General features: G+C 48.1%; 46 protein-coding genes and 1 pseudogene (1 of these 47 running past the window's edge). 14 read left to right on the plus strand and 33 right to left on the minus strand.

All coding sequences use genetic code 11. The features are described 5' to 3' along the window. Nucleotides 1-1,187: 1,187 nt before the first annotated feature. Together E0698_RS04540 and E0698_RS04545 are read left to right on the plus strand one after the other, a co-directional pair. Nucleotides 1,188-2,051: a class I SAM-dependent methyltransferase gene (locus E0698_RS04540; protein WP_134914023.1), complete on the plus strand. Its 864-nt coding sequence runs from the start codon at nt 1,188-1,190 to the stop codon at nt 2,049-2,051. Between the two features lie 8 nt (nt 2,052-2,059). Beyond that, a complete protein-coding gene (locus E0698_RS04545; RefSeq protein ID WP_192510769.1) occupies nt 2,060-2,806 on the plus strand; it encodes an RluA family pseudouridine synthase in 747 nt (248 codons plus the stop codon). 94 nt (nt 2,807-2,900) lie between these two features. Here E0698_RS04545 and E0698_RS04550 read toward each other — a convergent pair whose 3' ends face one another. The 23 genes from E0698_RS04550 to leuC all read right to left on the minus strand — a co-directional run bounded on the left by E0698_RS04550 (nt 2,901) and on the right by leuC (nt 33,377). Then, nucleotides 2,901-4,403: a DHA2 family efflux MFS transporter permease subunit gene (locus tag E0698_RS04550; protein WP_192510770.1), complete on the minus strand. Its 1,503-nt coding sequence runs from the start codon at nt 4,401-4,403 to the stop codon at nt 2,901-2,903. After that, on the minus strand, nt 4,387-4,872 hold the full coding sequence (locus E0698_RS04555; RefSeq protein WP_192510771.1) for a MarR family transcriptional regulator: 486 nt from the start codon (nt 4,870-4,872) through the stop codon (nt 4,387-4,389). The genes E0698_RS04550 and E0698_RS04555 overlap by 17 nt, the downstream gene beginning before the upstream one ends. 306 nt (nt 4,873-5,178) lie before the next feature. Next, complete coding sequence (locus E0698_RS04560) at nt 5,179-5,649, minus strand: MarR family winged helix-turn-helix transcriptional regulator (protein WP_134914017.1); 471 nt, start codon at nt 5,647-5,649, stop codon at nt 5,179-5,181. Between the two features lie 275 nt (nt 5,650-5,924). Continuing rightward, nucleotides 5,925-8,387, minus strand: coding sequence for a DNA gyrase subunit A (gyrA, locus tag E0698_RS04565; protein ID WP_134914015.1), 2,463 nt, complete (start codon nt 8,385-8,387; stop codon nt 5,925-5,927). 22 nt (nt 8,388-8,409) lie between these two features. Next, nucleotides 8,410-10,389: a DNA topoisomerase IV subunit B gene (parE, locus tag E0698_RS04570; RefSeq protein WP_192510772.1), complete on the minus strand. Its 1,980-nt coding sequence runs from the start codon at nt 10,387-10,389 to the stop codon at nt 8,410-8,412. Between the two features lie 98 nt (nt 10,390-10,487). Beyond that, nucleotides 10,488-11,477: an ABC transporter permease gene (locus E0698_RS04575; protein WP_044648805.1), complete on the minus strand. Its 990-nt coding sequence runs from the start codon at nt 11,475-11,477 to the stop codon at nt 10,488-10,490. Beyond that, nucleotides 11,470-12,546 carry an ABC transporter ATP-binding protein gene (locus E0698_RS04580; RefSeq protein ID WP_192510773.1) on the minus strand — a complete coding sequence of 359 codons (1,077 nt, stop codon included), beginning with the start codon at nt 12,544-12,546 and terminating at the stop codon, nt 11,470-11,472. The genes E0698_RS04575 and E0698_RS04580 overlap by 8 nt, the downstream gene beginning before the upstream one ends. Next, on the minus strand, nt 12,546-13,493 hold the full coding sequence (locus E0698_RS04585; RefSeq protein WP_192510774.1) for a GDSL-type esterase/lipase family protein: 948 nt from the start codon (nt 13,491-13,493) through the stop codon (nt 12,546-12,548). Before E0698_RS04585 ends, E0698_RS04580 begins: the two co-directional genes overlap by 1 nt. 266 nt (nt 13,494-13,759) lie before the next feature. Further along, nucleotides 13,760-14,440 (minus strand): TIGR00266 family protein, encoded by a 681-nt coding sequence (locus E0698_RS04590; protein ID WP_192510775.1) that lies wholly within the window; start codon nt 14,438-14,440, stop codon nt 13,760-13,762. 249 nt (nt 14,441-14,689) lie between these two features. Beyond that, nucleotides 14,690-15,427 (minus strand): CAP domain-containing protein, encoded by a 738-nt coding sequence (locus E0698_RS04595; protein WP_192510776.1) that lies wholly within the window; start codon nt 15,425-15,427, stop codon nt 14,690-14,692. A 205-nt stretch (nt 15,428-15,632) separates the two neighbouring features. Beyond that, nucleotides 15,633-16,094 (minus strand): GNAT family N-acetyltransferase, encoded by a 462-nt coding sequence (locus E0698_RS04600; RefSeq protein ID WP_044647579.1) that lies wholly within the window; start codon nt 16,092-16,094, stop codon nt 15,633-15,635. Then, nucleotides 16,087-17,271, minus strand: a complete 1,185-nt coding sequence (gene purT, locus E0698_RS04605) for a formate-dependent phosphoribosylglycinamide formyltransferase (RefSeq protein WP_192510777.1) — start codon at nt 17,269-17,271, stop codon at nt 16,087-16,089. The genes E0698_RS04600 and purT overlap by 8 nt, the downstream gene beginning before the upstream one ends. Nucleotides 17,272-17,400: 129 nt before the next feature. After that, a complete protein-coding gene (locus E0698_RS04610; RefSeq protein WP_192510778.1) occupies nt 17,401-19,239 on the minus strand; it encodes an ABC transporter ATP-binding protein in 1,839 nt (612 codons plus the stop codon). Further along, nucleotides 19,236-21,011, minus strand: coding sequence for an ABC transporter ATP-binding protein (locus E0698_RS04615; protein WP_192510779.1), 1,776 nt, complete (start codon nt 21,009-21,011; stop codon nt 19,236-19,238). Before E0698_RS04615 ends, E0698_RS04610 begins: the two co-directional genes overlap by 4 nt. A gap of 266 nt (nt 21,012-21,277) precedes the next feature. Continuing rightward, nucleotides 21,278-24,961 carry a dynamin family protein gene (locus tag E0698_RS04620; RefSeq protein WP_192510780.1) on the minus strand — a complete coding sequence of 1,228 codons (3,684 nt, stop codon included), beginning with the start codon at nt 24,959-24,961 and terminating at the stop codon, nt 21,278-21,280. Between the two features lie 191 nt (nt 24,962-25,152). Beyond that, the gene (locus tag E0698_RS04625) at nt 25,153-25,698 is read right to left on the minus strand and encodes a glutathione peroxidase (RefSeq protein WP_025683281.1); all 546 of its coding nucleotides are present in this window, start codon (nt 25,696-25,698) and stop codon (nt 25,153-25,155) included. A gap of 102 nt (nt 25,699-25,800) precedes the next feature. Then, on the minus strand, nt 25,801-26,073 hold the full coding sequence (locus E0698_RS04630; protein ID WP_014282011.1) for a hypothetical protein: 273 nt from the start codon (nt 26,071-26,073) through the stop codon (nt 25,801-25,803). Nucleotides 26,074-26,130: 57 nt separating this feature from the next. Next, a complete protein-coding gene (gene nth / locus E0698_RS04635) occupies nt 26,131-26,805 on the minus strand; it encodes an endonuclease III (RefSeq protein ID WP_025683283.1) in 675 nt (224 codons plus the stop codon). 211 nt (nt 26,806-27,016) lie between these two features. Further along, nucleotides 27,017-27,667 (minus strand): GerMN domain-containing protein, encoded by a 651-nt coding sequence (locus E0698_RS04640; protein ID WP_134913994.1) that lies wholly within the window; start codon nt 27,665-27,667, stop codon nt 27,017-27,019. A 45-nt stretch (nt 27,668-27,712) separates the two neighbouring features. Next, nucleotides 27,713-29,212: an N-acetylmuramoyl-L-alanine amidase family protein gene (locus E0698_RS04645; protein ID WP_192510781.1), complete on the minus strand. Its 1,500-nt coding sequence runs from the start codon at nt 29,210-29,212 to the stop codon at nt 27,713-27,715. 313 nt (nt 29,213-29,525) lie between these two features. Beyond that, the gene (locus E0698_RS04650) at nt 29,526-31,103 is read right to left on the minus strand and encodes an N-acetylmuramoyl-L-alanine amidase family protein (protein WP_192510782.1); all 1,578 of its coding nucleotides are present in this window, start codon (nt 31,101-31,103) and stop codon (nt 29,526-29,528) included. Between the two features lie 225 nt (nt 31,104-31,328). Then, on the minus strand, nt 31,329-31,931 hold the full coding sequence (leuD, locus tag E0698_RS04655) for a 3-isopropylmalate dehydratase small subunit (RefSeq protein WP_025683287.1): 603 nt from the start codon (nt 31,929-31,931) through the stop codon (nt 31,329-31,331). 21 nt (nt 31,932-31,952) lie between these two features. Continuing rightward, entirely contained in the window at nt 31,953-33,377 is a 1,425-nt protein-coding gene (leuC, locus tag E0698_RS04660) for a 3-isopropylmalate dehydratase large subunit (protein ID WP_192510783.1), read from the minus strand. A gap of 330 nt (nt 33,378-33,707) precedes the next feature. Between leuC and E0698_RS04665 the strand changes: the two genes are divergently transcribed. The 11 genes from E0698_RS04665 (at nt 33,708) to hydF (ending at nt 45,857) form a co-directional block, all read left to right on the plus strand. Then, complete coding sequence (locus tag E0698_RS04665) at nt 33,708-34,709, plus strand: copper amine oxidase N-terminal domain-containing protein (RefSeq protein ID WP_192510784.1); 1,002 nt, start codon at nt 33,708-33,710, stop codon at nt 34,707-34,709. Nucleotides 34,710-35,199: 490 nt separating this feature from the next. Then, the gene (locus E0698_RS04670; RefSeq protein ID WP_192510785.1) at nt 35,200-36,180 is read left to right on the plus strand and encodes an aldo/keto reductase; all 981 of its coding nucleotides are present in this window, start codon (nt 35,200-35,202) and stop codon (nt 36,178-36,180) included. A 98-nt stretch (nt 36,181-36,278) separates the two neighbouring features. Then, entirely contained in the window at nt 36,279-36,665 is a 387-nt protein-coding gene (locus E0698_RS04675) for a MerR family transcriptional regulator (RefSeq protein ID WP_192510786.1), read from the plus strand. Nucleotides 36,666-36,816: 151 nt separating this feature from the next. Next, nucleotides 36,817-37,197 (plus strand): VOC family protein, encoded by a 381-nt coding sequence (locus E0698_RS04680; protein WP_044647562.1) that lies wholly within the window; start codon nt 36,817-36,819, stop codon nt 37,195-37,197. Between the two features lie 232 nt (nt 37,198-37,429). Continuing rightward, nucleotides 37,430-37,912, plus strand: coding sequence for a DUF2294 domain-containing protein (locus E0698_RS04685; RefSeq protein WP_238353859.1), 483 nt, complete (start codon nt 37,430-37,432; stop codon nt 37,910-37,912). Nucleotides 37,913-38,040: 128 nt separating this feature from the next. Then, the gene (gene fdhF, locus E0698_RS04690; protein ID WP_192510787.1) at nt 38,041-40,203 is read left to right on the plus strand and encodes a formate dehydrogenase subunit alpha; all 2,163 of its coding nucleotides are present in this window, start codon (nt 38,041-38,043) and stop codon (nt 40,201-40,203) included. Next, entirely contained in the window at nt 40,200-40,850 is a 651-nt protein-coding gene (locus E0698_RS04695) for a 4Fe-4S dicluster domain-containing protein (protein WP_192510788.1), read from the plus strand. Before fdhF ends, E0698_RS04695 begins: the two co-directional genes overlap by 4 nt. Before the next feature lie 33 nt (nt 40,851-40,883). Next, nucleotides 40,884-42,389 carry a [FeFe] hydrogenase, group A gene (locus E0698_RS04700; RefSeq protein WP_238353860.1) on the plus strand — a complete coding sequence of 502 codons (1,506 nt, stop codon included), beginning with the start codon at nt 40,884-40,886 and terminating at the stop codon, nt 42,387-42,389. A 187-nt stretch (nt 42,390-42,576) separates the two neighbouring features. Then, complete coding sequence (locus tag E0698_RS04705) at nt 42,577-43,167, plus strand: 4Fe-4S dicluster domain-containing protein (RefSeq protein WP_192510789.1); 591 nt, start codon at nt 42,577-42,579, stop codon at nt 43,165-43,167. A gap of 1 nt (nt 43,168) precedes the next feature. Continuing rightward, on the plus strand, nt 43,169-44,617 hold the full coding sequence (locus tag E0698_RS04710) for an aspartate ammonia-lyase (RefSeq protein WP_192510790.1): 1,449 nt from the start codon (nt 43,169-43,171) through the stop codon (nt 44,615-44,617). Further along, nucleotides 44,604-45,857 (plus strand): [FeFe] hydrogenase H-cluster maturation GTPase HydF, encoded by a 1,254-nt coding sequence (gene hydF, locus E0698_RS04715; RefSeq protein ID WP_192510791.1) that lies wholly within the window; start codon nt 44,604-44,606, stop codon nt 45,855-45,857. The genes E0698_RS04710 and hydF overlap by 14 nt, the downstream gene beginning before the upstream one ends. 112 nt (nt 45,858-45,969) lie before the next feature. Here the strand turns inward: hydF and hydG are convergent, their stop codons facing one another. From hydG to E0698_RS04765, 10 genes and pseudogenes are all read right to left on the minus strand, one after another. Further along, nucleotides 45,970-47,382 (minus strand): [FeFe] hydrogenase H-cluster radical SAM maturase HydG, encoded by a 1,413-nt coding sequence (gene hydG, locus E0698_RS04720; protein ID WP_134913979.1) that lies wholly within the window; start codon nt 47,380-47,382, stop codon nt 45,970-45,972. Between the two features lie 64 nt (nt 47,383-47,446). Next, nucleotides 47,447-48,490, minus strand: coding sequence for a [FeFe] hydrogenase H-cluster radical SAM maturase HydE (gene hydE / locus E0698_RS04725; RefSeq protein ID WP_223264385.1), 1,044 nt, complete (start codon nt 48,488-48,490; stop codon nt 47,447-47,449). 244 nt (nt 48,491-48,734) lie between these two features. Beyond that, a pseudogene (locus E0698_RS04730) lies at nt 48,735-50,020 on the minus strand (alkaline phosphatase). A gap of 121 nt (nt 50,021-50,141) precedes the next feature. Beyond that, nucleotides 50,142-51,278 (minus strand): amidohydrolase family protein, encoded by a 1,137-nt coding sequence (locus tag E0698_RS04735; RefSeq protein ID WP_192510792.1) that lies wholly within the window; start codon nt 51,276-51,278, stop codon nt 50,142-50,144. Continuing rightward, the gene (locus E0698_RS04740) at nt 51,268-52,338 is read right to left on the minus strand and encodes a pyridoxal-phosphate-dependent aminotransferase family protein (RefSeq protein WP_192510793.1); all 1,071 of its coding nucleotides are present in this window, start codon (nt 52,336-52,338) and stop codon (nt 51,268-51,270) included. Before E0698_RS04740 ends, E0698_RS04735 begins: the two co-directional genes overlap by 11 nt. Next, the gene (locus E0698_RS04745) at nt 52,325-53,107 is read right to left on the minus strand and encodes an ABC transporter ATP-binding protein (protein WP_149093646.1); all 783 of its coding nucleotides are present in this window, start codon (nt 53,105-53,107) and stop codon (nt 52,325-52,327) included. The genes E0698_RS04740 and E0698_RS04745 overlap by 14 nt, the downstream gene beginning before the upstream one ends. Continuing rightward, complete coding sequence (locus tag E0698_RS04750) at nt 53,104-53,877, minus strand: ABC transporter ATP-binding protein (protein WP_238353861.1); 774 nt, start codon at nt 53,875-53,877, stop codon at nt 53,104-53,106. Before E0698_RS04750 ends, E0698_RS04745 begins: the two co-directional genes overlap by 4 nt. Continuing rightward, complete coding sequence (locus E0698_RS04755) at nt 53,862-54,728, minus strand: ABC transporter permease (RefSeq protein WP_192510794.1); 867 nt, start codon at nt 54,726-54,728, stop codon at nt 53,862-53,864. The genes E0698_RS04750 and E0698_RS04755 overlap by 16 nt, the downstream gene beginning before the upstream one ends. Then, nucleotides 54,725-55,723 (minus strand): ABC transporter permease, encoded by a 999-nt coding sequence (locus E0698_RS04760; RefSeq protein ID WP_273041342.1) that lies wholly within the window; start codon nt 55,721-55,723, stop codon nt 54,725-54,727. Before E0698_RS04760 ends, E0698_RS04755 begins: the two co-directional genes overlap by 4 nt. 4 nt (nt 55,724-55,727) lie before the next feature. Beyond that, nucleotides 55,728-57,329: an ABC transporter substrate-binding protein gene (locus E0698_RS04765; protein WP_192510795.1), complete on the minus strand. Its 1,602-nt coding sequence runs from the start codon at nt 57,327-57,329 to the stop codon at nt 55,728-55,730. Between the two features lie 257 nt (nt 57,330-57,586). Between E0698_RS04765 and E0698_RS04770 the strand changes: the two genes are divergently transcribed. Continuing rightward, nucleotides 57,587-57,671, plus strand: the 5' portion of a protein-coding gene (locus E0698_RS04770; RefSeq protein ID WP_192510796.1) for a LysR family transcriptional regulator. It continues 833 nt past the right edge of the window; 85 of the gene's 918 nt are visible here — the first part of the coding sequence; its start codon is at nt 57,587-57,589; the stop codon falls past the right edge of the window.

Consider the following 57,671-nt stretch of genomic DNA (forward strand, 5'->3'; position numbering starts at 1 on the left):
TCATAGTACGCCTGTGATTCCGGCTCCATCACTGTATGAAAGAGCATTCCTTCCTGCAAAGGCGTTAAATTAGCCACTTTTTCGATTTCAAGGCTTTTACTCATCGTATTTCCCCCTCGGGCAAATAATTATAGGTTTTCATAAAATTGCTTCATATCTTCGAGCTTTGATGACCTGTCCTACCGTCTGTCGGTATAGAATCCTAAACGGACAGATTCAGACCGTGACGAGTAATATTTAACATTGGGTTTTGGAGAAGGAACTGTTTGATCGTGCGCGCCAGTTATGCATTCCGATCATAGAACAAACAGAGGATTCATTTTTAATTTCCTGTGCGGTTCTCCACACATAAACTCGACAAATCGAAGTTAGCCGCTTTCTCAGATTTATAGAATTAAGAAAAATTTGAATTCTAAGTTGGGCCGCAAGCTGAGTTATTCATGCTCAGACACTTATTTAACCCTAAGCGCAGTTGGCTGATAAAAGTGTCAACGGCGTAATCAGTCCTTTGCAAAATTTATCGCACTGCTTGAGTGCCTGTTGGTTTGAATATCAATTCAATAGGCACTGGGACATGCCCTGTGATTCATACCCAACCCCTTTCCGCCCCACAAGTGATATTGCGAAACATAAATATTTTACGAAAATCATTATTACCGACAAAAAAACAAATTTAATAAAAAACAAGCTTTAAAATAGAATAAATGAGCGAAAAGTATTTCAGGGTGTGAGTAAAATATTTCAAATTGAAGTGTGTGTTCATAGAAGTAGGTAAAACCGGGAGTAGGCTGAAACCTTAGATTTAGAGCTAAGGATTTCAGTATCATAGATGAGATTAATAAGATAACATCGAGGTGATAAAAGTTGTTGTGTTCACTAAGAAAACACTATAGATATAACAATTAATTAATATCATAAAATATAAATTCGAAAAATGTCAATGATTTTTAAATTCCTTTAATATAAATTATTTGGAAAATAAACAATTCTGCAACATAACAAATATTTGCATATCACTAACCGCCATAAAGCGACAAAAAATGCTGGGACCTATAACGGTCAATACCAGCTTCTCCATGGAATCATTCGATTGTTGCTGAGGTTTGTTGTACAATAGACTCCATATGGGGATTTTTGTGCAGAGGACTGCCGGAATCCTGAATTGAATGCTGAAGGATGGATTGTACATGTATGTAGCACAAGAATGGAAAGATTATGAAGTAGTAGATACAGGCGGCGGCGAAAAGCTGGAGCGTTGGGGCGATATTGTCCTGCGTCGGCCCGATCCGCAAATTATATGGCCTTTGTCCCAGGAAACAGCCGAGTGGCGCGATGTTCATGGACATTACCACCGCAGTTCCTCCGGGGGCGGCAGCTGGGATATGAAGAAGCCTACTCCCGAGCGTTGGACGATCAGCTACGGGCCGCTTAAATTCCACATTAAACCGACCAGCTTCAAGCATACCGGTCTTTTTCCGGAGCAAGCAGCGAACTGGAGCTGGATGATGGATAAAATCAAAAGCGCAGGCAGACCGATTTCGGTACTGAACCTGTTCGCCTACACTGGGGGAGCCACTACTGCCGCAGCGTATGCTGGAGCAAGTGTTGTCCACGTCGATGCGGCCAAAGGCATGGTGCAATGGGCGAAGGAAAACGTGCAATTGTCCGGTTTAGCCGACCGTCCGGTACGCTTCATCACAGACGACGTATTCAAGTTCGTACAGCGGGAGCAACGCCGGGGAAACCGATATGATGCGATCATTATGGACCCTCCTTCTTACGGGCGGGGACCAAACGGAGAAACATGGAAGCTGGAAGAAAGCCTGTATCCTTTTCTGGAATCCTGCATGAGCATCATTTCCGATCAACCGTTGTTCATGCTAATTAACTCCTATACCACAGGGATTTCGCCTACCGTACTGCGCAACATGCTGAGTATGACGATGCAACAAAAGTATGGCGGTCAAATCAGCGCTGGTGAAATCGGATTGCCGATTACCCGCTCGGGGCTGAATCTGCCTTGTGGTATTCTCGGACGCTGGGAGGCTTAATTCCTCCTATGACTCCAGATAAACTTACCCGGCACGGGCATGCACAGCCGAATATCCCTGTTCTATATGAGGACAACCATGTTCTGGCCGTTGTAAAGCCTGTCAACGTTCCGACACAAGAGGACGCCAGCGGTGATCCTGATCTGCTGTCTTTACTCAAGGAAGACCTCAAAATCAGACACGATAAGCCTGGTAATGTCTTTTTAGGACTGGTTCACAGACTGGATCGGCCTGTAGGCGGTGCCATGATCTTTGCCAAGACGTCCAAAGCCGCTTCTCGGCTGTCAGAGTCGGTTCGTGGCCGTAGTTTTCGCAAGATGTATGCAGCGGTTCTAAACGGTGTTCCCGCGGCCTCACAAGGCCGTCTGACCCATCATCTGCTAAAGGACAGCCGCACTAACACGGTTCAGGCAGTTCGTCCTGGTACGGCCGGGGCCAAAGAGGCCATTTTAGAGTACCAAGTGCTTGGACAAGCAGATGGTCTCAGTCTTGTACAAATTGAGCTACACACCGGACGCTCGCATCAGATTCGTGTACAGATGCAGACTATCGGCTGTCCTCTATACGGGGATCAAAAATACGGTGGCAACCTGAGCCGTCCGGGTCAACAGTTGGCGCTCTGGTCTCTGCTTGCTGGAGCACCTCATCCTGTTAGCAAGGAGAACATGAGCTTCCACTCGTTCCCTCCAGCCCAATTCCCATGGAGTGAGTGGCCCAAATCGCTTTATGAAAGTATGCTCAAAGCTGAGCATTGAGCAGGCATATACAAAAAGAACCGACAATGCATGTAATCAAACAAACATGCATTGCCGGTTCTTTTTTGTTAAAAATCTGATAGTCCTCCCGCCCTTACGACGAGGAGACCACAGACTGCCCTTTCTTGCTGTTCACCAACTGCTGACGGGGCAGAGCGTTTTGAGCATTCGTATTCTTGATGAAAAATGCCAAAATCAGGGCCGTCACACTCAACAGCGTCGCAATGATAAAGGCTGAGTTGATACCATAAATCGTAGCCTGGTTGCCTGCTGCCAGCATCTCTGCTTTATTTGTAACAGATAATCCCTCAGATGCAACAATATTCGGCAGACGGTTGCTGCTTTGAGTCGACATCACCGTCACCAGAATTGCTGTTCCGATTGAACCGGAAATCATACGCAGTGTATTACTCATCGCAGTACCATGCGCATTCAATCGTTGCGGAAGCTGGTTTAACCCGGCCGTTTGGATCGGCATCATCAGCAATGACATCCCGAACATCCGAACCGTATAATTAGCCAGCAGCGTCATGTAGGTCGTTGTCTCGGTCAAGCGTGTGAACTCCCAAGTCGTCACAGCCATGATCAACAAACCGATTACAGACAACCATCGTGCTCCGATCCGGTCAAAAATAGCCCCGGTTACAGGAGACATCACCCCCATCAGAATCGCCCCCGGCAACATCAGCATACCGGACTCAATCGGTGAAAAGCCGCGGATATTTTGCAAATAAATCGGCAGTAATATCATACCGGCGTACAAAGCCATCGTCACAATGACATTAATGATTGTTGTCAAGCTATACACGTCGTATTTGAAGATACGGAACTCCAGCATAGGTTCATCAACCTTCAGTTGGCGAACAATAAACAGAATGAGCGCGATCGTCCCCACAATAAGCGTAGACAGGACCGGAATACTTCCCCAGCCCGATGTTCCTGCATCACTAAAGCCGTATAACAGTCCGCCGAAACCGAGCGTAGACAAAATGATGCCGGGAATGTCCAGCTTAGGCTTGGACTGCTCCGTTACATTTTTCAGAAAAATAAATCCGATCACAATCGAAATCACTGAAATCGGCAGGATGATCCAGAACAGCACCCGCCAGTCATAATGCTGGACTATATAACCGGATAAGGTTGGTCCAATGGCTGGAGCAAAACCCATTGCAATCCCCAGCATTCCCATCGCCCGGCCACGACGCTCTATGGGGTAGATGTTCAAGATAACGACCATCATTAAAGGCATCATAATACCCGCACCCGCGGCCTGAATAAGACGTCCGATCAGCAATATGCTAAAGCTCGGGGCAATAGCGCACAACAGCGTGCCGATTGAAAAGATAATCATCGCACTAATAAACAATTTACGAGTGGAAAAACGCGCAATCAAAAATGCGGTCACCGGGATCAATACCCCGTTCACGAGCATAAAGCCCGTACTAAGCCACTGAGCAACATTGGCATCTACATTCAGATCACTCATCATTTTCGGTAAAGCCACACTTATCAACGTCTGGTTTAAAATCGCAACAAACGCGCCAATCAACAGAGCGGCCACAATGGGTGCTCTGCGTACATTACCTGGTAGTGTCATTTGAGGACTGCTCAAGTTGTTTCATTCCCTTCGGTGTCAATTTCATTATCATTTGTTTATGGATATCCAGAACCATGTCCAGATGCTCCTTTGGGATGTCCAGAATGGGCAAGACGCGCTCCATCCACATGTCGTCTACTTTTTGCATGATGTCTTTTCCTTCCGGGGTAAGCGTCAGTACTAAGGATCTGCGATCATGCTCATGCCGTCCGCGAGCGATATATCCTGCCTTGGTCAAGCGATCAACCACCCCGCTCATGGAGCTACACCCCATATGGGCTATGTCTGCCAGCTCGGATAACCCGATATTGGGTCGTTTATTCAGAATCGCCAAAGCCATGTGCTGAACGGCTGTCAGTTCCAAATGCTGCTCCTCATTCCAGAAGGCATAAAATATCGTTTTGTTAACCTCCCTTACCGACTGAATAATCCGGTACACCTCAAGTCTGTCTTCCTCTCTGTCACTCACTGAAACCATCCTTCTTCCCATTACCCAATTCACATTCCATAAACATATTCAAGCAACTATTCGCATACGAAATGTTATTTATGTATAACTAATTTTATCATGTTATATGTAAATGTCAACATTCACCCCTGTAACAGATATAGGTATTGAAAAGAGCAACTGAAACTTGCAGGATACAACAAGTCATTTAAAAAAGTGATAACAGCTACAGTATGTGTTTTTTCAGCACAAAAAACGCGGACATGTGTGGCCCTTTTGGCCAGCATTATCCGCGCATTTTTATTTAGAATATTAAAGAGGAGATGCTTACTCCGCTCGCTCTATTTGTTCCTTTACTCCCTTTGCCTCGCTTGCCGATGCAGACGGTTTCGTCTTTGTGGTGATTTTACCCAACAGATAAACCAGCAAATTTTGATTATGCTGCGAAATCCGGTTTAGTGCAGAGCCCAGAAAATCATCTCTTATCTGCAATCCCCGTTCAGCTTCTTCTCTCCCTTGATCCGAAATAACAATCCATACAATTCTACGGTCCTTTACATCTCTAAAGCGGGTGACCAGGCGATTCCGCTCCATCCGGTCCAGCAGCATTGTAACCGCGGCAGGTGTGGTTGCGAGATACGGGATCAATTGAGACGGTTTCATACGGCCGTATTCGTTCAAAACCTCCAGTACTGTAAGCTGAGCCTCAGTCAATGATGGAGCCAACTGCTGCTCCATATGAACCTTGTAATCCTTAGCCATTCTGGACCAGATTTTCGCAAATTCGGTCGTTTGCATTTTGCCTCACTCCTTTGAATAACAGGATCAGTAAAAGCATCAAAGTTACCGTATGGGCCACCGTCCGGATTGTATTTCATCACATTAAATTTTCGCCATTAAGCCCCGGTTTCCTGCCGTTTTTGGAGCATCAATTGAAAAGGGGAAGGAAGTCTCACTTCGGTTTTGGAGGGTGGTCAAGGTTCGACAGCATGACGGCAAAAAGGTCCTCATTCGTGCCAGAATGGCACGAGAGGACCTCTCTTTTTCGAGCTAAAAAGCGATTGACTTTCCTGTTATTCTATAGACTGGGAAGCCTGCGGCTCACTACGCGGCAGCACATTCACAATTTCGTCCTTCTTCTCCACAGGAGCCAGCAATTTGCCTGTATCCTTGCGGTCGGTCAAAGGAGCTTTTTCCGAAAGGAAAGACATCGTCTGTCCTTCTGCAGTGATCGCAAACAATTGAATAGCTTCACGGCAATAGAAGGCAGCTACGATCCGAGTTCCATTTGAACGTACTCGTTTACCTTCCTTGAACTCAAAGGTGGTGATTCCTTTACCGCCTCGTCCCTGAGCAGGATAATCCAGCAGAAGCGTGCGCTTGCCATAACCGGACTCGGTCAGCACCAGCACTTCTCCTTCATCCTCTTCCACCCACAGCGCTGCGACAATTTCATCGCCTTCCGCCAGCTGTATACCTTTAACACCTGCCGAGACGCGGCCCATCGCATTAACCTCTTGCTCCTTGAATCGTATGCTCATCCCTGCACGGGTAATCAGCATAATATCCCGGGTGCCGTCGCTTAGCGTTACCGACAACACTTCATCGTCCCCTGCTACCTTGCAGGCTGCTACAGCACTGGAACGTTTCGTTGCATATTCCGTCAGCTCTGTCCGCTTCACTTGGCCCTTCTTCGTTACAAATACCAGACTTTTGCCGATTTCCTCAATGTTTTTGATCGGAATGACACTCACGATACGATCATCCTTGGTTAACGAAATCACGTTAACAATCGGAGTTCCCGGCTCTTTCCACTTGTACTCCGGCACCTGGTGCACAGGCAATAAGAAATATTGTCCGCGCTGAGTGAAGACGAGCAACACATCCAGTGTGTTGACATCAAGCAACTGGGTGACATAATCCCCTTCCTTAACGCCAGAAGCTGAGCGCTCCCCACCGGAACGGGTGAAGGACAACATACCTGTACGCTTCACATAGCCGTCTTTGGAAAGAGTCAGCAATACATCCTCTGCCCCAACCATGACCTCCAGATTTACCTTAATCTCTTCAACCTCACCCTGTATGTCCGAACGGCGGTCAATGCCGTACTTCTCACGGATTTCCAGCAGTTCCTTGCGGATCAAACTGATCAGCTTACGATCACTTTCCAAAATAGAACGGTACTGCGTAATTTTTTTCTGAATTTCACTTAATTCCTTTTCCAGCGTGGTGATTTCCAGATTCGTGAGGCGGTAAAGCTGTAAGGTCAAAATAGAATCGGCCTGACGTTCGCTAAAGCCAAACATCCATTGCAAATTATTTTGCGCGTCCTGGCGATTTTTGGAAGCTTTAATGGCCGCAATGACCTCATCCAGAATGTTCAGCGCCTTGACCAAACCTTCCAGCACATGGGCGCGATCCTCCGCCTTTTCCAGCTCAAACTGGATACGGTGTGTGACAACTTCGCGTTGATGGGCAATATATGCTTCCAAAATGGACTTCAATCCAAGCTGATGCGGCGCTTTGTTCACAATGGCTACCATGTTGAAGTTGTATGCCACCTGAAGGTCGGTTTTTTTTAGCAAATAGGCCAAAATCCCTTCCGCATCGGCTTCCTTCTTCAGTTCCACCACAATTCGCAAACCATTCCGTCCACTCTCGTCACGAACCTCGGCAATCCCTTCCACCTTTTTCTCCAGACGGATATTCTCCATGGCGGTTACGAGCCTTGATTTAACAATCTGGTATGGAATCTCCGTAATGACCAGTTGCTGCTTACCTCCGCGCAAAGACTGAATTTCCGTTTTGGAACGGATATAAATACGCCCTTTACCTGTGCGATAAGCGTCTTTAATGCCTTCGCCACCCATAATTAGTCCGCCCGTCGGGAAATCAGGACCTTTAATAAAGGTCATAATCTCTTCCAGCTCAATATCCGGCTTTTCCATCACAGCAATGCTGGCGTCAATGACCTCGCGTAAGCTGTGCGTCGGAATTTCAGTCGCAAATCCGGCCGAAATCCCACTGGAGCCGTTTACTAACAGATTCGGATAGCGGGAAGGCAGCACAACCGGCTCCTTTGCCGAGTTATCAAAGTTATCCTTGAACATAACCGTGCGTTTTTCGATATCACGCAGCATTTCCATCGCGATAGGAGACAGACGGGCCTCCGTGTACCGCATAGCGGCTGCCGGGTCATCGTCCTGGGAACCCCAGTTGCCGTGACCGTCCACAAGTACGTGACTCATTTTCCAAGGCTGCGCCATCCGCACCATTCCGTCGTAAATTGACGAGTCACCGTGGGGGTGATAATTACCCATAACGTCCCCGACCGTTTTGGCAGATTTACGATACGCTTTATCCGGTGTGTTGCCGGAATCATACATGGAGTACAAAATCCGACGCTGTACTGGCTTTAATCCATCCCGCACATCGGGTATCGCCCGATCCTGAATAATATATTTGGAATATCGGCCAAAGCGGTCACCGACCACTTCCTCCAGAAAAGCTGGCAAAAATTGCTCCGATAAGCTCATGTATACACCTCATTTGTTAGCACTACTCTACATATTCCGTAAAATCTACGTTTTCCACAATCCAGCGCTTGCGCGGATCAACCTTGTCGCCCATCAATGTCGACACACGGCGTTCAGCCTTGGCTGCATCCTCAATCTGGACGCGCAGCAGGGTACGTGACTCGGGATTCATCGTCGTTTCCCATAGCTGATCCGGGTTCATCTCCCCGAGTCCTTTATAGCGTTGAAGCTCAAAATTCCGTCCAAATTCCTTTAAGTAATTGTCAAGCTGCTCGTCAGTCCAGGCATAACGTACCGTTTCGAGCTTACCCGACTTCCGGGTTATTTTATACAATGGCGGTTGAGCGATAAATATGCGTCCCGCATCAATCAGCTCTTTCATATACCGATAAAAGAACGTCAGCAGCAACACTTGAATGTGCGCGCCGTCCGTATCCGCATCAGTCATAATGATGATTTTGGAATAATTGCTGTCTTCCAGCGTAAACTCTGTTCCTACTCCCGCCCCGATTGCTGCTGTAATGGCGCGGTACTCATCATTTTTCATAACATCCGCCAGCTTGGATTTCTCAGGGTTCATTGGCTTACCCTTCAATGGCAAAATAGCCTGAATTTTGGAATCACGTCCCTGTTTCGCCGATCCGCCAGCCGAATCACCTTCCACGATAAACAGCTCGTTTCGTGTAAAATCCTTGGACTGTGCAGGCGACAGCTTGCCGTTCAGATTAGAGCTTCCACTGCGTTTCTTGCCGGTACGCATTTCGTCCCGAGCTTTACGCGCAGCTTCACGCGCTCTGGATGCCTGAACTGCCTTTTTGATTAACGTTTGCGCGACCTGCGGATTTTCCTCCAGAAAACGCTGCATCTGCTCGGATACAATCGCATCCACGGTGCTGCGTGCGGAAGCGCTGCCCAGTTGATCCTTTGTCTGACCGACGAATTCAACCTCAGCCATCTTGACACTGATTACGGCCATCATTCCCTCTCGCAAATCATTGCCTTCCAGATTTTTATCCTTTTCCTTCAGCATTACCGTGCGTCGCGCATAATCGTTCATGACACGGGTGTAAGCGGTTTTGAAGCCCGTTTCATGTGTACCCCCGCCCCGTGTCGGAATGGAGTTGACAAACGAAGCAATCGTTTCGGTATAACCTGCATTGTACTGAATAGCAATTTCCACCTCAACGTCTTCCTTCTCTGCATTGAAGTGAATGACGTCATGCAGCACGTCCTTACCTTCATTCAGAAAAGCGACAAACTGACTCGCTCCGCCCTCATAAAAATACTCATCCGACTTCCCGCTGCGTTCATCTTTAAGCTGGATACGAAGACCCGAGTTCAGAAAAGCAATTTCCTGAAGCCGTTCGGCCAGCGTATCGTAGTTGAAATGAATGCCTGCCTGGAATACGCGAATATCAGGTTTAAAAGTAATTTTGGTGCCCGTCTTGTTGGTATTGCCCAGCACTTCAAGGCCTGTGGTCGGTTCCCCGACATGCTCCACGCCCTTCTTGTCCTGCCAATATTCAAACCGCTGACGGTGAATCTTGCCGTCCCGGTAAATTTCCACTTCAAGCCATTCCGAAAGAGCGTTCGTTACGGACGCGCCCACACCGTGCAGACCCCCGGACTTTTTATATCCCGAACCGCCGAACTTACCTCCGGCGTGCAAAATGGTAAATACTACCTGTGGTGTTGGAATTCCTGTTTTGTGCATTCCCGTAGGAATGCCACGCCCGTTATCAGTTACTGTAACGGAACCGTCCTTATGCATTGTAATGTCAATGCGGGAGCAAAACTTGGCAAGATGCTCATCAACCGCGTTGTCCACAATTTCCCATACCAAATGATGTAGTCCCGAAGAACTGGTGCTCCCAATATACATGCCCGGCCGTTTGCGAACTGCCACAAGCCCTTCGAGCACTTGAATGTCGTCCACGCCATATTCCAAAGCTCCGTTCTGAGTGCCGGACGCTCCCGCAGACAAGTCGATTTTGTCGACCATTCATGCTCCCCCTTTGTCTAATCGTAACCGTGTTTTGCCTTATTCTTGATGATTTTCACCAAAAATGCAAACAGATGTTTTCTTTTACCTTGTCCATTTTAATTCAATATATCCCGTTTCGTAAAGACGGCGAATGAAACAATCAGCGCCGCAGCCCCCCAAATGCCCAGTACAGCCAAAGAAAACGGCAAGGTCATCCCCTCAATCGGGGCGGGGCTTCCTGATAAATAATCGGTCAATTCGAGGTTGACCATAAATAAATATTTTGCACTCTGCCAGGATGAGGCCATGTTCGTTAAAATTGTGCCTGAAATAAGCGCAGCCATCATTACCACAATGCTTGCCGCCGTACTGCGTACCAACACCGATACCATAAAGGCAAGCGAGGCTATCACGAGACTGACGAACCAGATCAATCCGGCTTGTAACATCAGATAGTACCATTGCGGGATCGCATGTACCGCAGACATATCCACCGTCGATCCAACAATTTGGAAGCCCGTAAATACCGGAACATTAAAGCCGCGAAAGCCAAAAAACAAGCCAGATATAAGATAACTGATCACAAACACAGCCAAAATGATGAGCGAAACGAACATATACAGTGTTAGCAGCTTGCTCAGCAGTACCTTCCACCGCCTGACAGGACGGGTCAGCAGCATTTTTATGGTACCCGTCGTCCGTTCTCCTGAAACCAGATCGGAGGCAATAGCCATAATAAGCAATGGAACGAACAAATTAATGGAATTGTCCATAAACTCTCTCGTAAAGGTTACGCCACTTGGCTCATTCGGGTTCACGTCATTTTCCAGATAATATTGCATTTGTTGAACAAATACTCGCCTGTAGGTCTTCCATTCCTCCGGAACCCGGTCGCTGCCCAGCGAATTTTGGTTATCCGTAATGGCCTGACGCAGCTCCAGTCGCCAGTCATTGCCGAATTTTTCGCGGTTATTTTCCGCCACCTTCATCTGAGCGTACGTAAAAATCGGCACAAGCACAAGCAAAACAAGTAAAATGACATAAAATCGTTTCTTCTTGATGATTTTGAGCGTTTCATTTTGTACGAGCGGTAAAATGTTATTCAAGAATCTCACCTTCCGTCATTTTCAGGAATAGCTGCTCCAGTGTAGGGTTGATTTTGCTTACACCTTTAACGGAAATGCCGGAAGCCGTCATTTGTACGACCAGCTCCGCGATATGTTCTTCGTCCATTTCAGTAAAAATGGCATCCGCTCCGCTGCCTGCAACAATGCTGTCATCAATCAGTTCATCGGCGTTCGTAATGATTTGTACATGCGGAGAGCCATCCAACAGGGCAAGCCCCTGATCATGAGGCTCCAGTTGCCATACGGCCATACGCGAATGCGTTTCAACCAATTCCCGCACACCGCCAACAGCAAGCACCCGTCCCCGGCTAATAATCGCAACACGATCACACAACAACTGGATTTCACTAAGCAAATGACTGGAAACAAATACAGCCATGCCCTCTGCCGCCAACAGACGGATAAAAGTTCTCATCTCCTTGATCCCTTTGGGGTCCAGCCCGTTTGTCGGTTCGTCCAGAATAAGCAGCTTGGGTTTGCCAAGCAAGGCCTGGGCAATACCGAGACGCTGACGCATCCCGAGAGAATACGTACTTACTTTATCATGAATTCGGCGATCCAGCCGCACCAGCTCCACCACTTCACGAATACGCTGTTCATCCACACCAGGCTGCATCCGGGCAAAATGCTCCAGATTCTCCCACCCTGTCAGGTAACCGTACACCTCCGGATTTTCCACAATAGAACCGATATGCCGCAAAGCCCGCTCCGGATCACGGTTTACATTATGACCACATACGGTAATGGTGCCCTCGGTAGGCTTGATCAGATCGACCAGCATACGGATGGTCGTTGTTTTTCCAGCTCCATTGGGACCAAGAAAGCCAAAAATTTCACCCGCACGCACATCGAATGTTACATCATGAATGATCATTTTTCGTCCGATACGCTTTTTGACGTGCTGAACAGAGAGAACGGTTTCGTTGTCGCTTCTGCTTCCGTCTGCACTGCCGAACTGATTGTCGGAATGATAGCCGGATGCTCCATCTGTGGTTGTCGAAGCCCTTGCTACATCGGTCTCGGTCTTGTCAGCAGATTGGATACCCATCACTTGTTCCCTCCCTTCTTCATATCAGCGGGTTGGCTGCTCGTGGACTGTTGTCCATCCCCCGTATTGTCGCCTTCCTTGGCCGCTGCTACCGCAAACCCTTGTGCGATACGCTCAGCAATTGCCTGATAGCCCTGTCCGTTAGGATGAAAATGATCAGAGGATAAATAAACCGGCAAATTTTGCTGAAATAAATCGAAGGTTGGAATCAGCGTCATATTACTGTTTTGATTGGTAATCGCCATAGCAGCCAGATTCCATTCCGTCACGACGAGATTTCCCGGAATTTTCATTTCCGGCAGGTCACTGAATGGATTATATAGTCCAACGTATATAATTTTAGCCTTCGGATTGATTTTTCCGACTTTTGTCAGCACTTTTTGCAAACGCTTGGCTGCATCAGGCAGAGCCTTGCGCAAGCCATTAAGCGTAGGTGGCTCTTTGCCAGTTTGGGCAGCTTGTGCCCCCTGAAACAAATCATTTCCGCCAATGGACACAATAATAACATTAGCCTTTTTCAACACATAAGCCACGCCGGGCTCATCCAGTTTGGTCAAAAGTCCTTGAGTCGTCAGCCCGTTAATGCCAAGGTTATTAATGAGCTGAGCCTTATGGCCTTCCTGATCATTTAACAAGGTTACCGACCGTCGTACAAAACCACTGCCCGAGTCATCGCCGGTTCCTTTTGCCAGCGAATCTCCTATGGCAGCTACCCTAAACTCCCCCGCCTGAGTTGCAGCGGATGGCGCATTTTGTATTTGTGATGAACCCGAATTTGCAGGTTTGGTGCTAGCGAGCGGCTCTGGAGCCGTAATGCTTTGTACTGCGGCAATAAATCCGTACAATAATAGCAGTGTGGCGGCGATGGACACGGAACCGACAGATCGCCAGATCCATTTTGATGAATTCACTCGTGTTCCCTCCTGATCACTTGGTGAAATAAACATAAAGCTTCTCATAGCATTTTGCAAATAAACCGTTCTGAGTGTTATGAAGCATACATAGCATTTTGCAACAATCCCAAGAGCGATTTCAAATCAGCAATATATAGATCGAAACGGTTTAGTTCGTCTATCCATTGTACTTTCGAGCGTTGGGAATCGAATGATGCAAAATGCTTAAGTATGCTAAAAAGGATGGCATATCGCCATCCTTTTTATTACGACTTTTTGGTTCATACAGCTCATCCTTTACCTCTGAATAGATAAAAAACTCACTTGCTATCGGGTATAAAGCTTTTGATCCATTGTCCGAAGCTGCCCGGATTTCTGCTTTGGATCAATACCGTCCCCTCGCCGCGAAAACGGCATACAAGTGCTTCTCCGCTCGTTACACTGGACAACCAGCCTTTGGACGCTTTTTCAATTTTGTAATCCATATAGTCCGGCCATGCCACCAGATGAGCATTATCAATAATACGTTCCTCTCCAGGGGCTATATAAATAGGATGAATAGCTCCATAAGAGGACAAAAACACTGTTCCGCGACCGCTGATTTCAACGATAAAAAAACCTTCGCCCGAGAACAATCCTTTCATCAGATTTTGCATTTTGGTGCTGACCTCAATGCCCTCCGTACATGCCAAGAAGCCATCCTTTTGCACCAAAAGTCTATACGTACCGTCCAATTCCACTGCTTGTACATCGCCTATACTTGCCGGAGCAAGCAGCACTTCAGCTGGCCCTCGAGATGCTCTCAGCTCCTGAAAAAAGAATTTCTCCCCGCTCAGCATCCGGCCTAAACCGCGCAACAATCCACCATCCACAGTCCCCTTTATATCCACGCTGGAAGACATAGAAACCATAGCTCCCATCTCCGCTTTAATCGTTTCTCCAGGGTTCATCTTTACCTTGAGCATAGCAAAAGCACCTTCATGCACAATTTCGTAGCCCATTCGTTCACCTGACTTTCCTATAAGTTTATTAGTTATCAATATAGCTTGGTGCTATCATACTATACTTGCTGCACTTATGCCTGTTCTTGCATATAAGTAAAGGTGATAACGTAAGAGCATATTAGCGGCCAAACAACGTAAAAAGCCCGCTGAATGTGTCAGCAGGCTCCTAAAATTAGCTTTAATCGTCAGTATAATAGTATACATGAAAACCATAATGACGTTTGAAGCGCTTTTTATTATCGTCTTTTAGTTACGTGTAAATTCCTGTACCCAATATCCATTGTAGTAAGCTACACCGATTTGTGTATATTCTGCCTTCAAAATATTTTCACGGTGTCCCTGACTGTTCATCCAGGCTTTCATAACTTCTTGCGGTGTTTGTTGTCCCATCGCAATATTTTCACCCGCATACGTATAAGTTACGCCGAATTTCTTCATCATATCAAACGGTGAGCCGTAGGTCGGGGATGTATGGGAAAAGTAATTGTTTGTACTCATATCCTTTGCCTTGGCCAAGGCCACTTCGGTAAGCTTCGCATTAGAAGCGAGTGGACTCAAACCTTTTTGGCTACGCTCGTTATTCACCAGCTTGACTACTTCTGCTGCAAATTGGGACTTGCTGAGCTGTGCAGCCGACCCGGCGGACTGACCCGCTCCTGAATTCGTATTTTGTGCTTTCGACTGTTTGTTCGTAGCAGGCTGTGAACCTTTTTGGTTAGCTGGCTTTGCTACTTGCTTGTCGGAAGAAGGATTCTTTGTGTTTGTTTTCGCTTTATCCTGTCCGGAAAAATCCTGAATTACGGTCTTCGTAATCGTAGTCGTTCCGTTAGAGGTATTCACCTTATATCCGTTATCTTGGAACCATTGTTGTAGTTGGGCAGACAAATCGTCGGCTGGTGAAGCTGATGCCGGAACGATGAATCCTGCGGATAACATAGCGGTTAAACTTCCCATCACCAGTGTTTTTTTCAACATATTCTTCATTTCGTCATCTCCTTGTTGTATAATGTATTGTTGTGAACGCGCCTGGTTACAACTTTGTAATCTTTACTCTAGCAGTATATCATGTTTCATAGCAGGATCAATGGTATAAAATTTGGAAAAAAAAAGCCCCGCTCGGCAATAGCCTAAACGGGACTGATCTATGGGTTAATGAGGCTCTGAATATAATCCGGGCTTGTCAGGACTTTTATTTAAGCTTTTTGCTGAAACGGTAGCCTTGCTTTTCAAAGCCGATTCGGTTGTAGAATGCTTGGGCCTCTATTTGTTTGATGCGGTTATTCGCTCCGGTAATGAACAAATGGAAGCTTCCTTGCGCACGTCCCCACTCCTCACCACAGGCCACCAGGCGCTTGCCGATGCCCTCGCCGCGATACTCCTTGCTCACGACCAGCATGGTGATTTGTACGGCAGGATCAGGATAAGCCAGGCTTTGAGCCGTATGCATGCCGATTACGCCTACAACACGACCATCCATTTCTGCGACCATCATATTCGCTTGACAGTCCTCCTGCGTAGTTCCCATAACTTCTTTCATCACACCACAAGTCATCGGATATCCGACTTCTCTTAGCAGTCCTGTTACGGCTTCGCAATCGCCAAGCTCTACGGAACGAATTGTCAGTACTGGAATCATCACATTGTTAGACATGATTTACCTCCACTTTCAGCATATTGGCAGCTTCTTTGGCCGTCTTCCGTGCTGTTTCCACATCTCCCGCAGCGCTAAGCGCTACAGCCATCCGGCGTCCCGGCTTGGTTTCAGGCTTCCCGAACACTCGCACCTGTGTCCGGGGTAGCAATAATGCTTCATGCAGACCACCGATTACAAAATCTCGTGTAGCCCGTTCTGCCTTCAAGGTAGCCGAAGCCCCAGGGGTTAGCAGTGTGACCGACGGTATCGGAAATCCGAGAATGGCCCGCACATGAAGCGCAAATTCCGACAAATCCTGCGTAATCATCGTCACCATTCCTGTATCATGCGGACGGGGGGATACTTCACTGAATACGACGCCATCAGCCGTTAAAAACAGCTCTACGCCAAACAATCCGTAACCACCCAATTCATCCGTAATCGTACGGGCAATGTCCTGCGCGTCCGAGAGCTGCTTGTCCGTCATGCCATGAGGTTGCCAAGATTCGACATAATCCCCATCCTTCTGAATATGGCCAATTGGTGGGCAAAAAGTCGTACCCGATACTGATCTGATGGTCAATAACGTAATTTCACTCTCAAACGGAACAAAAGCTTCAACAATGACACGTGTTGTTTTGGCACGTGCGCCTTCCAGCGCCGTATTCCAACAGGATTCAGCGTCTTCGGGTATCCGGCATACAGACTGCCCTTTCCCCGACGAACTCATCAAGGGCTTGACCACGCATGGTGTGCCTAGCTCATGAACCGCTGACCGCAATTGCTCAAAATCATCTGCAAAGCGGTAGGCGGCAGTCGGAAGTTGCAACTTCTCGGCAGCAAGTCTGCGAATACCCTCCCGATCCATCGTAAGACGGGCGGCCCGGGCCGTTGGAACTACGTGAAATCCCTCTTGCTCCAATTCTTCCAAAGCACCCGTAGCAATAGCTTCGATTTCAGGTACAATTATGTCGGGCTTTTCCTTGCGAATCAGTGCCTTCAACGCCTCAGCATCCTGCATATCCAAACAATGAGAACGATGGGCAACCTGCATTGCTGGGGCCAGTTCATAACGGTCTACAGCAATGCATTCCACGCCAAGTCGCTGAGCTTCAATAATGACTTCTTTTCCCAATTCGCCGCTACCCAGCAGCAGCATCTTTTTAGCCCCGGCAGAAAAAGGAGCACCCCACATCTTGAACTCTTCCCCCTCTGACGATATTGCTCTGATCTCTTTTCATCTTTATTTTCAGGGTTTAGCTCCAAGATTGCAATAGCGCTCCGCATTTAAATTTACAAAAACCGCGATTTTTTGATCTTTTTTTTACAAAAATCTGAACTGTGCTTCCACCAGCCCCCGATAAATTCCATGTTTTTTCATCAATTGTTCATGATTCCCACTTTCTTGGATCTGCCCATGATCCAGCACGACGATATGATCGGCATTCCGAATCGTGGACAAACGGTGAGCAACCATGAAGGAGGTTCTGCCATCCAGCAGCACCTGAAGAGCCTCCTGAATTTTCAACTCTGTTTCTGTATCTATACTCGCTGTGGCTTCATCCAAAATAAGAATTCGCGGATTAGCGAGCAATGCGCGGGCAAAGGATAACAGTTGGCGCTGGCCCATAGACAGCATACCGCCCCGCTCCTCGACCTCCGTTTCATAACCACCCGGCAAATGAACGATGAATTCATGAGCATTAACTGCCTTCGCAGCCGCTTCAATTTCCTTATCCGTTGCATCCAGGCGACCGAATCGAATATTATCGCGAATCGTACCTGAAAAAATAAACGTATCCTGAAGTACGATGCTAATTTGACTACGCAAGCTCTCCACCGTTACATCACGCACATCATGGCAGTCAATCGTAAGTCGCCCTGATGTAATGTCATAAAACCGGCTGAGCAGATTAATGATGGTGCTTTTACCAGATCCGGTATGCCCGACAAGCGCAATGGATTGACCCGCCTCGACAGAAAGATTAATGCCTTTAAGCGCCTGACGTCCCTTTTCATATTCAAAAACAACTTCTTCAAAATGAATATCGCCGCGAATGGACGGCAGGTCTTTGGCTCCCGACTTATTCGCAATATTCGGCTGTTCATCCATAAACTCAAAAATTCTTTCCGACGAAGCCATCGCAACTAGCAACTGGTTGTACATTTGCCCCAGTCGATTAATCGGGTCCCAAAAGTTCCCCACATAGTTGGCAAACGCAACTAGCAGACCTACCGTAAGTTGATCCGTCTGAATCAGATGCGCCCCGAACCAGAACAGCACAAGCGTGCCCAAGCCTCCGGTAATATCAATGAGCGGGCCAAAAACCTGATTCATGGCCGATGCTTTATCCCAAGACCGTTTGCTGGAGCTGTTCATATTATCGAAATAAGCCATGTTTTCCTGCTCCTGCGTGTACGCCTGTGTCACACGGATACCCTGAATGGACTCATTCAGATGGGAGTTGATACGGGAATTCTTCATACGTACTTCCTGCCAGGCACGACGGATGCGCACACGCAGCTTGGTAGAGATCAAAAACATGATTGGAACAGTCACAATCACTGCCAGACCAAGTTTCCAGTTAATCAGTAGCAAAATGACAATGATCCCAGTGAGCTGTACGCAGTCAATCAGGACATTCACCGCACCATTCGTAAATAGATCCTGAAGTGAGTTGATGTCATTCGTAACGCGTACCAAGACAGAGCCAGCCGGTCTTTTATCAAAGAAGTTGAAGGAAAGCTTCTGAATATGCTTAAACAGATCCTCACGCAGATCATAAATGACACGTTGACCGATAATATTGGTGAATTTAATGCGATACGTGCTGGCTGCCCATTGAATCAAATACAGCAACAGCACAGCTCCGGTTATAAACATCAGTAATTTTACACTGGGCAGTGCAGGCCATGTAGGAGCAATCGCCTTGTCAATGGCCAGACTGATCAGATAGGGAACGGTCAGCTTGGTGATGGTACCGAGAATCATCATGACCAGAAGGATCGGTAGGATCTGCCGGGCATAAGGCTTCATGTATGCGAGCAACCGTTTGAATTCTGACCAGTTAAACGGTTTGTCGATGATATCATCATCCTGGTACACAAATCGCTCATTCATTGGTTTTTGAAGCGGTTTGGCTTTATCAGCGGGTACATTCATGGTCTCACCTGCCTTTCGGATACACCGTCAGGAGTTTGGGCTATGTAGTCGGCGTATTGAATATGATACACATCCTGATATGGACCTGGGGTCGCAATGAGCTCTTCATGCGTTCCTCGCTGAACTATTCGCCCTTCCTCCAGCACTACAATTTCATTAGCATGACGAAGTGAAGAAATACGGTGAGCAATAATAAAGGTCGTCCGTCCCCGCATAACCTCCTGAAAACCAGTCTGGATTTCATGTTCCGTCTCCATATCGACCGCGCTGGTCGCATCATCAAGCACCAGAATTTTCGGATTTTTGAGTAAGGCCCGTGCGATGGCAATCCGTTGTTTTTGCCCGCCGGACAGCCCCAGTCCCCGTTCACCGACGACAGTGTCATAACCCAATGGCAGCTCGGTAATAAATTCATGTGCCTGAGCCAGCTTGGATACACGTATAATGTCATCCATGCTGACATGGCTTAGTCCATAGGCGATGTTGTTACGAATGGATGATGAGAACAGGAACGTTTCCTGAAACACAGAAGAAATTTGAGCACGTAAATCACGGATTTTTAAATGTCGTATATCCGCTCCATCCAGCTTGATACTGCCTGCGTTCACATTATAAGCTCGCATGAGCAGTTGAATAATAGTGGATTTACCTGATCCCGTTCCGCCCAAAATACCGATAACTGATCCCGGGGGCGCATCCAGGTTAATGTCAACCACAGCAGGTAGCTTATTCCCGTAAGCAAAAGTGACATGTTCAAATGTAACATGACCCTCTACCTCATCAGCATCAAGTGTCAGCGCGTCAGCTCCATCGGTAACATCCACCGGTTGATTCAGAAGCTCCAAGACCCGTTCACCTGAAGCTTTGGACTGCGTATAGTTATTGATATGAAAGCCAATGTTCCAGATGGGGCCGATAATGTACCAAATTAAGCTAAAAAAAGCGACAAGCTGACCCAGGGTCAGCGACTTTTCAATAACCAGATAGCCCCCCATGCCCAGTAGAAGAACCACACTGACTGAAGCAATCAGCTCCATGGCGGGGAAGAAACGGCTCCACAGGGAAGCAGCTTGAATTTGATTACTTTTGTACTGCTCATTTCGCACTGAAAATTTTTCAACCTCATATGATTCGCGGGCAAATGATTTGACGGTGCGCACGCCTGTTATATTTTCCTGCACCGCTGTCGTCAAGGCGCTGAGCGCAAGCCGCATTTCCTGAAAGGTGGGGTGAATTCGGGATTCGAACTTAAACGTGACGAAGAGCAGCAAAGGCATGCTGATCATCGTAAAGAGGGTGAGTTGCCAGTTGATGTACAGCATCATCATAGATCCGAATACGACCATCAGTACCACATTGAGGATTTGGGCAAAACCAAACCCGATGAAGTTGCGAATCGCCTCCAGATCACCCGTCAAACGGGACATGAGATCGCCCGTTTTGGCAGTGTCATAATATCTGAAGGACAAAAATTGCAGTTTTTCATAACAAGCATTGCGGAGTCGGTATGCCAGATAGTTACCCAGCCGTCCACCAAAAAACCCGTGTAAAAATTGCATAAAGCCTTTGACGATCACTACTCCCAGCACAGTTAGAGCCAGTGCCGGGACTTTCCCGAAGTCACCGGGGATGATAGCGTTATCAATTAGCCTTTGGAGCAGGTTTGGATACACCAGTCCCAGGGCCGTCGCTATCGCAAGGCATAGAATGGAAAGAAACAAATAATGTCTCCTCTCACGAAAAAAGCCCTGCAATTGCCTGAGCACATCCATGTCAAGTCCCTCCATTAGTTGCACGACGTTGTTATATGGCTTAGTGAAGTTTACCATTCGCATTCCAAGGCGGCAAAGTGGATAACTGGCCGTTTTCAGGCAGGTTCGCAATTGGCGGGTGATTAGACAAATTAAATCGCTTCCTTATCATTGAATATGGCTAATTACTCGGTATTGCTTTCTTTTTGGAGTATGCGTAAAACACCGGGTTGTCCCGCAACCCGGTGTCCTAATGAAAGCTATGCTTGTGTGCATATTTATATACTTTATCTCAGAGATTCTTCCTTCTCCAAGGCGGCGATCCGGCTAGCAAGCTCTTCCCAAACCTGTGGCTGCTCACCACCCGTAAGTGCATGCTCCATACCACGAATCGCCTCCAACATCTGCTCCCGAAGCAGAGCCGTCTGCCACGTTTGTTCCTCCTGCACCAGCGTAATGTAAAAAGAGGATAGTTGTTCTCGCTGTTGCTCTACAGCTTCCCCGATTCGCTCGCGCAGCACCGGCTCTAGCTTGGTTTGCAGACCCGCGCGACCCGCTCCTTCAAAAAATAACTTTGGATTTTTAAAGCTGTTCCAATATTCCTTCCAATGGATGGACTCCTGCAAGGAATTTTCAATCAGTTCGGGAACAGCCCACTCTCGGGGTTCAGGAACCGTGCAATCCAGTCCTTCCAGTTGATGGTTCATATCCTCTACGCACCGTTGTACAGCCTTGCGTACCAAGCTTTGTCCCGTTTTTTCCAGCCTGAGCGTGGTTGCCAGCAATTCCTGTGACAGCTCCAGTTCGATCAGGCGCATTAGTTCACGGCCACAGGATGCAAAGGCTGAGCGAAGATCGCCCACGCCTTCCCGCAGGACAGACGGATGAAACGCCTCCGCCATAAACTCTCCAGTCCGATAAGCAAGCCGTTGGCGTACGTGAAACAGCAGTTCATCGGTTTCCCCAGACAACACGGCTGCACCGCTGCTGTCAGACAGACTCAAGAGGGTTTGCTCCAGTTCTTCGCGGATATGGGTTAATCGCTCCAACCGCCCTTCGCGTTCCTCCACGCTATACCTGGCATCGACGGCGTGTTGCTCTATCCGGCTCCGCAGCCGCGCCAGCTCCTGCATGGCGGACGCAATGGACAATCCGGCCAGTTCTTCGGCTGCGAATGCTGAAAAATCATTTTCAAACGCATCAAAACGTGAAGCCGCACGCAGCGAAGCCTCTCCCTGCTCGGCTGCTTCCAGCGCCAGCATACTTGACAGCGGATAAATACGCGGCTTACGAATCCCGTTTGCTTGCAGTTGCTCTTGCACATGTTTGGTCACGGATAGTAGCTCATTTTCGGACGAAGCGAGATCCGCTGCATTGACGATAAAAAAGGTCTGATCCAACGCCAACGTCTCTTTCACCCGACCCAATTGATTCAAAAATTGACGATCTCCCTGGGTAAACGCATGATTATAGTAGGTGACAAATACAAGAGCGTCCGCATGCTTCATATAATTGAAGGTTACGCCTGTGTGGCGCGCATTTACTGAATCCGCTCCGGGCGTATCCACCAGCACGATCCCCTGACGGGTCAAAGGGCAGTCATAATAAAGGTCAATATGCTCTACAAAGCATGACTTATGCTCGGAGGCAACAAAGTCCCGATATTGCTCCAGATTTACTTGAAGCTGCTGGCCCAGCAAGCTTTCAGCTTCTGCCCACCCGGCTGCGGCGGCCTTCAAAAAGCTGTAATGGGGCCGTCCGGCAGGGTGAATACCTTCCGGCGACAACGCATGTACGGCATCCTGCCATCCTTCTACACCCGGTTCTCCCAGTCCTAGCAGACGGAACGAGTATTTAAGGTCTTCACGCAAAGCGTCCACGGATTTCATTTGGACGTCAGCGGTGGCATGGCGCTCCTGGCTTGCGGGCACCATAATCCGGTTAATCGCCGCTGTCGTCGGATGCGGCGATACGGGCAACACCGCCTCGCCCAGCAAAGCGTTGGCGAAGCTGGACTTCCCGGCGCTGAACGCTCCGAACAGCGCCAGCGTGAACCGCCCGCCCTCCAGCGCAGCGGCGCGGGCGTGTAAATCCCGCACCACCGCCTGCATGGCAGGGTACGGACTCACTAATGCAGCGGCGGCCTCCAACCGGGACGCTGCTGCATCCAGCCGCGTGCGGCGGCCTCCGGCGGCGGGCTGTGCTACCGCCGTGCCCGCCAGCGGCTGCGCCGATGCGGCCCCTGCGCCAGCGGCGGCAGTACGCGCAGCGCCCGCTGGCCCGGCCGAAGCCGCGGCGGCCGTAGCGACGGTTTCCGCCTCAGGCGCAGGCGTTGCCGCGCGAGGCAACGCGCCGGGCACAGCAGCTTGCGGCAGCAGACTGCGCAGCGCGGTGGCGTGCGCAGCCGATGCGCCTAGGCGGGCGCGGTAACGGCCTGCCGCGTCCGCCTGCGCCAGCAGCTCGGTGCGCGCGGATGCGAGAACCGCGCGGCGAGCTTCGGCCTGCGCAGCCAACTGTGCCAGCAGGCGGTCTGCCAGCGCCAGCGCCTTGCGGCGGCAATCTGCCGTGACGGTGCTGCGCAAATCCTTGCAATAGTTCAGCGTATACTCTGGCGACAACGCTGCTTCTTTCACCGTCTGCTCAACCAATTGTCGATCCGTCATAGGACGAATTTTCTCCAGCTCTTGCTCCAGCGCAGCCGACCACAAACCATGCCCGTCCCCCCAGGAACGCAGCAGCTCTCGAACGTGGGGGAGCAACTGCCCCTCTACCTGATCAGCCAACATACCAGTCAGTCGTTCCAAACGTACTTCCTTCTCTCGCTCCGTCTTTCCTCCGGCGAACCACAACCCGGTCTTGAAACCCGGCCTGCGGCTCTCCAGATATTCGCCCGCCGCCTCACGCAGCTCCGCAGGTGTCAAATGGGCATGCTCCAGTACATGATCCATCTCTTGCCGCAGCCGTTTATGCTCCTGCTCCGGCAGCATTTGCCAGTGTTCGTCCTCTTGCTGCAAGATTTCCAGTTCCGTATCCAGACGCGAAATGGCTTCCTCCCCGCCTGCCTCTTCCAGCAACGTGTTCAGTTCCTCCTCCGTAGCAGCCTTTACAGCTTCCACATGTTGATCCGCCAAATGGCGCATTGAGGAAACCAAACTGTACAACAATAGCTCTGTTTTTCGCTCCAGCAGTGCTTTAATCAGCAATGGCAGCCCTTTCCATTGGTTCCAAGGATGACTTTGCTCTTTCAAGGAGGTGAACAGTATATCCGTGTAATTAACCTGCCATGCATGAAAGCTGGCCTCCACCTCACTACGATAACGTGTAAATGAAAGCTCTCGCTCTCGATGCTTATCTATTTGGTTAATAATCAAATATAACGGCTTGCCCCAATCTGACAGGCTTTTGGCAAAGGACAAATTATTTTCCGATTGGACATGGTTATAATCCATCACATAAAAAACAATATCCGCCCAGTGTAAAGCTGAATGTGTCGCAAGCGCATGACCGTGGTCCGTAGAGTCAACACCAGGCGTATCCATCAATACCCCTCCGCCAGCCAACATCGGGACATCCTCCCATACCTGAACCGATTCATAAGCTCCGCCATTTTTACAATATTCAGCCAGCTCGAACAGAGAGGTTGCCAGTACCTCCGGCTCCGGGTTTTCTAATGTTTTGGCCGGATGAATGAGCGCTCTCGAACGTCCGTAACGGATGGACACCACATTAGCACTCGTAGGAATCGGCCCGGACGGCAGCACTGTTTTGCCGCACAAACTGTTGATTAAACTCGACTTCCCAGCCGAAAAATGTCCACAAAATGCAATGGTCAGTTCCTCTGCTTCCGCCTTTTCCAGCAATTCAGCTACAGCTTTTGCTCCTTCCCCATCCCCGGCTGTGCGCAAAAAATCCCGCAGCCGTTCTATCGTATTCCATTCTTCCCCGGTATCTCCTGTAATCGTTTGCATCATAAGCTACAGTTCCACTCCTTGTCTCTTAGCTGCCTCAAATAGCTTTATTGTAGCATTCTTAAGTCGCTGTGAGAATCATCACAATTAAAAAGTTGTAAAAAAAAGGCGTTACCCTCAAGTGCATGACTTTGGGGAAACCGCCTTTTCATCAATCATAAAAATAGTTCGTTTCATTCTGTCCAAAACGGTCATTATAATAAAGCTTCAATATCCTCTTCCATATCCAGAGGATCAGTCGTCGCTTCAAAGCGTTTGACCACTTTCCCGTTCCGATCAATCAGGAATTTCGTAAAATTCCATTTGATCGAATCTCCCGCCAAGTATTCAGGATGACGCTCGTGAATTAAAGGAATAAGTATTTTGGCAACCGAATGCGTTTCATCAAAGCCCTCAAAGGGCAACGACGAAGCAAGATATGTAAACAACGGGTGAGCCTGCTTATCACGTACATCCACCTTTTGGAACATCGGGAATGCGACCCCATAATTCAAGGTACAAAATGTATGCACACTGTCATTGGAATCTGGCTCCTGATCGGCAAACTGATTGCACGGAAAACCGAGAATTACCAAACCTCTATCCTTATAGTGATCATACAGACGCTGCAAATCCTGATATTGGAATGTAAACCCGCATTGGCTGGCCGTATTTACAATCAACACCACTTTATCTTTAAAATCACTAAGGGCGATTTCCTTGCCGTTCATTGCAACGGCTGAATAATCATAAATGCTCATTAAGAATAACTCCTCTGTAAGTTATACACCATGCGCCCCCAGGCTGGTTAGACCAGCCGAGCCGCCTTCGGCGGACCATGCAAGCATGTCCGCTAATTGAACTTAATTGGTTGCCGTCTCAAGCACTGGCAGCAAAATTTCAAAGACTTGACCATGCTGCAAAATCGTAATTCCGCGGGATTTGTCCTTCATTACGACTACTTCCGGCTTCTGAGACATACGCTCCAGATAATGCTCGGGTACATCACCAGAATGGCTAACCGTAATTCCTTCAAGCTCGCGTTCTTCGTTTTCAGCAAACTCCGATGTTACGATTTGTTCAAAAATATCGGAGAAAGCCTCAAAATTGTCTGTATATACCGAAATGCATTTCATACTCTTCATCCTTTTCTACACTTAAATGGTTAAACCCTCGTAATCTCTGTCGGGTCTTTAAGCTCTACGTTCCTTATCTTTCCTGATCCGGGACGTTTTCATACGTTTCTTGCCTTCCCTGCATACATCGAGCAACGGACATACCTGACATTGAGGATTTTGGGCTTTACAGTGGTAGCGACCGAAAAAAATGATTCTGTGATGGGTCAAGGACCATTCGTCCCTTGGCACCCTTTTCATCAGCTTTTTTTCAACCTCAAGCACTGAATCGTCCCATCCCGCAAAGCCGAGTCGTTTGGAAACACGCTCTACATGCGTATCTACCGCAATGGCAGGTACATTAAAAGCGGTGGACACAACGACATTAGCCGTCTTGCGCCCAACACCGGGAAGCTTGACCAACTCATCATGCTCAGACGGTATTTCTCCCCCGTACTGGTCTATCAATATACGGCACAGGTTATGAATATGCTTAGCCTTGTTTCGGTACAAGCCGATTCTGCGGATATCCTGCTCCAGCTCTTCAATGGGAACAGCCAAATAATCCTCGGGTGTCTTGTATTTTTGAAACAGGTCTGCCGTTACTTTATTCACCATCTGATCGGAGCATTGAGCGGACAATAACACAGCAATCGTTAATTCAAAAGCATTATCATGGTTCAGCTCACAATGGGCATCCGGAAACATTGTACCGATGGTGTCCAATATATGACGTGCGGTTGCTGCATTCACGGAATCCTACCTCCTACCAAAAAAAACGTCTTGATACGGGATAGCCCGCATCAAGACGGTCACTCTAAATAATCATCCGGAAAGAAACGAATACTATTTGTGCATGACTGCCTGCATAGGCGAGAAATACACTCCTATATTATCATTAACTGTCACAGATTGCACGTGAAAAGTGTGTAATTCCCAAGAATTTTTCATACAATCTGATCTGTTAACGGTTCATCGGATGATCCAGGTCTACATGTCCCATTAAGGATTCCAGGGATTGACCATCTACGAGCAAATCCAGCGTTTTGACTTCCTTGAACTGGAACATCGTTTTCTTCAAAGCGTCGATAGCCAATTCCTCGCCGCCAGCACCCAGACGGGCCTCGTCCGGCAGGGAAATATCAAACGTCAAAGCTCCATTGTCCAATTTGATCTTGTGCACGGAAATTTTGTCGGACCATAACGGTATCAAAGCAGAATCCCCACTTTTTTGCAGAGCTTCAAACGTCTTTTGGAATTTTTCCAGCTCGCTTGGGTAGGTAATTTCCTTTTTCTGTTCCTTCAAGCCTGTCTCTTGTGTATCGGTGTAGTACACCGTAATCTGCTGAGATTGGCGGTCTCCTGTTTTTTCCGTATTCGTCTTGGTGTTTGTAGGCTCCGTTGACGAGGATGCAGGTGTTTGACTCGCTCCGTTACTCTCAACAGTCTGAGTCGATGAATCAGGGGCCGTTTGTTCTGGCGTGCTATTTTGCGCCGCAGACGTTTTTGCTTCCTGAGATGGAGCCGCAGGAGCGGCTGTCTGCTTGGAGGCGCAACCTGCACCTGCAATAGCAAACATTGCCAGCAGACCTGCGATTACGATTTTCTTGTTCATATGTCCCCCTCCTTGCTTGACGTTGGCAAGCGATTTGTTGAAGATTTATTTTACACCAAGATACTCTGTGATGCCATCTGCAATCCCTTGAGCTACCCGGTTTTGGAAATCTTCATCAAACAGTGTGGCTTCCTCTTTCGCATTACTGAGATATCCTACCTCAAGCAAAACAGCAGGCATCGTCGTTTCCCGAATGACATGGAAATTGCCATAACGGATGCCCCGGTCTGTCAAACCTGTCGCTGGAGCAAAGTACTTATGCATGACGTTGGCGAACGCTTTGCTTGCACTACGCTGGTAATACGTCTCTGTACCGTTGGAAGCCGAGCTGCCGCTGCTGTTGGCGTGAATGGACACGAATACGTTGGCATTGAGATTTTCAGCCACTTTTACGCGCTGTTTAAGCTCCAAAAACGTATCATCGCTGCGTGTCAACACAACCTCAAGTTTAGGGTTCTGCTTCAAAATGCTTTCTACTTTCAGAGCCATAGCCAAGTTGAAGGTCTTTTCGTAATTTTTTCTCGAAATCCCAACGGCTCCGGAATCCTTCGCTCCATGACCGGCATCAATAACAACGACTTTTTTGCCATTGCTATTAACTGGTGAGTTCTGTGTATCATCCGGCTGTGAGCTATCTGGTAAAGTAGAGTCAGGTGTTGTATTAACTGAATCCTTCGATGCCAGATCGACGATTACACGATTCGAGCCGTCATTGTATGCGGTGTAATTCATGGCATGCTTCAGATCAATCACAACGCGAACCGTTGAAGGTTCCTTTTGGAATAAAGCATAGCGGATACTGGATACATCCGCTTCATCCTGAATATCCAGTGAACCATTCAAGTTGCTGTCCAGTTTTTGCTGATCCCCAAAGTTGTCAGCAAACGCAGTAGCCGGCAAATCCACAACCACCCGATCAGGGGTTGTCATTGTAAACGCTTTTGGTTTTACCGCACCCGTAGTCGTAATGGTTAAGCGGTTTTGACTGAAACTGATCCCCTGCACCTGCATTACACCTGAACTGGCATTATTCGTTGGTACAGTTACACTTCCTGTATCTATGCTGCTATTCCCGGATTTTGGAGGAGTAAATTCCCCGTTTCCCGACCCGCTGCTGCGGGTATATAATTTTACGGACTTGGAGCTACTGTCCCATTTTACGTCCAGTCCCATTTGCTCGCCGATAAAGCGAAGCGGTACAAGGGCATAATTGGAACGCAGCAGAGGCGAAGCATCCAGACTAATGTCGCTTCCATTGACAGTCGCCGTCTTGCTTCCGATTATCATTCGGATCGAGGTACTGTCCTTCTCAATCGTTATGGTTCGCGCCTGCTGCTTCCATGTCACGTCATAACCTAAATTTTCAGAAATTACGCGTAGCGGAACCATTGTATTTCCACTAATTACTTGTGCCTTAGCACCGCTCGGGACACTTAACTGTTGATCATCGAGATAGATTTGTGTTCCACTCGAAGCCGCATGTCCATAACCCGGAACCGCCCACATGAAGACAAATAATAACAACAAAAAACCAAATTTCTTCATTCGTCACCCTTCCATTCATAATTTTTTTGCCACATGCTCCGGTGCGGCGACCTGATATACGCGCTTATGTAATATCAGACAACCTTTTAGACGTTATTCCACACCAAAAGTTGCGAATATATTCCATCATAACAGAAATATACGTGCCAAAGAACTAGTTTTGTCGAATTTTAGCTAAACATATAGTTCATTCGCTTTGCGGCTAAAGTCATTGCCCGATTACAAAAAAAAGCTGCTTCCTCCCTAAACATAGCTAGGGATGAAAAACAGCTTTTTGGTGAGTTTCATACGATCTCATTTAAAATTTTCAAAATTATGAGTTGATAGAATCACTCGTGTCGTTGACCGTCACAGTCCCCAGATATTCCTTTAGACCGTCCACAATCCCTTCCGCAATCCTTTCCTGTGTTTCTTCCGAGAACATGGCCGCTTCATCAGACAGATTGCTAAGGTAGCCGCATTCCAGCAACACGGCTGGCATTTGGGCCTTTCTCGTCACGATATGATTCGCCACCTTAATCCCGTTATCCTTAAATCCGGTAGCTGCTACAAGATGCTTATGCATCGTTGTTGCCAATCCCAGACTTTCCTGACGTGCATAGTAGGTTTCAGAACCGTTGGCTTTTCCTTTATTGGAGGCCAGCATACTGTTTCCATGGATCGAAACAAACACGCTTGCCTGCTGTTCGTTTGCTAGCTGGGGGCGTTCATCCAGCGTAGGATACGTATCTCCATCGCGGGTCATGACTACCTGAATATCAGGATCGTTTTGCAAGAGCTGCTTGACCTTTAACCCTACAGCCAGTGCAAACTCCTTTTCGTGTCTTCCAGTGATACTGCCTGCTCCAGGATCTCTGCCACCATGCCCTGGATCAATGACGACTATTTTCCGTCCGCCGCTGTTGGTTGGTGTCACAGCCTGATCAACACTGCGTTCACGCAATTGGAGTGTGATTTCACCTGTGCTGTTAGTTGAAAGCTCGTAATCACGTACCTGGTTTAAAGCAATTACAATACGGACGCCGCCCTTTTGTCCATCGGCGGGGGCAAACCTGACTTCCTGCACATCCCCGCTGTCAATATTCGTCAGCACTCGTAATCCATCGCTACGAACCGGAAATTGCTGAGAAAGCTCCGACGTCAGCGCCGCTTCTGCCAGATCCACAACAATGCGGTCAGGTCCCGTCATTTTGGTCACTTTGGGCGTTACATCTCTGTTCAATGAAATCTGTAATGCTTCATCTTGAAAGGTAATGTTTTGTACCAGTAGTGTATTTGCTTTTAGCTGTTCTGTATCCTGCTGCTTGGATGATGAGAATGCATCCTGTGTAAGCTTGTCTGATCCAGCAAGATTTGTAGTCGTCGTTGTTGGCGTAGGTGGTTTTGGTGTGCTTGTGTTCTGCACCTGCGTTTGTGATGATTTTTGGGATGTAGACTGTTTGTCTATCTGCTGAGTTGCCACTTTCTGACTGAGATTCACGGATTTATTTTTATTATTCCAATCTACCTTCAGCCCCATTTGCTCCCCGACAAAACGTAACGGAACCATGGTGGAGTTGCCACGCAGCACAGGAGGTGCATCCAAATTGACCGTTTTTCCATTCACATCAGCCGATGTACGGCCCACATACATGGACATATCCGTGCTGTTTTTTTGGATTGAGATTTTATAGGCTTGTGGTTCCCATTTAAATTGATATCCAAGCTGTTCACCAACCACTCGCAGCGGAACCATGACTTTTCCATTGACCATCTCAGGCTTGGCATCTGCGGGCGCTTCTATCCTTTTTCCATCTAAAAACAAATCTGCTCCAGCCGCATTCACATGAGAGGAGGACGGCCACAACCCAATTAGAATAGCCACCAGTATCAACCAACCATATTTCTTCATCCTCATTCCCCTAACTTAGATATGTATTTTTTGTGCTACTGCATAGGCATAGTCCCTCAGCCATTTTACATTTACCATACCATGCTGAGTCGAACCGTCAACCCCTTATTTACCAATTTATCTTATGAACATGACAAAAGCCCGCAGGCAAAAGAATTGCCAGTACGGGCTTTTTGTCCAACAAACCAGTTCACTTTATCGCTACAAACTCATACTGAGCTGGAATTATGCGCCTTGCTTCGCAGCACGCTTCTGTTCATAAGCCAGAATTTCCGACTCATGCTGGAGCGTCAGGCCAATGTCATCCAGACCTTGCAGCAAAAATTGACGGCGATGCTCATCCAGATCAAAATCAATATGCAGACCATAATCGTCGGTAACTGTTTTTGCGTCCAGGTCTACGTTCAATTGGTAGTTATCATTCTTTGCCGTGCGCTGGAACAAATCCTCTACCTGCTCCTCAGACAGCTTGATCGGCAAAATACCATTTTTAAAACAGTTATTATAAAAGATATCCGCATAAGACGGTGCGATTACGCAACGGAATCCATAATCCATGATCGCCCACGGCGCATGCTCACGTGAGGAGCCACAGCCAAAGTTGGCACGGGAGATCAGAACAGATGCCCCTGCATAGCGAGGCTTGTTCGGTTCAAATTCAGGATTTATATTTCCCGCTTCATCAAAGCGCCACTCGTAAAACAGAAACTGTCCAAACCCTGTGCGCTCAATTCGTTTCAAAAACTGCTTGGGGATAATAGCATCTGTATCTACGTTCACCCGATCCACAGGTGCTACAATCCCTTTTAAAGTTGTGAATGCTTCCATTGTAAATTCCTCCTCCGTATCCTATTGGACTACTGCTTCCTGCTTGAACTTCCAGTCACGCACATCGACAAAATGTCCATGAATCGCCGCAGCGGCTGCCATTGCCGGAGATACGAGGTGAGTCCGTCCTCCACGCCCCTGACGTCCTTCAAAGTTACGGTTCGAGGTCGACGCACAGCGCTGTCCCGGTTGAAGTACATCCGGATTCATTGCAAGGCACATACTGCATCCCGCTTCACGCCACTCAAATCCTGCTTCCTTGAAAATGACGTCCAATCCTTCTTCCTCGGCCTGAATTTTCACACGACCTGAGCCTGGTACGACGATTGCCGTTACCCTGTCGGATACCTGGTAGCCCTTGGCTACCTCGGCCGCAGCGCGCAAATCTTCAATCCGCCCGTTGGTACACGAGCCAATAAATACATAATCAATAGCAATATCTGTGATCGGTGTGCCTGGCTTCAAATCCATATATTCAAGTGCTTTTTCAGCAGCTTTGCGTTCATTCTCTGTTGGCAATTCTGCCGGAATCGGTACAGTAGCGGAAATATTTGTACCCATGCCCGGGCTAGTACCCCAGGTTACTTGCGGAATAAGAGAATCTACATCAAACTCCAGCACAACGTCAAACTCAGCGCCCTCATCTGTTACGAGTTCTTTCCACTCGGCAACCGCCTGCTCAAAAGCAGATCCTTGCGCTACATGTTCACGTCCACGCAAGTAGTTGAAGGTTGTTTCGTCCGGTGCGATCATACCGGCTCTGGCTCCGCCTTCAATGGACATGTTGCACACGGTCATGCGCTCTTCCATGCTCAATTCGCGGATAGATTCACCTGTATACTCAATAACATAACCAGTAGCGAAATCCGTGCCGTATTTGGCGATAACGCCCAAAATCATATCCTTCGCTGTCACACCCGGTTTACGGCGTCCTACAAATCGGACTTCCATCGTTTTTGCTTTGGCTTGCTGGAGACATTGGGTTGCCATGACATGCTCTACTTCGCTGGTTCCAATACCAAAAGCGAGTGCTCCGAACGCGCCATGCGTGGAAGTATGGCTGTCACCACAAACGATTGTTTTCCCCGGATGAGTCAGACCAAGCTCTGGTCCCATAACGTGAACGACACCTTGATCAATCGTATCCAGATCATACAGTGTGACACCGAAATCACGACAATTTTGAGTCAACGTATCAATCTGCTGCTTGGAAATCGGGTCCGTAATATTGTAGCGATCCTTTGTCGGCACGTTATGATCCATTGTCGCAAACGTAAGCTCTGGACGACGCACCTTGCGTCCGCTAAGACGAAGCCCCTCAAACGCCTGCGGCGAGGTCACCTCATGTACTAGATGAAGGTCAATGTACAAAATACTCGGCTTTCCCTCTTCCTGATAGATGACATGGTTATCCCAAATTTTCTCGAACATGGTCTTTTTGCTCATCATAATTCACCCCTGTGTTTTTCGAACCTAGTGTAGAGAAGGCTGTACGGCTTTCTCTTGGATGTCAACAATATACCACGGCATGCTTGATTGATCCAAGATATGATATCTATAGAAGTGATAGGTTAAGGCTATAAGGCGGGTTAAGGCAACATGGGATAGATATTGGTATAAATATGCCATGAACATTTCCCAACGAGACAGCTTTACTTCACATCTGCTTGTGTTTATTGAGGTAACAACGTGTACAAATCATAAACAGAACATATGTTCTGTTTAATAAATTTACAGATAGAAAAATATTCCTAGGTCTGATAGACTACTTGTAAAATGAGGATTTTGCAAAGTCCTGAAATATTAAAAGAGGAGATTATTATGAAGCGCCTACTTACCTTATTGTTAATTTTTGTTGTCTATTTTGGAACGATTCCAACAATTCATGCAAATCCGTCGAATTATCGTATTTTTTTGGATGGAAAGATTGTGACACTTCAATTTGCCCCTCGCATTGAAAGTAACACCCTTATGGTTCCAGTTGTCCCGTTGTTAAAAAAATTAGGCTATACAACTGCTGTAGATCCCGATATTCCTGATCGTGTAAAAATAACAAATTCGAATAATTCGATTACCTTTGTAATTGGTGCTAAAAATATGTATATCAACGGAAAAGAAATTCGTATGCCTATTAGCTCTAAATCATACAATGGAGTAACTTACCTTCCTCTGCGGGCAATTTCGCAAGCGCTCGGGAAACCATTTGGCAGTAACCCAACAGAACAGTACGCCTGGATTGGAGCTGCACCGAGTAAAAACCAAAGTATCCCCCCAGAATTGCAAGGGAAAGATTTTAGAAATGCTGTATGGGGTATGACAGTTCAGCAAATTAAAAGATCCGAGACACTGCCTCTCATCAATGCTGTCACTGAATTGGATGATTACGGCATGAGTAATATGTACTATACTTATTTGGACTACAAAGGTGAATACAACGGGTACAAAGCAGTTTACACTTATATCCTAACTGGGAAGGATAAGAACAACACTAAACTGTATGACGGCCAGATTGTATTTCCTGAAAAATTTAGTAACATGCAAAACTATATAGATCGATTCTTTAAAATTAGTTCTAAAATGCAATTGGCATACGGTACACCAGTTGAAACGGAGCGACCACGAGGAAAAGATCAGAGTAAATGGGCGGAAGACCTGTCTTTAGGTAATCTCTCATTAACCGATTACTACAATGTCGGTCGAAATTCTTATTATATTCGATTGTACAAAAGTATGCATTCTGAATATCCTCAATTAGATATTTTGGTATCCCAAAGATAATATTAGACTTTTTTCAGAGAATCAACACGACAGTGTAATTGATTTTATCGAGTGCTTTGAAGATCGCTATAAGCTCTGCCGGCCCTTTAAGGTCAGCAGAGCTTTTTACTATTTCACTATGAACCCTACTTTTGTCCCATCAGCTTACTATCTAACTGACGACTTACCCGTGGTCCAGCTCCCTGGTTATTATCACAGTATCTAACATATTTAAAATCACCCAGCTATATTCATCGACAATTCCACTTCCTATTCCCCAATACCCCGTATTTGACAAAAACATTACTCTATACACGATGATGTTAACCTCTGGGTTCGTAGATCATATTGTCAACAGATTCGGCCGATTTTTGATGCACTGCGTAGTAAAAAAATCGCTTGACTTGGAGTTAACTCCAAATGCAATAATATCGGATGTAAATAGGTGGAGGGTAATCAGAGTAAACTGCATTTGAATGAAACAATATCTAGGAAAGCGAGGAACAAACAAATGGAATATGTGAAACTTGGAAATACCGGCTTGGATGTATCTCGGCTTTGTCTTGGCTGTATGGGCTTTGGTGTTGCAGAGCGGTGGATTCATCCATGGATACTTGATGAAGAACGCAGTCGTCCAATTATAAAAAAAGCCCTGGAGCTTGGTATCAATTTTTTTGATACTGCGAATGTATATTCAGACGGAACAAGCGAGGAAATTGTTGGGCGGGCTTTAAAGGATTATGCGAATCGAGATGAAATTGTCCTCGCGACGAAGGTTCATTTCCGTATGCATCAAGGTCCCAACGGTGCGGGACTTTCCCGAAAGGCAATCATGAGTGAAATAGATAAGAGCCTTAAGAGACTGGGAACAGATTATGTGGATCTGTACCAAATTCACCGCTGGGATTATAATACTCCCATCGAAGAGACAATGGAAGCATTACATGATGTGGTGAAGGCCGGGAAGGCAAGATATATTGGTGCTTCTGCCATGTACGCATGGCAGTTTCTGAAAGCGTTACATGTAGCTGAGAAAAATGGATGGACCCGGTTTGTATCGATGCAGAATCATTTAAACCTCTTATATCGTGAAGAAGAGAGGGAGATGCTGCCGCTTTGTAAGGAAGAAAAAATCGGTGTGGTTCCATACAGCCCTCTTGCAGGAGGAAGATTGACGCGTAATGCGCAGGAAACAACACATCGTTCCGAAACCGATCAAGTTGCGAAATCTAAATATGATGCGACTGCACATACCGATCGATTGATCGTGGATCAGGTTGCGGCAATCGCAGAACAACGTGGAGTTCCCCGTGTCCAAATTGCACTTGCCTGGTTGCTGCAGAAAGAACCAGTAACAGCTCCCATTATCGGTGCTACGAAAACGTCTCATCTCGAAGAAGCGATAGCTGCGCTCTCGATTACGTTAACACCTGAAGAAATTGCGTTGCTGGAAGATCCATATGTTCCTCATCCGGTAATTGGCGCTCAGTAAATTTTGATGCGATGACCGTTTTGATATAAGAAACGACAAGGACGCCCTATCCATTTACTTGGGGCGTTCTTGTGCGAAAATCGGGAGGTGAAATCTGCATGTTGATAGCAGAAGTAAGTAAAAAATTTGATCTATCACAGGATACACTCCGCTATTATGAACGCATCGGACTTATTCCACGTGTGAACCGCAATAAAAGCGGAATCAGGGATTATACGGAAGAAGACTGCAGGTGGGTTGAATACATCAAATGTATGCGAGCCGTAGGTCTTCCAGTTGAAATTTTGATTGAGTATGTTGGGTTGTTTCAACAGGGTGATGAAACCATGGATGCTAGAAAAGAACTCCTAATCAAGCAACGTAAGCAGCTCAAAACAAGAATGGAAGACATGAAGAACGTGTTGGAACGCATGGATTATAAAATTGCAAGATATGAACAGACAATAGTTGAAAAAGAAAAAACACTAAATAGACCGCAAAATTAGTCTTTTGAATGACCATGTGAAAATCATTCCATAAGTCAGGTCTGTCTACAGTAGTAATATTGGCGTCTGGTTCAGTAAAGAAACTTGTACCTATAGTAAGGATTAGGATCATCGAGTTGGGTAATTACTTATACAAAGGAGTGAAAAATCAATGATTAGTAAAGTCGGTCAAATTATGTTGTATGTAAATAACCAAGATGAGTCACTGGATTTTTGGACAGGAAAAGTAGGATTTAATGTAATTTCTGAAGAAAATAATGGTCAAGGAATGAGATGGATTGAAATTGCTCCTGAAAAGGGTGCAGAAACAAGTATCATTCTCCATAATAAGGAATTCGTTGCTAAAATGTCACCTGAATTAAATCTCGGTACACCTTCTTTAATGTTTTTTTCGGAAAATCTCGATCAGTTACATGGCGACTTATCCAATAAAAATGTCAAAGTCGGAGAAATTGTAAATATGCCTTCAGGCAGAGTATTTAACTTTGCAGATAATGAAGAAAATTACTTTGCTGTAATGGAAAAAAAGTAAATTACGATAAAAATGGGATAACGATCAATCATCCCCCTTTATAAAAGAGTAAAAGCCCTCCGTTTAAGAGGGCTTTTTCATATATGCTGGCCGCAAACTAAAATCATTCGATTGACCTCACTAACCGCCAATCTGGTCCACTCCAACCTCATCTATGTAAAATTCTGGCTCAGTGTAATTAATTTCACATCTTTCCGGGTCAACCTGTTCTACCATAGAAGGGTGATACGCCGTGCTAGGCAGACCATCTTGGGCGGGACGGGTGCGTTCTGCTGCAAATCAGCTACACAGGCTGTCTGGCATGTGCGGCAAGCACGCTTTTATTTTGATTCGAAGCGGAGTTGTCCAGATGTTGAATACCGAATGGGAATACCGTGAGCGCATCAGAAAGCTGGCCGTCTGTATTGTCAAGCATTACCGGGGAAAAGGACCGGACAACGTCAAGGTCTCACTGGAGTCGCCGCTCCGGATTACGGTAGAAATTCGAGGAACCTTGTCCAACCTGTCTGAAATTCTCGTTCATGAAGGGGCCGAGGACAAGGTCAGGGAATATTGGAGCGTTCTTCGTCCTTATCTGGAAAAGGAGTTTATGAGCGAAGCGGAAAAAACACTCGGCAGTCCCTTCACTTACACCTGGGAGGTCTGCCCCTCCGTCCATGGAGACGGACAAATTATCATTACTCTTGAACTACAACACATACACCGGTTGGATTAGTGGGAAGGAGCTTGTCTCCTCGCTCGCGGATAAGCCAGTACAGGATGCAGCGTAAAGCGGCATTTTTGTATTGGCTTTTTTTATGTTACGAGTTTCATCTATTTCATATAAAAAGAGGTGCTGCACACATGGCAGACAAGGTATTGACCGTATGTCCCTACTGCGGAAGCGGTTGCCAGCTTCATTTGCTGGTAGACAAGGGACAGGTAATTGGCGCAGAGCCGGCTGGTGGTCGTACAAATGAAGGAACACTGTGTCTGAAAGGACACTATGGATGGGATTTTCTGAATGACCCACAAATTCTGACTGCACGCTTGCGCAAGCCCCTGATTCGCAAAAATGGGGTTATGGAGGAAGTAGAATGGGAAGAAGCCATCCAGTATACCGCTGAACGCCTTTTAGCAATCAAGGAAAAATACGGACCCGATTCCATTATGGGAACAGGCTCCGCACGCGGTCCGGGAAACGAGGCCAACTATGTCATGCAAAAGTTCATGCGGGCAGTCATTGGCACGAACAATATTGACCATTGCGCTCGTGTATGCCATGGCCCTTCTGTGGCTGGTTTGACATACTCACTCGGGGACGGGGCCATGTCCAACTCAATTCCTGAAATTGAACACTCTGATCTTATTTTCGTGTTTGGGTATAATGCACCCGAAACACATCCGATCGTCGCAAGACGCATTGTAGCTGCCAAGCAAAGAGGTGCCAAAATTATTGTATGCGATCCGCGCATGACTGAAACTGGACGCATTTCAGATATGTGGCTACCTCTAAAAGGCGGTTCGAACATGGCTTTGGTGAATGCTTTTGGTCATGTGCTTGTACATGAAGGACTGTACGACAAACGATATGTGGAAGCAAACACAGAAGGCTTTGCCGAATACGTAGAAAGCATTAAAAAATATACGCCCGAATATGCAGAAGGCATTACGGGGGTCAAGGCGGCTGACATTCGAGCAGCTATGAGGGAATATGCAAAGGCCCCTACCGCTACAATTCTGTATGGAATGGGCGTATGTCAATTTTCACAGGCCGTTGACGTGGTAAAGGGACTCGCCTCTCTTGCACTGTTGACCGGAAATCTGGGCAAGCCGAATGTGGGGATTGGGCCTGTGCGGGGGCAAAACAATGTCCAGGGCTCCTGCGACATGGGCGCATTGCCGAATGTATATCCTGGTTATCAGGATGTAACGGATAGCGCGGTTCGCAAAAAGTTTGAAAAAGCATACGGTGTTGAGCTGCCGCGTAAAAAAGGATATCCCCTTACGGAGGTGCCACACCTCGTCCTGAAGGAGAACAAACTGAAAGCTTATTATATTTTCGGCGAGGACCCTGTACAAAGTGATCCGAACGCCGCCGAGTTACGTGAAGCGCTAGACCAATTGGAATTTGTCGTGGTGCAGGATATTTTCATGAATAAAACGGCGCTGCACGCCGATGTCATCCTCCCTTCTACCTCCTGGGGCGAGCATGATGGTGTGTATTCCTCGGCAGACCGCGGCTTTCAGCGCATTCGCAAAGCGGTCGAGCCGCAAGGTGACGTAAAGCCGGACTGGGCCATTATTAGCGAGGTTGCTACCGCTATGGGCTACCCTATGTCCTATGCAAACACAGAGGAAATTTGGGATGAAATGCGAAGCCTCTGCCCGTTATTCGCTGGTGCAAGCTACCAAAAAATGGAAGATCAAGGCGGCGTGCAATGGCCCTGCCCTACAGAGGATCACCCAGGTACACCGTATTTGTACAAAGGGAATCAATTTTCTACACCTAGTGGCAAAGGCCGATTATTCGCCTGCGAATGGCGTCCACCGCAAGAACAGCCGGATGAGAAATTCCCGCTTGTCTTATCTACAGTACGTGAGGTAGGCCATTACTCCGTGCGTACCATGACTGGCAATTGCCGTGCGCTACGCCAACTGTCTGATGAGCCTGGCTTTATTCAGATTAGCCCGGAAGACGGAGCAGATCTGAACATTCTGGATGGCGAGATTGTTGCCATATCCTCCCGTCGGGGACGCATCATGGCACGGGCACAAATCAGTGACCGTGTGCAACAAGGTGCGACCTACATGACCTATCACTGGTGGGTTGGAGCATGTAACGAGCTGACCGCCGATTTTCTTGATCCGGTGTCCAAAACACCGGAATTAAAATACTGCGCCATCCGGCTGGAACGGATCGCCGACCAAGCGCAGGCCGAACGTGATGTACATGAATCTTACCAACGGATTCGTAAACAGATGAACGTCCAGGAAGCCGTTTTAGCTGATAGGGTGACGAGATGAGCGGCACGCGGAACATGCTGCACAGTTCGGCAAATACCCGGTCAGCTTTGACGAGTAGAATGGGAGCAGCCAGTAGAACAAACGCTGTCGCTTCTTCCTTTGTAGTCGCAGATGCCAGACACTGCATCGGCTGCAAAGCGTGCGAGCTGGCCTGCTTTGCCGTCCACGGACAGAGTAACAACGTGGGCGCTTCTATTGGTACTGTCAACGTGCCGGTAGTGCCCAAGGTGTATGTGGTGCGTAGCGGAAGCACATATGTGCCTGTGCAATGCCGGCATTGTGAGAATGCACCCTGCGCACATGCCTGTCCGGTTCAGGCCATTCGGCAGGAGAACGGTGTGGTCATGATTGATGAGGAACTGTGCATCGGCTGTACCTCTTGTGTATTGGCCTGTCCCTTCGGGGCCATTGAGGTATCTACCGTCTACCGGGAAGGACGAGTCATGACGCAACCCGGCTTGACCGACCGTGCCGCTCACAAGGCTCTCCCCCGGACCGCGGCGGGCAAATGCGACCTCTGCGCAGACACAAACGGAGGACAGCCTGCATGTGTAGAAGCCTGTCCAAACGATGTCCTACGGCTGGCTATAGTCGAGTCCGATCCGCTTCCCGAGCGTCGGCGGGAAGTCTTCTTCCCTCGCCTGTAAGGCCAAAATCAGCCGCAGAAAGGTAGAAATAAGATGTCCATAACAACTAACAATGCCTCTTCGGCTCCTTGTATGGAGACGACAGATTGCACCAACCCCATTATTCATATTGACCCCAGTATGTGTACCGGGTGTAGACGCTGTGCAGGGGTTTGTCCGGTAGATGCCATAGAAGGACAGCCCGGAGAGCCGCAAACCGTGAATGCAGACCGTTGCGTGATCTGTGGCCAGTGTGTACAAATATGCAGCGTATACGCATCCGATTGGGCAGATTCATCTCCACAGGAAGCCGCAAGCAGACGTCAGGAGCGTATGCGTGAGCGCGATATGCCTGCTGACATCGGAGAACCGCTATTCGCTGCCTATTATAGCGGTAGCCTGAATAAGGTGACCGACATGATGACGAAACCGGGACAGTTTCGAATCGTCCAATGTGCTCCAGCCATTCGCGTTTCAATCGCGGAGGAATTTGGTATGCCATTTGGCACGCTCACGCCAGGTAAAATGGCCGCAGCTCTGCGCCGTCTGGGCTTTGACCGGGTATATGACACCAACTTTGGAGCTGATGTCACCATTATGGAGGAAGGTACCGAACTGATTCGTCGTGTAACCGAAGGTGGGCCGCTACCGATGTTTACCTCCTGTTGTCCGGCATGGGTTCGGTTTGCCGAAATTGAATATCCCGATCTGTTGGACCATCTATCCAGTTGCAAATCCCCAATGCAAATGCTAGGCTCGCTGGTCAAAACCTATGGTGCACAACTGGACGAGGTGGAACCTGCGAACATTTATAGCGTTGCGATCATGCCTTGTACCTGCAAGCAATTCGAATGTGATCGTCCTGAAATGGAATCCGACGGGTACCGTGACGTGGATGAGGTACTGACAACGCGTGAACTGGCATACTGGATCAAGAAAAGCGGCATTGATTTTATGAATCTGCCAGATGAAGAATTCGATTCACCGCTAGGACGTTATTCAGGAGCAGGGTCCATTTTTGGTGTAACCGGAGGCGTTATGGAAGCCGCCATCCGTACAGGTTATGAGCTGCTGACGAATGAAAAGCTACCGAAACTCCAACTGGATTTTGTTCGCGGTGAGGAAGGCATTCGAGTCGCGGAGGTTCAGGTGGGCGAGCTACAACTTAAGGTAGCGGTGGTCGCGGGGCTACAACATGCCTATGGGCTGCTGGATCGTGTGCAGGCAGGCGAATGTGATTATCATTTTATTGAGGTAATGGGCTGTCCTGCCGGATGTATTAGCGGAGGCGGTCAACCCAAGCTCATGCTGGAAAAACACCGGATTGAAGCTTACCGTGCACGCAAATCCTCTATTTATGGACATGATGCGGGGCTTCAGGTGCGAAAATCGCATGAAAATCCTCACATTATTAAGCTGTACGATGAATTTTTAGGTGAGCCGCTTGGTCATGTATCGCATCATCTGCTGCACACGACCTTCCAAAAGCGCGGACCAGGCAAGCAAAGCCGTAGCTGTGATGCTCCCGCTAAAGAGAATACAGGTAACTCCATTCATTAGCACGTTAAGTTAAAAGGGTGAACCATGGCGGCATCCTGCCTCTCCATGCTTAATAAGAGGCTACTGAGTCTTATCCGTGTTCATCCTGTGCTCATCATGTTCTGAACCAACAAAAACTGCATTTTAAAACTTTTTTTGATACGGTATCCATTGTATTTTGTCGTTAGTTAGAAAGGAGTCGAGTTGTATGAACCGTTTTGTTTTAGCTGATCCCGATCAGTGTATCGGTTGTCGTACCTGTGAAATCGCATGTGTCATCGCACATTCAGCAGGTAACCCTTTTATCTCGCCAGATGACGAATTTCATTTTCACCCACGTCTGAAGGTTATTAAATCCATTGGAGTCACTGCCCCTGTCCAATGCCGTCACTGTGAGGATGCTCCTTGTGCCAACGCTTGCCCGAACGGCTCCATTACAAACGCGGACGGCTGTATTCTCATTAACAGCGAGAGCTGTATCGGTTGTAAAACCTGTATGATCGCCTGCCCTTACGGCGCCATTACCATGGTACCCGAATATCGGGACGGGCGAGCTGTAGTTCAGGACGGACTGTACACCAATGTGTCAGGGCGTTTGCAGCCCAAGGAACGCATGATTGCCAGCAAATGTGATCTGTGTGAAGGCATAGAGGGTGGTCCCGCCTGCATTGGAAAATGCCCAACACGTGCCCTCAAGCTGGTTGAGCCAGATCTGATTCACGCCCGTGTTGAGGAAAAGCGAGCTGCGAGCGCACGCCAGTTACTGCATATGACGCGCATTCCGGCAACGGGTCTCTGACATGACTGAAGCCCTTCCCCTGCAAAAGGATACGCGGACCGAGCGGGATGCGCTAGGGGAAATGGAGATTCCCGCCAATGCCTATTACGGCATTCATACCGCACGTGCGATGAACAACTTTGCGGTCAGCGGCAGACCTGTGAACCGGAAGCTGATTCACGCTCTCGTGCTGGTAAAAAAGGCAGCCGCTCAAGTGAACTGTGAGCAGAAACGGCTCCCTCCCCACCGGGCGGCTGCAATGATAGACGCCTGCGATGAATTGCTCGCCGGACGGCATCTGGATATGTTTACAGTCGATGCCCTGCAGGGCGGTGCAGGCACCAGCACCAACATGAACGTCAATGAGGTCATTGCTAATTTGGCGATTATGCGGCTTGGTGGAAAACCCGGACAGTACGAGCTGGTACATCCGTTGGATGATGTGAACTGCTGCCAGTCCACGAACGATGTTTATCCCACAGCATTACGAATTGCAGCCATTCGACTGCTTCGCCCCTTATGCGATGCGATGGCTTCGTTACAGGAGTCTTTACAGCACAAAGAATCGGAATATGCCGATCTGCTCAAGCTAGGTCGCACACAGCTAATGGGTGCCCTGCCCATGATGGCGGGGCAAGGCTTTGGCGCTTATGCAAAGGCTGTGGCACGTGACCGCTGGCGTCTTTACAAAGCCGAGGAACGGCTGCGGGAAATCCCTATTGGTGGTACGGCGATTGGCACAGGCATGAATGCGCCTCGCGCTTACAGCTATCGGATGGTCGAGAAGCTGGCGGACGAGACTGGCTTTGGGCTATCCCGAAGTGACCACCCGATGGACCCGATTCAGAATATGGATGTCTTTGTGGAGGTATCCGGTCTGCTCAAAGCCGCCGCTGTGAACCTGTTCAAAATATCAGGCGATTTTCGCCTGCTGGCCTCCGGTCCTCTCGGCGGTATTGGCGAGTTCACTCTGCCTCCAGTTCAGGCCGGATCATCCATTATGCCCGGCAAGGTTAACCCGGTGATGGCTGAACTGGCCGGACTAACGGCGTTGCGCGTGATAGCCGAAGATGCAGCGATTACGATGGCGGCTGCCTCCGGGCAGCTAGAGCTGAACGCGTTCCTGCCGCTGATTGCCGAATCGCTGCTGGAATCGCTACATATTCTGGACGGTTCGGTTCGGCTGTTCGAGGAACGATGTGTGCGCGGTCTGATCGTAAGCGAGGAACGCTGTTCAGATAACCTGCGTAACTCCGCTGTGATGGCTTCTGCGCTGGTCGCGGAGCTTGGCTATGATGAAGCTGCCTCCATCGCCTCAGCAGCCATTGCCGAGGGCCACGCACCGGAGGATATTGCCGAAGAACGCGGTCTGCTGACACGCTCGCGCATTGAGCAATTGTGTCATCCCTATACAGTAACTAAGCCCGGAATTCCAGGGCAGGAAGAAGGAATTCACGTTGGGAATGAATGATACCCCCCGTAGCAGCCGACCGCACATCGCCCTGCTCGGTCGCCGCAACGCTGGCAAATCCAGCATTTTGAACACCCTGACCGGCCAGCCCGCCGCCGTGGTATCTCCCGTAGGAGGAACGACCACGGACCCGGTTTTCAAGCCGATGGAGCTGCTCCCTGCTGGCCCCATTGTTCTGGTGGATACCGCCGGACTGGACGATGAGGGTGAGATCGGAGCGCTGCGCCGCAACAAAACGCTAGAAATATTAAATAGCACGGATCTGGCGCTGCTAGTCATCGATGCTGCTGTTGGGGTTAGCGCATTTGAACATGGGCTACTCGAAAAGCTGTATGCCAAGAAGATTCCCGTCATTGGTGTATTAAACAAGACGGACATCTTGGCAGAGGCAGAGAAAATGACCGCAACCCTAAAGGCTGAACTGGATTTACCCCTCATTCCTTTCAGTGCCTCTAAGCTATGGGGAGACGCGGAACTGAAAAAAGCCATCATTGATGCCCTTCCCCAAAATGAGGATCGTTTCCGTATCGTTGGTGACCTGCTGTCACCCGGCGATTTTGTCGTGCTGGTCGTTCCGATCGATAAAGCTGCGCCCAAAGGCCGGCTGATTCTGCCACAGCAGCAAACGATCCGTGATACGTTGGAGAGCGACGCCATCGCCGTAGTGACCAAAGAGCATGAGCTACGACTAACGCTGGAGCAATTGGGACGCAAGCCTCGCTTGGTCATTACCGATTCACAGGCTTTTATGAAGGTAGCAGCAGACACTCCCAAGGATGTGCCCCTGACTTCCTTTTCCATCCTGTTCGCCCGTCATAAAGGTGACCTTGACGAACTCGTACGAGGTGCAAGAGCCATTGACCGTCTCAAGGATGGTGACCGCGTACTCATTGCTGAAGCCTGCACGCACCAATGTCAGTCTGACGATATCGGTCGTGTGAAAATCCCCCGTTGGCTCCGTCAAACGATAGGCAAACGTCTCATCATCGAGCACGCATCCGGTTCCAGCTTTCCTGCCGATCTGAGCGAATATGCGCTGGTTATTCACTGCGGGGCCTGCATGCTCAATCGACGTACCATGCTGCACCGGATGGCAGAAACGGAAGCCGCCGGGGTACCCATTGTGAACTATGGTATTTTCATCGCCTATGTTCAGGGAGTCTTCCCCCGTGCCATCGAATGCTTCCCATCCGCTATGCTGGCATGGGAGCAAGCCGTTGGTGCTGGCAACCATTCCTGAATGAGACGAATCATTGAAGCAACAAATTCCGCCCCATACACGCAAAAGCAGCCGCGCTGATTCTCACGCGGCTGCTTTTTATTTGCCCAATTCCAAAGAGAAGGTCGATATTCTAAAAATACAAATCCCGCTCGCCCGCTTCTAAGCGTTCCAGCTTATCAAGTGTCAAACGGCGTGCCGACTCACGCGGGATACGCTCCAAATTATCACGCAGGGCTTCAGCTCCCAGCTCACGTGCCTCTTCATCTCCATAATCCAACAGAAATTCCTGAAAAGTCAGCAGCGAATTCGGCTGGCATACATTGTGAATCTGCCCTGATTTAGCAAGCTCCATGAACCGATCTCCGGTTCTTCCTTCGCGATAGCAGGCTGTGCAATAGCTTGGCATATATCCGCCACGACACAGACTTTTGATGATTTCCATCGGCGAACGATGATCCCCGACCTCGAACTGAGGTTTATCTTCCGTATCCTGTTTTGCATATGCCCCTACACCCGTAGCTGAACCTGCACTAATTTGTGACACACCCAGACCAATAACACGGTCTCTGTATTCCGGTTCTTCACGTGTAGACAAAATCATACCTGCATAAGGAACAGCCAGCCGGAGAACGGACACAATTTTCATAAAATCCTCGTCGTCGACCAAATACGGATAGCGATCCAGATCCACATTTTCAGCCGGACGTAACCGTGGAACCGAAACCGTGTGAGGACCACAGCCAAACACTTCCTCCAGATGCTCAGCATGCTTAAGCATAGCTATCGTCTCATAACGAAAATCGTATAAACCATACAACACACCAATACCCACATCGTCTATCCCTGCTCGCATAGCGCGGTCCATGGCAGTCGTGTGCCAGTCATAATTCCGTTTTGGCCCTTGAAGATGATATTTGCGGTAGCTTTCGCGATGATACGTTTCCTGGAACAAAATATACGTACCAATTCCTACCTCTGCCAGCTTCCGATAGTCTTCTTCGGTTGTGGAAGCAATATTGACGTTGATTCGGCGTATGCTGCCATTGTCCACTTTAACCTCATAGATCTGACGCAGACAATCGACGATATAATCAATCGGACAATTGAGCGGATCCTCCCCCGCTTCCAGTACGAGGCGCTTATGCCCCAACTCCTGAAGCACTCTGACCTCCTCGACCAGTTCCTCCGGCGTCAAACGGCTGCGGGTAAAGCTGTCATTGGTATGCTTATAGCCACAGTATTCGCAGTTATTGACGCAGTGGTTACTTACGTATAGGGGAGCAAACAGCACAATCCGATTGCCGTAAATCTGCTCTTTCACCGCCCGTGAGGATCTAAACATTTCTTCCAGTAGTTCAGGATCATCCACATGCAAAAGAGCCGCCGCTTCAGTTGCACTCAACCCCCGGCAAGCTCTTCCCTTCTCCAAAATGTCTAAAATACGGTTGCGATCTGTTGCTTCCTGCTTTCCCTGCTCCACCGCTGCCATAATCTCTGCCTCATTAATGAAATCCGCCGACACTTTCTCCCGTACTTCACTCACGTAGATCCATCTCCCTTATTATGGTGAGGATTTCGCAAAATCCTTATGGTTAACTATGTTTCTTTTATTGACTCATGAGCTGTCGTTGTACCCTCAGACTATCGCCACGCCCCATATCGACTTCAAACCCCGCTCCACGGATACGCAGCTCCAGACAATGTCTGCATTGGGCAGATTCATCGCCCAAACATATTTTATTTTCATAAATGGCATACTTCGGCCTCACCGCGAGTGGTGACAAATTGGGCATAACTACATTCGCCCCTGCCTGAAGCGCCTTCTCCCGGCCTTGGGGATGAATCGTTCCCATCGCCGTGGATGCTGGAATTAGCGCGTCTGGGACGACCAACCGGGACAACGAAACGATATCCAGTGCCTTTTCCATGCTTCCCTGACCGGCATCCCGGAGCGGCGTGTTGCTATGCGGTAAAAACGGACCAATCCCGATCATATCCGGCGATAGACTGTGCAAATAGACCAAATCGTCTGCCAAATCACTGTTCGTTTGTCCGGGCAACCCCACCATACATCCAGCCCCGATCTGAAATCCGATTCGCTGCAACGCGAGGAGTCGACTGCGCCTGCTTTCTATCGTCATCGTCGGATGCAGCTTGGCGTACAAATGCGGTGAAGCTGTCTCATGCCGTAGCAAAAAGCGGTCCGCCCCCGCCTCGTATAGTAGCTCATAGGTTTCATCATCCCGTTCACCAATAGACAATGTAACCGCCACATCGGTAAAACGGCTTTTGATCTCCCGAATCAGCTTCGCCAGCCGTGCTGCCGTGAACCAGTAATCTTCGCCGCTTTGCAGTACAAAGGTCCGATATCCCAGCTCATACCCCTCCGCGCAACAGGCCAAAATTTCTTCCGGTCGCAAACGATAGCGATCCGCCTGTTTATTCGAGGCACGTAGCCCGCAATACATGCAGTCCTGACGACATATGCTGGAGAATTCAATTAATCCACGTAAAAAAACACCTTTGCCGTAACGCTCCATTTTGATGCGAGCTGCCAATTTTCGTAACTGTGCCCGCACCGTTGGTTCTTCCTCCAGACGTGCCAGCAGCTCCGTCATTTCCGTATGCGTCCATTCCTTGCCTTCAGCCAGACGCAGTAATAATTCGTCCGTGACTCATCCCTTCTTCCCTTGTCCCTCTGGACTCCACGTCGTCAGCAGCTTGTACCGTACATGTATTATTCTAGCAACATCGGTGGGAATAGAACGTGACTTGCTTCACAAAAAATCCCATTTTCTGAATGTAAACTCCAGCATCTGCCGCAAAAAATACATATTTACCGCAACAAAAAAGCTGTCTCCTCCTCTATGGAAGAAACAGCTCTAATCATGTTTATTATTGAATCAAATCAACCGCCTGCTGTGGTACAAAGTAATCAACGCCGTTATATACGACAACACCGTTCAGTGCTGTATTTTTACCATTCAACGTGGCGATATTTTTGTATACCGGAAGCTCCAGCTTGTTGCTGCCCTTCGTCACTGTAATCACCTTCGTGTCCGCAGTGAACTTGGCACCTTTTGCTTCAAAAGCAGTTTTTGCAGGAACAAACAATTGCTTGCTCACGGTATCCAAATCCAGTCCGAGCACACGTGTCATGTATTTATTGACATCCGTGTTGTCGATCACGCCTGATGGACGATCTCCGTTCGGCGCATACGTGTACAGTACAACATCACCACCCGTATGACCTCCTGTAGTCCAGCCAATATTTGCGCGTTTGCTAATGATCGGTCCGACCGCATAGTTCATGCTGCCTTCTTTGGCATCTTTGATCGTTTTTACTTCTTCATCTGTCAGATCCGTAATGCCAAAATACGTGGACAGCACTTCTTTTATGTTGCTGCGATCTGCATTCAGCTTGGCTTCCAAGCCTTCACTTGTCAGCTTCGCTTTTTTCAGCGGATCAATAAAAGAAGCTAATGGCGTTTTGTCATAATTGCCTGTTGTATTGCTGCTGCCAATCGTCAATCCACCGTTTCCGTGATCTGTTACTGCTACAACAATGGTATTTTGGTTTTGCTTGGCGTAGTCCAAAGCGACCTTCACAGCATCGTCAAACGAAAGCACGTCACTCCCCGTTATAGGCTTGCTGCATGCTGAGTGCATCATAATTTTTACGATCAGGGTAGTGGGCGGTAAAATCGGCCGGAGTGGCATGCATAATCTCCGAGGTAGCAATAATCCCAGTCGATTTCCCTGCCAGCTTGGAAGCCTCTAGAATGGAAGCTACGGGCTTTTTGGCGTCACCCGCTGCAATCGCTTGTTGTCCAGGCATGGTCGCTTCGTCCGGAAGGACGCCTACATAGCCCGTGTGCGATTTGTGTCCTGTGGCAAAAGCAGTACCCGCCGGAGCGGAATCCGCAATCGGAGCATCCGCAGAATGCGTGCGCACCATGCCACTTGCCATGCTGTCTAACGTTAAGGAAGAACCTTTATACCATCTAGCCAGTGCAGTGGCATCATTAGCCATACCGTCCGGAATGAGAATAATTACATTTTTAATCGACGTGTCCTTTTCGACTGCCATCGCCGTTCCGCTGCTTACTGCTAACATCATAGTCGCCGCTACAAGTACAGCCACCGATTTTTTCGTATGTATCCCCCCAACATTTTAACATTCAATTTCCTCCCAGAAACTTTATTGTGCAACCAGAACTAAGATTAATCATATTTTGTCAGGAAAATGTTAAGGGAATTGTCTAACTATATTAAAGATGCTCTCTGGAGTATTGGTCTCACTCAAATTGCCCCTGTAATTACCGATACGATACTTTCACGCAGTGCTTTGGCGTTTTGTGACTTGTATGGATCAGCATTAAAAAGGATTGTATCTGCAGTGTAGTTCTCTTTTATACGTCCCAATCTGTCCCCATATCCCAAAATTTCAGCGGCGAACTCCGTGGCAGCCTGCCAGGCCTCTTTTCGAGTTAATCCACAGTCTATGAGTGTGTCTAATTCCTCGAGGTTGCGTCCATGTAACGAAGGTGTGGCAAAATCTGTACCGAACGCAATTCGTACGCCTGCTCTTTTGGCATAGCTAACGGCTTTAGGGTGGGCTTCGGCGGCGCGGGCGGCGCGATCACAAATTTCCCTGTCAAGTGAAAGAACTCCAGACGGGTCCGCAGCAATACGATAAATGGAAGCAGTAGGCACAAAGGCTGTCCTTGATTGCGCAAGCCGGTTGGCCTGAGCCTCGGTCAAATACATTCCATGCTCTATAGATTCCACACCAGCGGCAATAGACCAGTCTACAGTAGGTCCGCCCCAGGTATGAACCATGACTTTCAGGTTGCGTGCATGGGCGCTGCGAACAATAAAAAAGAATTCTTCCTCAGAAAAAATCGGGTTCAGCACTGTATCTGGCGACGCCCCTAGCCCCCCCGTTGCAAGAATCTTAATCCAGCTTGCCCCGGAATTCTTAATTTCTGTTACCCGCCGTTCCAAATGCTTAAGACCTCGTGCATCTCCGACTCCAAGCATATCACCACAGGTGTAAACTCTTAAAGGCTGGCTGTAATGCTGACTGATATGCTGAACAGTGCTTGGCAAAAGCCCGCCTGCATCACGCACTGAAGTCACACCAGCCCGGAGAGTGGCCTCAAAGGCTTGCGCCTGCAACACTTCGATCTCCAGTTCATCGCGCTTCTCCTGGTCAGAATGATCAAAATCCGTCCATGCCAAATGGGTATGAAGGTCAATTACGCCGGGGCTGATCCATAAATCGCCATCTGGACTATTTTGTTGCGCGTACGGAGATACGGACTCTGCAATGGACGAAAAACGACCATTGCTGATCGTAATATCGAATCGTTTCCCATCAATCCCCGCCACAAATATATTATGATATGTTAGCTCTTTTTGAATGTTATTTCCCATCTTTATTCCCCCAGATTGACCTTTGGGCCGCCAGCGCAAGATCAGGATCTTGATGCATAAGCTCTGCAAGCGTCAGGATGGCTTCTTCAACGCTTTGCTGATTTGCCTTCGCTCCAAAATGGTTAATACGTAAGAGTTTATGATGCAATTCTCCGTCTCCGGGTGCGACAATGCCTATGGGCTGTTCGATATTGAAATGGCCGCCTTGAGGAATCCGAACCGTTGTAGTCAACGTTGAGTAGCTGTCTTTGTTCCGCTGCCACGGTTCAAGGCCCAAGGCTGTAATGCCAGCAATTGCAGCGGACGTAGTTAAACGATGACGGCGGTTGACCGCTTCCAGACCTTCTTCTTCAATAAGCTTTAAGGCCTCTATAAGCGCCCGGGCTTCCAAAACAGGGATGTTGGGAGGAACCCGTAAGGGAGTCGCACTATCATGAGGACGCTTTAGGTCAAGCAAAGACAGAATGGAATTGCGCGGCGCATTTTCGTTGGAGGCCAGAAACTCCCAGCCACGGGGAGAAATCCCCACAGCGCTGATCCCGTTAGGCCCGGATAGTGCTTTTTGCGCGCCCACAGCTACAAAATCAATTCCCCACTCGTCCATAAGCACCGGTTCGCCCCCGATTGCCGACACTGAATCTATCACGGTTATGAGGTTTGACCGGCGCGCAAGCTCCAATATTTCCCTTGTTGGATTGGAGCCTCCTGTGACTACTTCTGCCTGCACGAAAGAAAGCACGCATGGGTTATATCGTTCAATCGCTTCGGCGACTTCATCTACGGTTACCACTTCATCAAAAGATGTTTTGAGTTCGATGACTTCTGCTCCGCCACGCGCAAGCCAGTTACCAAAAATCGTTCCATAGGGACCTGTCACAATGTTTAGAATTGTACGGTTGGGCGCAGCTATGCCTGCTGCTATGGCTTCAATTCCCAGGATCGCCTCGCCCGGTATGATTACCGGGGATTCTTGGGTGGACAGGAGTTTGGAGAGCAAGTTAGTTAGCGTATCAAACTCCGATATTGTAAGAGGCACAAATCCTTTATTATTTTGACTCATAAATACCTCCTGCAGAATTGGATATTGGCATCTTGGGTACAGCGGACAAAAGCTCACGGCTATAGGGCGTTTCAGGATGAGAAAAGAATTTCTCCTTAGGGCTGATCTCAACCAGCTTTCCCTGCCGCATTACAGCAACAATATCGCTTATCGCATTGATAACACCCAGGTCATGAGAGATAAAAAGCATCGTAAGATTAAGCTCCGATTTGAGCGTGTTCAAGAGTTCCAGCATACTCCGTTGTACCGAAACATCCAGTGCGCTCGTTGGTTCATCTGCGATAAGTATGCTTGGCTCAACGCTTAATGCGCGTGCAATCGCTATCCGCTGACGTTGACCACCGGAAAATTCGTGAGGGAATCTGCCAAGGGCTCTTTCATCGATGTGAACACGTGTAAGAAGTTCCCTACATCTCTTGTCCACTTGAGCGCGGTCAACAATCTTGTGAAAAAGCAAGGCTTCGGCAAGGATTTGCCTGATCGTATGCTTTGGATTAAGCGAGGAATCCGGGTTTTGAAAAACCATTTGTATTCTTTTATGCTGCTCCCGGCTTCGTCGCTTGCCCAGCACCTGAGAACCCAGCATGATCCGGCCCTCATCCGGGGCGATCAGCCCGGCTATTACCCGCGCGAGGGTAGACTTTCCTGAACCCGATTCTCCCACAAGACCAAGCGTGGTACGCTCCTGCAACTCCAGGCTTACTTGATCAAGCGCGGTAAACTTACCATAAGCAACCGTTATATTTTCTATCCGCATGGCTGTTTTCATAAATCAACGCTCCTTTCAAGATCCGGGAGAGGAAGCACTGAGTTTATCAGCATCTGCGTATACGGATTTTGCGGGTTTTGTAAAAGGGGCAAGGTGTCTCCCTGCTCTACGATTCTTCCCTCTTTCATAACGCAAAGCTTTGAGCACATCGAGGAAGCTACGGCAAGATTGTGCGTAACAAATACCATGGCAAAACCCAGCTCCTTTTGAAGACTTGAAATAACGTCAAGTATTTGCCGTTGAACCGTTACGTCAAGCGCTGTTGTTGGCTCATCACAAAGAAGGATGCCCGGCTTGCACGCCAAAGCCATCGCAATAACAATACGTTGACACTGGCCGCCTGAAAGCTGGCGGGGGTAACGGTCAGTATGCTTTAAGGAATCGGGAAGACCAAGCATTTCAAGCAATTCCAAAGCTATTGTACGCGCGACCTTCCGGCTCACCTTCTGCCTGTAGTACACAACCTCGGCAAGCTGCCGGACCACCGGGCAGAGAGGGTCAAGCGCCCTTATCGGGTCTTGAAAAATCATTGCGCATCTGCCATTGCTCCTGATATTCCCGCCAACCTGTTCAATACCGGAGGGAAGCAACCCTATGATGGAGCGCAGGGTGAGCGATTTTCCCGATCCGGATTCCCCCACAAGTCCTATGCTTTCGCCCGCTTCAACTGTAATACTAACATCGGTGACCAATTGATGATTCGACCGCGTCCTGAGCGACAAATTTTCCACTTCTAAAATTGGATTCATAGCATTCATTTTCTTCTCCATATATCTGCCAGCCCATCGCCCACAAGGGATAAGGCTATCCCCGTATATACCACCGCAAAGCCCGGGATGGCTGAAAGCCACCACTTTGTAGAGATAAAGGGCTGCCCATCAGAAATCATCGTTCCCCAATCCGGAGTTGGCGGCGCAATGCCGATACCGAGATAGCCTAGCGTAACAATGGCCACAAGCAGAACAGCCATATCCGTCATAAGCACTACCACTGCTTGCGGTAGCACATTCGGCAGAAGATGGCGCAGTATGATTTTAATATTCGGGATTCCCAGTGTCTTGGCAGCGGCTATCCATTCCTGCTTGCGAAAGGATGCGCTAAGACCCTTGACCACACGAGCGTATACGATCCAGCCAACGAGAGCAAACGTAATATATATCCCCTGTTCACCCGTACCGCTTGCAAACGCCACGATAATGACAATCAAATAAAAAGGGAACGCAATAAACGTATCGGTCAAAAGCGTGATAACCGTGTCTACCCATTTACCATAATACCCGGCAAGCATTCCCAGAAACACCCCCATACAAAAAGGGATGATCTCCGCCAGCACCATAATCTTCAAATCAGTCCGTGCGGCATAGATCAGCCGTGTAAACAAATCACGCCCCAGTTGATCGGTTCCCAGCCAGTGTTCGAAGGACGGGGGTTGTAAAGTTGCCGAAATATTTTGATCAGAAGGCTGGTAGGGGCTAATAACCGGTGCGAACACTGCAATACCTATGAGTAACGCAAACATAATACTGCCCCATAAAAGAGATGGAGTATTTAGTATTTTTCCCCAAGAGCTGTTGCTCCTGCCGGCCTTCTGAATCTGAAGATCTAATTGCGTGCGTTTCATTGTTCTCCTTTCGTCCTGGGATCAAGATACCCAGAAGCAACCTCAATCACGAAGCCGATGATGACCACTGATATCGCACAATAAAGAGCAATCCCCTGTATCACAGGAAAATCCCGGTTTGAAATGGCTGAAAATAACAGGCTTCCGATACCCTTGAGGCCAAAAACCTGTTCAATTACCAACGTGCCGCCCATCAGGTAGGCAATGTTTACGCCAAGCAGCATAAGAGCGGGAAGTGCGGAATTGCGCAGGACATGCTTCACCAGTATGACCCGGGCGGGGATTCCCGCAGCCTTCAAGGTCACAACAAAATCCGATTCCAGCACTTCCAGCATCTGCGCTCTTAAAGAACGAACAAGGGAGGGAATTTGCGACAATCCGACAGTGATCGCAGGTAGCGCGAGACTGTATAAGATTCCAAGCCAACCCTCGCCGACTCCCCCGACGGGAAACCAGCGAAGCCGAACGCTAAATACCAGAATCAGAAGCAGTCCAACCCAAAAAATCGGCATACCGAGCGTTACAGCAGGCAAGATGCGTATCATATGATCAAGCAGTCCGTCTTTATGTGTTGCCGCAAGGGTGGCCAGCACCAGCGAAAAAATGATGGCAAAAAGACAGGTCATTGCAATGAGCAGCAGCGTCACGGGAGCGCGCTCTGCAATCAATTCTCTTGAAGAAGTCTCAAAAACAATCGAAACCCCGGTATCACCGTGTGTAAAGATATTGTGCACAAAGCCTATAAACTGCTCCCAAAGAGAACGATCCAGCCCCAACCTGTGACGCATACTCTCAATAGCCTCAGCTGTGGCGTATTCCCCCAGAATCATTTTGGCGGGGTCTCCCGGCACCAGCCTTATGATGAAGAAGACTGCCACCACCACACAGATGACTACTGATGCCGCTCTTATCATAGCGCGCACAAGCCATCTGTGTGGGGAAGTTAGATTTGCAGACAATCCGGCAGACTTTTTAAATATATTGTGGGCCGCCAAGGATCTAATTACCTTTCACACGTACATCTTCAAAACGAACACTGTTATTGGGAAGCACGACCAGGCCATCAATGGAAGAACGAACACCTTTCAGAATATCCGGATAATAAAGTGGGATGTAAGGCACTTCATCTGCAAGGATTTGTTGAAGCTTGGCGTAAATTCCTGCACGTTCTTCCCCATCAGGTGTTTTTTGCCCCTCGTGCAGGAGCTTGGTAACTTCATTGTTCGTGTAATGAGTCCAGTACGATTTGCTAAAGCCTTCCGGGTCTGTCTGGAAAGCGAGGATCGAGTTGGCTTCTGGAGAATCCGCCTGTCCGCTGTTGATCATTGCCGAAAAATCATAGGCAAAGAAACGCTCGCGGAATGAGGCCAACTCAACAGATTCGATTTGGATGTCTATGCCGATCGTTTTGGCGGCCGCCTGAATAATCTGTGCCTCCTGAGTTCTTGAGTTGTTTCCAGAGGCAATGAGCAATTTTGTAGAAAACCCATTAGGGAACTTTGATTTTGCAAGCTCTGCTTTGGCAGCGTTCGTATCAAAGCTGAGCGCTTTAATCGTATCGTTCGTGTTGTAGGGAATGGCTGGCGGCAAAAGCGAATTGGCTGGCTTTGCGAAACCAAAGGTAACCGCATTGGTCAATCCATTACGGTCAAGAGCCAACGCCAGCGCACGACGAACGTGCACATCCGAAAAATGCTCGTCCAGGGTATTGAAGAACAATTGCTCTGTCACCCAGCTTCCATTGGTCGCCACCTTGGTATCAGTGCCTTGTTTTAATTCATTTACATTTTCAAGAGCTACAGACTCAATAGCATCTATCGCGCCAGCCTTCAGCTGGTTAATCGCTTGGCTGTCATCTTCAATAAGCTTGTAGACAAGTTCATCGATATAGGGCTTGCCTTTCTGCCAATAGTATTTATTTTTGCTGAAAGTAAGATCACCGGCAGAATCCCATTTCTTAACGACGAAGGGACCAGTACCGACCGGATTCTTGAAGAATTCTTTTTCCGAGACACCGCCGAAATCCTTTGGAAGGATACCATTGGAAAAGTTTGAGAGTTCAGAAATAAACGGCGTATACGGCGCTTTAAGCTTAATTACGAGTGTTTTTTCATCTTTAGCCGAAAGCGAAGCCACCTTTGCCGCTATTGCAAGAGGACCTCCTACATTCAAATGGCGCTGAATTGAAAAAACCGCGTCCTTGGCAGTAACTCCGGTTCCGTTTGAAAATTTCAAGCCATCGCGCAAAACAAAAGTATAGGTTAAACCATCTGCGCTTATACTGTGCGACTCTGCAAGCCAATCCACAATCTTTCCATCACTGTTAAAGGCGACCAGCGGCTCAAATACTTTGTCGATAGCAAAAGCATTATTGGATGTAATCTGATTATGCAAATCAAACGAGGTTACGGAAGCCGGGCGGCCATATGTAAAGGTTCCCCCTTCCGCGGGTTGATCAGCGGTTGTGCTTGGGTTAGTTGCGTTTGTATTTTTACCTGCATCATTTTTGGAGCCGGAGCATCCTGCCACGAGAACCAATAAAAGAAATACTAAAGATCCAACCAAAAACGGCTTCCTAAAAGATACAATAAGTTTGGACATCCCATTTTCCCCTTTTCCCCAATAAAACATATTGTTTTAATATGAATAGTATTATGGATGAACCCATTTGCCATGTCAAACAGAATTAAATACCATAATTTAAAAATTCATAGATAAAAGTAAGCATAGGGATTTTCCAGCTTGTGAACACATGGAGTTCATTGGGATTGGGATTTTGATTGAAATATTGTATAATCACTCTATGATGTAATAGGTAAATCTTATAAGATACGATGATAAAAGGAGTCCGAAACTCGATGGAATTCAGACAGCTTCAATACACCCTGCAAATTGCAGCGGAAAAAAACTTCTCACGTGCAGCAGAAAAACTGCACATTGCTC

Origin of the sequence: Paenibacillus sp. 23TSA30-6 (assembly GCF_014858585.1) — a bacterium.
Taxonomy (GTDB): Bacteria; Bacillota; Bacilli; order Paenibacillales; family Paenibacillaceae; genus Paenibacillus.

Bases quoted from the DNA above. Each gene is read 5' to 3' on its own strand.
- E0698_RS04610 (WP_192510778.1), bottom strand. From the start codon at position 19,239: ATGAATGTACCCGCTGATAAAGCCAAACCGCTTCAAAAACCAATGAAT.
- gyrA (WP_134914015.1), bottom strand. From the start codon at position 8,387: ATGAGCTTATCGGAGCAATTTTTGCCAGCTTTTCTGGAGGAAGTGGTC.
- E0698_RS04665 (WP_192510784.1), top strand. From the start codon at position 33,708: ATGAGGATTTTGCAAAGTCCTGAAATATTAAAAGAGGAGATTATTATG.
- E0698_RS04550 (WP_192510770.1), bottom strand. From the start codon at position 4,403: ATGACACTACCAGGTAATGTACGCAGAGCACCCATTGTGGCCGCTCTG.
- E0698_RS04645 (WP_192510781.1), bottom strand. From the start codon at position 29,212: ATGAAGAAATTTGGTTTTTTGTTGTTATTATTTGTCTTCATGTGGGCG.
- E0698_RS04585 (WP_192510774.1), bottom strand. From the start codon at position 13,493: ATGTTTATTTCACCAAGTGATCAGGAGGGAACACGAGTGAATTCATCA.
- E0698_RS04620 (WP_192510780.1), bottom strand. From the start codon at position 24,961: ATGATGCAAACGATTACAGGAGATACCGGGGAAGAATGGAATACGATA.
- E0698_RS04545 (WP_192510769.1), top strand. From the start codon at position 2,060: ATGACTCCAGATAAACTTACCCGGCACGGGCATGCACAGCCGAATATC.
- E0698_RS04740 (WP_192510793.1), bottom strand. From the start codon at position 52,338: ATGAGTCAAAATAATAAAGGATTTGTGCCTCTTACAATATCGGAGTTT.
- E0698_RS04560 (WP_134914017.1), bottom strand. From the start codon at position 5,649: ATGCAAACGACCGAATTTGCGAAAATCTGGTCCAGAATGGCTAAGGAT.
- purT (WP_192510777.1), bottom strand. From the start codon at position 17,271: ATGTGGGGTGCTCCTTTTTCTGCCGGGGCTAAAAAGATGCTGCTGCTG.
- E0698_RS04590 (WP_192510775.1), bottom strand. From the start codon at position 14,440: ATGGGCTACGAAATTGTGCATGAAGGTGCTTTTGCTATGCTCAAGGTA.
- E0698_RS04675 (WP_192510786.1), top strand. From the start codon at position 36,279: ATGTTGATAGCAGAAGTAAGTAAAAAATTTGATCTATCACAGGATACA.
- fdhF (WP_192510787.1), top strand. From the start codon at position 38,041: ATGGCAGACAAGGTATTGACCGTATGTCCCTACTGCGGAAGCGGTTGC.
- E0698_RS04745 (WP_149093646.1), bottom strand. From the start codon at position 53,107: ATGAAAACAGCCATGCGGATAGAAAATATAACGGTTGCTTATGGTAAG.
- E0698_RS04600 (WP_044647579.1), bottom strand. From the start codon at position 16,094: ATGTCTAACAATGTGATGATTCCAGTACTGACAATTCGTTCCGTAGAG.
- E0698_RS04695 (WP_192510788.1), top strand. From the start codon at position 40,200: ATGAGCGGCACGCGGAACATGCTGCACAGTTCGGCAAATACCCGGTCA.
- parE (WP_192510772.1), bottom strand. From the start codon at position 10,389: ATGGTCGACAAAATCGACTTGTCTGCGGGAGCGTCCGGCACTCAGAAC.
- E0698_RS04700 (WP_238353860.1), top strand. From the start codon at position 40,884: ATGTCCATAACAACTAACAATGCCTCTTCGGCTCCTTGTATGGAGACG.
- leuC (WP_192510783.1), bottom strand. From the start codon at position 33,377: ATGAGCAAAAAGACCATGTTCGAGAAAATTTGGGATAACCATGTCATC.
- E0698_RS04765 (WP_192510795.1), bottom strand. From the start codon at position 57,329: ATGTCCAAACTTATTGTATCTTTTAGGAAGCCGTTTTTGGTTGGATCT.
- E0698_RS04625 (WP_025683281.1), bottom strand. From the start codon at position 25,698: ATGAGCATTTATGATTATTCAGCCGTTGCAATGAACGGCAAGGAAATC.
- E0698_RS04650 (WP_192510782.1), bottom strand. From the start codon at position 31,103: ATGAAGAAATATGGTTGGTTGATACTGGTGGCTATTCTAATTGGGTTG.
- E0698_RS04630 (WP_014282011.1), bottom strand. From the start codon at position 26,073: ATGAAATGCATTTCGGTATATACAGACAATTTTGAGGCTTTCTCCGAT.
- E0698_RS04705 (WP_192510789.1), top strand. From the start codon at position 42,577: ATGAACCGTTTTGTTTTAGCTGATCCCGATCAGTGTATCGGTTGTCGT.
- E0698_RS04595 (WP_192510776.1), bottom strand. From the start codon at position 15,427: ATGAAGAATATGTTGAAAAAAACACTGGTGATGGGAAGTTTAACCGCT.
- E0698_RS04540 (WP_134914023.1), top strand. From the start codon at position 1,188: ATGTATGTAGCACAAGAATGGAAAGATTATGAAGTAGTAGATACAGGC.
- E0698_RS04735 (WP_192510792.1), bottom strand. From the start codon at position 51,278: ATGGGAAATAACATTCAAAAAGAGCTAACATATCATAATATATTTGTG.
- leuD (WP_025683287.1), bottom strand. From the start codon at position 31,931: ATGGAAGCATTCACAACTTTAAAAGGGATTGTAGCACCTGTGGATCGG.
- E0698_RS04615 (WP_192510779.1), bottom strand. From the start codon at position 21,011: ATGGATGTGCTCAGGCAATTGCAGGGCTTTTTTCGTGAGAGGAGACAT.
- E0698_RS04750 (WP_238353861.1), bottom strand. From the start codon at position 53,877: ATGGAGAAGAAAATGAATGCTATGAATCCAATTTTAGAAGTGGAAAAT.
- E0698_RS04640 (WP_134913994.1), bottom strand. From the start codon at position 27,667: ATGAACAAGAAAATCGTAATCGCAGGTCTGCTGGCAATGTTTGCTATT.
- E0698_RS04755 (WP_192510794.1), bottom strand. From the start codon at position 54,728: ATGAAACGCACGCAATTAGATCTTCAGATTCAGAAGGCCGGCAGGAGC.
- E0698_RS04680 (WP_044647562.1), top strand. From the start codon at position 36,817: ATGATTAGTAAAGTCGGTCAAATTATGTTGTATGTAAATAACCAAGAT.
- E0698_RS04580 (WP_192510773.1), bottom strand. From the start codon at position 12,546: ATGGGTATCCAATCTGCTGACAAGACCGAGACCGATGTAGCAAGGGCT.
- E0698_RS04710 (WP_192510790.1), top strand. From the start codon at position 43,169: ATGACTGAAGCCCTTCCCCTGCAAAAGGATACGCGGACCGAGCGGGAT.
- E0698_RS04670 (WP_192510785.1), top strand. From the start codon at position 35,200: ATGGAATATGTGAAACTTGGAAATACCGGCTTGGATGTATCTCGGCTT.